The following is a 56166-nucleotide window of genomic DNA, read 5'->3' as shown; positions in this document are numbered from 1 at the left end:
CAACGAAACCGACTCGGTCAGCACGACGTCCTGGTACGGCGTGCGCTCCGAATGCACCACCGGGTCCGCGTACAGCGCCTGGCGCGCGGTGACCTCGAAGTCGTCGGCGAACGCGTAAGCCCCGACGAGCACGCCGCCGACCAGCACGGTCGCCCCGGTCAGCAGCAACGTCGCGCGCTTGGAGAGCTCCCGGCGGAAGACGGTGAGCACCAGCCCGATGCCGGCGGCGGCGTTGACCATGCCGACCAGCAATGCGCCCTGCACCTGCCCGAACAGCGGCAGCAGCAGGAACGGGAACGCCAGCCCGCCGACGAGACCGCCGACGTAGTCGGCCGCGAACAGGTCGGCGACCGCGGAACCCGCGTCCTGTCGCCGGATCCGCTGCAGCAGCACCATCAGCAGCGGGATCTCCGCGCCGATCAGCACGCCGAGCACGAGCGCGGTGGCGATCAGCGCGGGCATGTACAGGCTCAGCCACGCGAACGCGGCGTACAGCCCGAGCACGCTGATCCCGCCGAGCAGAGCGAGCAGCAGTTCGATGCCCGCGAACGCCGGAGCCGCCCAGCGCTGCAGGGGTTTCGCGGCGAGCGCGCCGACGCCCATCGCGAACACCATCAGCGACAGCACGATCGACGCCTGGCCGACAGTGTCGCCGATCAGGTAGCTGCCGAGCGCGACCAGCGCCAGCTCGTAGACCAGACCGCAGGCGGCGCAGATGAAGACGGCCACCAGCACCGCGGTCCTGGCGACCCGGCCGCGCGGCTTGACCGGATCGGCGGGCTCGGCGGCGGGCTCGGCGCTCACCGACACGCGCTGCTCACCAGATCGAGGCGGCGATGATCACCGCGATCACCACGTGCGTGGTCGCCGAGACCCAGGTCGCCGGGTGCATGTTCGGGGACGAGAGCTCGTCGCCGAGCTTGCCGGGCGTGACCGCGTCGATCAGCAGGAACGACAGGCTCATCAGGATGAGCCCGAGGAGACCGAAGACGAGGGTGTCGATCAGCCCGGCGATCAGGTCGTCGGCGCTGCCCACGATCGCGGTGGTCAGGATGATCCCGACCCCGATCAGGCCGGAGACCAGCAGCAACGCCGCATTCGGGTTGCGCTGGACCCAGATCAGGTCGCGGAGCTTGCCCGGCGTGGCCAGGTCGACGAGCACGTAGCCGAGCGCCATCATCGCCACACCGATCACCCCGTAGGCGACGGCGGCGATCAGGCCGGCGAGCATTTCCTGGAGCAAGGTGAGGCCCTTCTGGTGTCGTGTTCGGTGCGGTCAGCGACGGGGGCCTGCCGGCGGCGGCCCCTGCGGCGGCGGTGGCCAGGACTGTCGCGGACCCCCGGGCGGCGGAGGCCACCCCTGCTGCCCCGGCGCCGAGGGTCCTCGCGGCGGGTGCGGTCCGCTCGGCGGCGGACCCTGCAGCGGCGGTGCAGGCGGCGGCCCTTGTGATCCGCCCGGTGGCGGACCCTGCGGCGCGGGCGGCGGCGATCCCGGACCAGGCGGTCCACCCTGCGGCGGCCCAACCGGAGCCCCCTGCAGTGGCGGTCCGCCCTGCGGTCCCGGTGGCGGCGCAGGCGGAGTGTCCGATGTGGACTTCTGCTTCGCGCGGCCCCGGAAGCCCAGCAGCAGACCGAGCACCACGACGACGCCCAGCCCGCCGAGCCACGCCCAGGGCACCCAGTCCGAGCCCGAACCGTCGCCCTTCGGCAGCGGCGGGACCGAGGCGGTGCCCGACGCGTCCTCGGTCGCCTTCGGCGCCGTCAGCACGCCGTTCTCCACCAGCAGCAAGGGCAATCCGAGCGCGGCCTGCCCGGTCGCGGTCACCGTTTCCTCGGCCAGCGAGTCGGCGGTGACGCCGAGGTTCACGAAGTCGTCCGCGTCCAGCTGCGCGTCGAGGTCGCCGGACGCCACCACCTTGATGTCGGCCGAATCAGCGTCGTCGGTTTCGCCGGCGGCGGCCACGAACACCTGGGTCTCGGCCCAGCGCGGGCAGCTGTCGGCCGGCACGCCGGGGCCGCGGCTGGAGCCCTGGTCGAACTGCTCCGTCGAGCCGTCGACCAGCTTCCAGCCGAAGCACACCCCGTGCGCCCGCTCCGCCTCCGCGAGCCGCTGCGCGAGCTGCTGCGCATCGGCGGGGGTGAACCGCTCGATCGGCGGCCCCGAGTAGCTCGTGCCGCCCAGGTAGTAGGTGGTTTCCTCCGAGGTGAAGGTGTTCTGCGCGGACTCGCCGCCGACCGTCCCGGCGACCGCCAGGCCGACGATGAGGACGGCGCCCGCGGTCACGGCGAACTTGGCCTTGCTGCCGCTCATTTGCCCGCTCCCGGCCCCCGGCCGCGGAAGCTCTCGCCGTGCGGGCTGCTCCAGCCCCAGACGCCGCCGACGTGGCTGTGGTAGCGGCGGTAGGCGCGGTCGGAGTCCATCAGGTGGATCACCGATCCGGGTGCCTGCGGCTGGATGATCACCGCGTCGCCGGAGTACCGCAGGTAGATGCCCGACGAGTCGGCGTACTGGGACTGCGGGCGCCACTTCGAGGTGATCTCGGCGGCGACGACGCTCGGCGGTTTCGGGCTGGTGTAGGCCCGGTTGTCGGAGTCGCCGGACAGGTCGAGGTGGGCGGCGCGGGTGTAGTTCTTCGCGACGTAGCCGTGCGGCCCGGTGCCGGTGGAGAAGATCGTCACCAGCCCGATGATCAGGGCCAATACCGCGGCCGCGCCGGCGATCACGAACCAGAAGCGAGGTTTCACCGGTCAGCCCGCCGTCGGGTAGATGAGCACGTCGTAGCGGCTGAGCGCTTCGCCGCTGCTCGCTTCCCAGTCGGCGCCGCCGTAGGACTCGAAGCCCAGCATCGATCCGTCCGAGGCCTCGTAGTCGTGGTAGCGCACGGTGCCCCGCTCGGCCAGGCCGGTGGTGGCCTCGCTGCGGAACTCGGCGCTGCCGGATTCCTCGGAGTGGTAGGTGCGGCCGCCGAAGTCGATCGTCTTCGGGCCGGGCTCGCCGGCCTCGGCGACGGGCGTCCACAGCGAGAGGATCAGGTCCGGGTCCTCTTCCACGGCCAGCCACACCTGCCCGCCCTTGGCGTCGTCGAGCAGGTGCTCCGCCCAGGTCCAGCCGCCTTCGTCGAGCCGGAGGGTGCCGCGGACGGTGTAGGTGCTGCCGCGCACCTCGACGATGTCGCCGGCCTTCAGCGCCCGCGGGTCGCCGCGCAGCGAGTCCTGGTCACCGGTGTGGAACGGATCGCCGGGCCGGGTTTGCGGTTTCGCGGCGGAGCGCTTGGCCCGCACCCCCATGATCACGGCGAACACCGCGACGACGATCAGCACGATGATCACGACGATCAGCGTTGCGGTCAGTCCGTTCACCCGTCCGCCTTCCCCTCGTGCGAGCGTCCGGCACAGAGCGTATTAGCCCGCCCCCGACGGGATGACATCAATCGCCCAAATCGTGACCAGTTGAACGTTGAACGGACCAATCAACGCGCTGAGTGGCGAACGGTCCGTTCACCCCACCCGGCAGGCGGAAGCGAACGGACCGATCACGCCGCAGAACGAGGCGAACAGGCCATTCACCCCACCGAACAAAGCGAACGGTCCGTTCACCCCACCCGGCAGGCGGAAGCGAACGGACCGTTTGCGCCGTAGAACGAGGCGAACAGGCCGTTCGCCTCTCCTCGACAGAACTAGGCGGACAGCAGCTGGGCGCAGCGGATCAGGCCCAGGTGGGAGTACGCCTGCGGGTGGTTGCCCAGGGAGCGCTCCGCGATCGGGTCGTACTCCTCCGACAGCAGCCCCGTCGGACCGGCCGTGTCGACGATCTGCTGGAACAGCTCCTCCGCCTCGGTGCGGCGGCCGATCAGCAGGTACGCCTCGATCAGCCAGGCCGCGCACAGGTGGAAGCCGCCCTCGTCGCCCGGCAGCCCGTCGTCGCGGCGGTAGCGGTACACGGTGGACCCGCTGCGCAGCTCCGCCTCGATCGCCGTGACGGTGGCCTGGAACCGCTCGTCGGACGGGTCGATCAGCCCGGACAGCCCGACATGCAGCGACGCCGCGTCCAGGTCCGAGCCCTCGTAGGCGGTGGTGAACGCCTGCACGTCCGGGTGCCAGCCGTTCTTGACCACGTCCTGGCCGATCTGGTCGCGCAGCGGCGCCCACGACGGGTCGGCCTCGCGGCCGTACGCGGTCGCCAGCTTCACCGCGCGGTCCAGCGTCACCCAGCACATGACCTTGGAGTACACGTGGTGGCGCGGCACGTCGCGCTCTTCCCAGATGCCGTGGTCGGGCTCGAACCAGCGGTGCGAGACGGCCTCGGCCATCGCCTTCACCAGGTCCCAGTCCACGTCCCGGATCCGGCCGGTGGCCTGCGCGAGGTGCGCGATCAGCTCCACCACGGGCCCGAACACGTCCAGCTGCACCTGCTGGTCGGCGAGGTTGCCGACGCGGACCGGCCGCGATCCGGCGTAGCCGGGCAGGCTGTCGATCACGGCCTCCGGGCCGAGCCCGGTGCCCTGCAGCGTGTACAGCGGGTGCAGCCGCTCCGGGCCGGGCAGCGTCTCCAGCACCCGGTGCAGCCAGTTCAGGAACGCCTCGGCCTCGCCGGTGGAGCCGAGCGTGACCAGCGCCTGCGCGGTCATCGCGCCGTCGCGCAGCCAGCAGTACCGGTAGTCCCAGTTGCGGACGCCGCCGATCTCCTCCGGCAACGAGGTGGTGGCGGCCGCCATGATCCCGCCGGTGTCGGTGTTGCACAGTCCGCGCAGCGTCAGCGCCGAGCGGGCGACCAGGTCGCGCTCCACGTCGGGCAGCGACAGGGTCTTCATCCACTCCGACCAGTACCGGTCGGCGACGTCGCGGCGTTCGGCCTCGGTGTCCGCCGACGACAGGTCTTCGGTGCCGCAGCGCAGCTCCAGCACGACCGGGTTGTCCTCGCGCGGGTCGACGACCGCGTGCGCGGATTCGTGCATGCCGTCGGAGGTGATCTCCCACTGCACGCCCGGCGAGTACAGCACCATCGGCTCGGCCGTGCCCTGCACCCGCAGCCCGCCGGCCTCGGCGGTCAGCCGCACCGGCACCTGCCCGAACTCGGGGCGCGGCGCGAACTCCACCGCCGCCGGCACGCCGCCGCTGATCACCCGCACCAGGTCGGTGCGGTGGCTGTCGGTGCCGTGCGCGAGGTAGTCCGTGACCAGCAGCCGCGACCAGCGGGTTTCCACGATCATGGTGTTCGGCACGTACCGCTGGCCCAGCGGCAGCGGGCTGCGCTGGGCGCCGTTGCCGCCCTGCGGGCGGACCGTGAAGTGCCCGGCGCCGGGGCCGCCGAGCAGGTCGGCGAACACCGCGGCCGAGTCGGGGCCGGGGTGGCACATCCAGGTCAGCCGCGCGTCGGGGGTGACCAGGGCGACGGTGCGCTCGTTGGACAGCATCGTCAGCCGCTCGATCGGCGGGGCCTGCTCGCCGTAGAGCCAGGTGCGCCGTTCCTCCATCAGGAACGCCAGCACGGTCGCGACCTCGGTGGTGCTGTCGATCCGGTTGGCCGCCAGCGTGTCCCCGTCGCCGACCTTGATGCCCAGGTCGGGGCCGTGCAGCCGGGCGAAGGCCTTCTCGTCGGTGACGTCGTCGCCGAGGAAGATGGCCGCGGTGGCGCCGACCTGGTGGCGCAGCGCGTCGAGCGCGTTGCCCTTGTCGGTCTGCACCACGGCCAGCTCGATGACCGCCTTGCCCTCGGTGACCTGCACGCCTTCCCAGGCCGCCGGGCCGGTGCGGACGGTGTCCAGCACCTCCTCGGCCACCTCGGCTTCGGCGCGCCGGACGTGCACCGCGACGCTGGCGGGTTTGTTCTCCAGCGTGACGCCGGGTTTGCCGCGCACGATGTCCTGCAGGGCGATCTGCAGCTCCGTGCGCAGCTGGGTGGCTTCGGGTTCGAGTTCGTGCACGAACCCGACGTCGAACTCCGAGCCGTGGCTGCCGACGAGGTAGACCTCGGCGGGCAGCCGGGACAGGGTGGCGAGGTCGCGCAGCGCGCGGCCGGAGATCACCGCCGTGGTGGTCGCCGGCAGCGCGGCCAGCGACCGCAGGGCGTGCACCGATTCGGGCAGCGGTTTGGCCTGGGTGGGGTCCGCCACGATGGGGGCGAGGGTGCCGTCGTAGTCGCAGGCGACCAGAAGTCGAGGCGTCCGCGCGAGCTGCACGATCACGCGTCGCAGCTCGGCAGGAAGGGCTTCGGCGGTCAACGCCATACTCCTCAGGGGGGCGCGGTCAAGTCGTTTGTGGATCGATCCCGTTCGCGCCACGGTGGTGACCGTCGACGGCGAGCGGTTCGAACAAGTATCGCTGAGGCCGGGCCGCCCGTGTTGTGGACCGGTTACTCGCGGCTACTCCACGAGCGGTGCGCCCAACGCTTCGAGGAACGACCGCGCCCAGCGGTCGACATCGTGCGTGAGCACCTGCCTACGCAGTGCGCGCATCCTACGGCGTCCTTCGGCCTCGTCGATGTCGAGGGCCGCGAGCAACGCGTCCTTGACCCCGTCCAGGTTATGCGGGTTCACCAGGAACGCGCTCGTGAGTTCCGCCGCAGCCCCGGCGAATTCGCTCAGCACCAGCGCGCCGCCGAGGTCGTGGCGGCAGGCCACGTACTCCTTGCACACCAGGTTCATGCCGTCCCGCACCGGCGTCACGACCATGACATCGGCGGCGCAGTAGAAGGTCACCAGGTCCCTGCGGTCCACCGAGGTGTGCAGGTAGTGCACGGCCGGGTGGCCGACGCGGCCGAACTCGCCGTTGATCCGCCCGACCTCGCGCTCGATGTCCTCGCGCATCTGCTTGTAGTGCTCGACGCGTTCCCGGCTGGGCGTGGCGATCTGGATCATCGTCACGTCCTCGGCCTTGACGTGGCCTTCGGCGAGCAGCTCGTGCATCGCGTGCAGCCGCACGTCGATGCCCTTGGTGTAGTCGAGGCGGTCGACGCCGAGCATGATCTTCTTCGGGTTGCCGAGCTCGGCGCGCAGCGTCTTCACGCGCTGCTGGATCTCCTTGGTGCGCGCCAGCTTGTCGAGCCCGGCGGCGGCGATGGAGATCGGGAACGCGCCGACGCTCACGGTGCGGTCGCCGACCTGCACGACGCCGGGCCGGGAGCGGACGCCGACCTGGCCGCGGCTGGGTTCGAAGCCGGCCAGCCGGCGGGCCAGCCACAGGAAGTTCTGCGCGCCGCCGGGCCGGTGGAAGCCGACCAGGTCGGCGCCGAGCAGCCCGCGCACGATCTCGGTGCGCCACGGCAGCTGCATGAACAGCTCGACCGGCGGGAACGGGATGTGCAGGAAGAACCCGATGCGCAGGTCGGGCCGGAGCTCCCGGAGCATCGCCGGGACCAGCTGCAGCTGGTAGTCCTGCACCCACACCGTCGCGCCTTCGGCGCTGACCGCGGCGGCGGCCTCCGCGAACCGCTTGTTGACCCGTCGGTAGGAGTTCCACCAGGCGCGGTTGTAAACCGGCGGCACGACCACGTCGTGGTACAGCGGCCACAGCGTGGCGTTGGAGAACCCCTCGTAGTACTCGGCGAATTCGTCCGCCGACAGCGGCACTGGGTGCAGCTGCAGGCCGTCGTCGCTGAACGGTTCGACCTCGATGTCGGCGACGCCGGGCCAGCCGACCCACGCGCCGCGCCGGGCGCGCAGGAACGGCTCCAGCGCGGTGACCAGCCCGCCGGGGCTGTGCCGCCAGCGTTCCGTGCCGTCGTCGAGGCGTTCCAGATCCACCGGCAGCCGGTTCGCGACCACGACGAAGTCCGCTCGATCGGGCGTGCTGCCCTTGCTCACCGGTATTCCTCCCGCCGTGTCGGCCACCTGTCGCGAGGCTAGCCAATCCAACCTGCCGCTGCGTGCTGCGTGTGGTGCAAACCGACCCGGCCTGCCCGTGGGTCGTCCGGCCCGTCGGAACGCCGCCGGAAGACCCGCAACCGATCAGTCGATCCGGCGCTTGGCGGGGCGCAGCGGGCCGGACATCCGCGGCCCGGCGAACCGGCGTTCCAACCTACCGAGCCGGGAGCGGACCGGCTGCGCGAGATATTCGCCGAGCACCACGCCGGCGCCGAGCGCGAGCCCGGTGGCGACGGCGAGCATCAGCGTGGAGATGCCGGTCGGGCTGCCCAGCACGGACAGCTCGTACAGCCCGCGGTAGGTCGCGAAGCCGGGCAGCAGCGGCGCGACGCCGGAAACGGCGATCACCAGCGCGGGAATCCCCAGCCGCCGTGCGATGATCCCGCCGATGAAGCCGACCACGGTGGTCGCCACGGCGCCGGCCAGCACGGTGTGCACGTCGACCAGCGTCAGCAGCGAGTGCACCGCGGCGGCCACGCCACCGCCGATCCCGGCCGCGAGCAGCGGCCGCGGCGGCGCGTAGCTGGCGAGCGCGAAGCAGGCCGACGTGGACGCACCGGCGAGCATCTGCACGGGCAGGTGCAGGGCCGGCGCCAGCACTTCGACGCGTCCGAGGCTCTGCGCGTCCAGGCTGGCGACGGACTCACCGCCGATGCGCAAGCCGATGTACAGCGAGAGCACGACGCCGGCGATCAGGCCGGCGGACATCAGGGCCAGCTCGGCGATCCGTCCGGCGGCGGTGACGTTGTAGCCGGTGATGGCGTCCTGCATGGAACCGACCACGGTCATACCGGACAACAACACGATGATGCTCGCCGCGATCGCCAGCGCGGCGTTGTCGAGCATGCCGGTGGCGTAGCAGCCCAGCGCGACCGCGGTGGCGATCGCCCCGCCGACGGCCTGTTGGAAGAAGAACGGCAGCGCGCGCTTGTTCAGCAACCGCCCGACGCGGTCCACCAGCGCGGTCGATCCGGCGGCGACCAGCGGCAGCAGCGGGGTGGCGCCGCCGCCGAGCAGCACGGCCAGCGAGGCGGCCATGCCGGCCCAGGACAGCGTGGCGACCCAGCGCGGGAACGGGTGCGGCGCAGTGGTGATCCGGTCCAGCTCGGCGTAGGCCTCGGCGGCGGTCAGCTCGTTGGCGGTGATCCGCCGCAGCAGCGTCTCGACGTCGTCGAGGCGCGTGTAGTCGAGGGAGCGGTTGCGGACCACTCGCAGCGAGGTGATCGGCGGCAGGTCGGTGCCCCGGTAGGTGGACACCGTGATCGACGTGTAGATGACGTCGACCTCGGTGTGCGGCAGACCGTAGGCGCTGACCACGGCGATGATCGTCGCGGTCACATCCGAGGCGCCGGCCCCGCTGGCCATCTGCACCTCGCCGATGCGCAGCCCGAGGTCGAGCACGAGGTGGACGGTGGACTCATCGGGCAGAGCCGGCCCGTAGACGACGTTGCGAGTCCCGGGCGGCATGGTCAGTTCCGGGTCGCGCCGCCGCAGCACACCGCGGGCGCGGTGCGTGATTCCCACTGCTGGTCTTCCTTCCTGCCGGGCCGCCTTGCGAGCGGGCCGCCGTGCCTGATCTTCCCCTCGGGCATCGCCTGTCATGAGCCGACCGTTGCACCCTCGTTCTGTGTCGTCCATCACTGGTTTCCGGTCAGTCGTCGACCGCACCGGGAGTCACCGCCCGGCGCCGGTCGCGCGGCCGCTTTCCACCCCGGGCGGATGGACGCATACGATGTCCCCGCACGACGGAAGTGCATGCCGCTGTAGCTCAGTTGGTAGAGCGCCCGCCTTGTAAGCGGACGGTCAGGGGTTCGAGTCCCCTCAGCGGCTCCAAAGGTACCTGACCTGCGCTTTTGACGAAATCAGACGATCTGTCGATTGCAGCACAAAAACGCCCCGCCCGGCATCGGCCGAGCGGGGCGCATTGGGTTCGAACGGCCGACGCTGAAGTTTCGGCAGCTCATGTCCCGTGAGTGGTTTGGGGTGTCATAGCGCCCCAAAACACTCACGGCCACCTACCTGCGGAACCCACCCGCCTTGACCTTGCCGAGGAAGGCGTCGAAGGCGTCACGGCTGAACGCCAGGACCGGACTCGACTCGCCGAGCTTGGAGTCCCGAACGCCACGAGCGCCGGGCGCAACGCCGACCTCGACGCAGTTGCCGCCGTCGTTCCCGCTGTAGCTGGACTTGTGCCAAACATCGTTGGAGTCCAAGAGTTCAGCGACTTCAACGCAGTTGTCGTTCCCGCTGCTGTAGCTGGACTTGCGCCAGGTCACCGGTCCCAGGCCAGGGGCACGCATGGCACTGCTCCCTCACTCGAGCTCGTTGGCTCGTTGTTCGAGTAGCCGCGCTGACTCCTTGTCATCAAGCGCCGCAACTCTGAGCCTATCGAAAGCTTGAACGTACACGTTGGTGTGACTTGGGCGATCCAGGTAATCGGCATCGGTCAAGCCTTCGAGGCACGCGTAGGTCGCAACCGGGTCAGCGAGGTGGAGCACTGTGAACGGAGTGCCGATGGCGACGTGCTCGCCCCGGCTGTACGGCAAGATCTGAACGGTGACATGCCGGAGATCCACTAGCTCGCGGATGCGCCGCAGCTGCGCGCGTAAGACATCCCGGCCGCCGACCTCGCAGTACAAGACGCCTTCACCAAGAACAACCGAGATCTCGCGGGAATCGTTGCGCACGATCATCTCGCCACGCTGGGTGCGTTCGGCTGCTCGCTCGTCGATCTCCGACGCTGGCGTGAGCAGTGACGTCGAAAGAACCGCACGCGCGTAGTCCTCGGTCTGCATGATTCCTGGTACGAGATCGACCTTGAACGCCTTGACTTCAGCAGCGGCGGCTTCCAACGCCGTGTAGGTCCTCGCCCAGTCGGGAACGCGACTCGGGCGATCCCGTTTGCGGGCATCCGACGCCAGCCGACGGAGCTTCTCAATCTCGTCCGCATCCGCAACGCCGAACAGGTCGATCAGGACATCGATCTCGGCTGCGGCAATCGTGAGCTCGCCCTTCTCAACACGAGTCAGCTTGCCTGCGTACCAGTCGAGCCGGTCGGCGATCACCTTCGGCTTGATGTCGTTTCGCTCGCGGAGTTCGCGCAGCAGCAGGCCTAGCTGAACACGCCGAACTGCCGGGTTCTTCTCCGGAGTAACCATCTCGTCCTCTCATCGTGCCGTCGAACCGCATCTTGCCGCGTGCGCTCGCCGAAGTCTCCAAGATCGCCCGTCCAGGTAATACCAAACCTGCAATTGCAAGTTGTAGTTTGGTGTCACTGTTGGTCAGGTGAGCCTGCCGAGGCAATTGGGGCACATGCGATGACGGGCGGATCGCGAGGAGAGACAGTGTTGGTTGCGAACGAGACGGGACCCGATCCGTGGTTGGTTCCGCATCTGGATGCGTTGCGGGCGAGCGTTCTGGCCGGGTTTCGGTTCTTGCACCTGCCTCGGTTCGACGATGTTCTTGTCCTGCAAGGACTTCGGATCGCGCACGGGGCGATGGACATGTTCCGGGCGAGTTCGGCCGACGATGCGCTCGCGGCACGGTTCCGCGTCGAGGACCTGGAAAGCAGCTCCCCGCAAGCGATTTGGCACCGGTACGGGCCGGTCGTCGATGCCGTCTACGCGCTGCTTGAGCTGCCGCCGCACGGCTCGCCCGGCGCGCCTAGCTTGGCGCGGTCGCGGTCGCTGTGGCTTCCCGGCGATGACCTGCTTCGGAACGGAGGAATGGGATGACCTGGCTGCTGTGGTTCTTCGCGGGATATGTGCCCGGACTCGCCGTGCTGGTCATCGCGTTGTGCCGACTGCACGGACGCGAGCCGACCGGTCAGCACTCCGGCTCCGGCGACGGTGCGCTGACCGTCGAGCTCCTCATCGCGCGCGTCGAAAACGACCAGGTGTCAACGGATTGCTACGGCAGGCACGCTCTGCGCGATCCGGGTCTGTTCCGGGTGGCGGTGTAGCCGTGGCCGCGAATTCCAAGCCACCGCGCGTGGTCCGGGTGAAGCACACCAAGCCGAATCGGTTCCTGCCGATGGCCTGGCGCGTCGAGCGGCTCTCGCCCACCGAGGCCTACACCATCCGCTGGGGGCGCGGCGCGGGCTACTTCACCGTCCACCGCGGCGACATCGGCAGCTCCCCCGACGACGCCCACCTGATCGACACCGTCCACATAGGTCACGACTGGGCGGACGAGGCCGACGTGGCCGCCCAGCTCCGGACCTGGTTGCGCCACAAGGCCAATCCCCACCGCCGAACGGCGTGACCCGAGATCCCGCCCGATGCCACCTCCCCCCCGACCCCGAGGCATCGAGCGGACGGCCGGTCGGCGCATGCCCCGCGCCGACCGGCCACCCGGGTAGGACCTGCGTCCAGGTCCTCCGGCCGCGGGTCCCGGGCTGCTGCGCCAACCGGACGGACTCGCGACCCGCACGCAGGACCGTCAGCGGCCCTGCAGGGACTTGACGTTGTTGCCGAGAGTCCAGGACTTCGAGCCGTCCCAGTTGATCGACCAGGTCATCAGGCCCTTCAGGCCGCCGTTGTAGTTGTTCCACGCCTGAGCCACCAAGTTCGGCGACATGTAGCCGCCGCCCGCGCCCGGCTGGGCGGGCAGGCCGGGAACCTGCTTGTCGTAGGGCACCTTGATCGTGGTGCCCTGGATGACCAGGCCGTTGTTCAGGCAGTCCGTCTGCACCACGAAGCCCTCGACCGTGCCCGCCTGGTACGAATCGCCGGAGCAGCCGTACATGCTGCCGTTGTAGTACTGCATGTTCAGCCACCACAGCCGGCCGTTGTCCGCGTACTTCTTCACGATCGGCAGGTACGCGCCCCAGATCGATCCGTAGGTCACGCTGCCGCCGGTGACGTACGCGGTCTCCGGCGCCATCGTCAGGCCGAAGTTGGCGGGCATCTTGGCTAGCACGCCGTCGATGATGCGGATCAGGTTGGCCTGCGACGGCGAGAGCTCGTTGATGTTGCCGCTGCCGCTGAGCCCGGTCTCGATGTCGATGTCGATGCCGTCGAAGTTGTACTTCTGCAGGAGCGGGACCACCGTCTCGACGAACCGGTCGGCGACGGCGCTGGACGACAGGTCGATGCCCGCCGTGGCGCCGCCGATCGACATCAGGATCGTCAGCCCGTTCGCCTTGGCCTCGCACATCTCGGCGGGCGTGGCCACCTTCACCGTGCTGTCCATCCCGTCTTCCCACAGGACGGTGCCGTCCGAGCGGATGACCGGGAACGCCGCGTTGATCACGTTGTAGCCGTGCTCGCGGATGGCAGGGTCGGTGATCGGCGTCCAGCCGAACGGCGGGTGCACGCCGTTGGCCGCGCCGTCCCAGTTCTCCCAGTAGCCGTGCAGCACCTTGCCCGCGGGCTTCGACTTCACCGGGCACGTCTCGGCCGCCGCGGAAACCGGGTTCGCGGCGTTCGCCACCGGCTGCGCCTCGGTCCCTGCCGCGACCTGCGGGATCGACAGCGCGGCGACGAACGCCGCCACCAGCCCGGTTCTCAGCAGACGTTTCGTCCGACCGCTCATTCCCGAATCCCTTCGCGACAGGACCAATTCCGCAATTGGTCCGGTGTTCAGCCGATCGCCATCAAGAACTTTATGACAAATTTCGCGGCCGGAAACAAGATTTCGGAAAAAGTGGTATTTACCAATTTGACCGAAAGTCGCGCGAGATCGCCGGGCCCGGCCCGGGGCCGCATGATGGCGCCATGGGCACCCGAACCACGTTGACCGACAAACTCTTCCGCGTCGCCGTGCTGCTCAAGGGCCTGGACGGCGCCGTGCAGCTGATCGCCGGGGTGCTGCTGATCTTCTTGTCCCCCAACACCATCACGCGGCTCGCCCACGCCATCGTCACGCGGGACCTGCTGGGGCCGCCGGCCGGGCCGCTGGCCGGGCACTTCGAGGAGGCCCTGCAGCACTTCGCCGGCGGCAACCGGACGTTCGTGATCACCTACCTGATCGCCCACGGCGTCATCAAGATCGGCCTGGTGATCGGCCTGCTCCGCAAGATCATGCCGCTGTACCCGGTGGCGATGGCGGCGCTGGGCCTGTTCGTCGTCTTCGAGGTGCTGCGTGCGGTGCAGACGAAGTCGGTGGTGCTGCCGCTGTTCGCGGCGCTGGACGTGGCGATCATCGTGCTCGTGCTCCGCGAATACCTCGAATTGCGCCGCCGGAACCAGTGACCGGGCCGTCGAATTGCGCCACGCTGGAAGCGCCGGGACCTCCGCAGTTTCAATTGAAACTGCGGAGCCGGCTCCGGAGGTGGGCCATGCGACGACGGCGTGATGAAGCCGTGTTGATCACCGATGCGGCACCGTCCCTCGACGACGAGCAGCGGCACCGCAAGCGGGTCTACGCCGTGCTGATGGTGGTGCACCTGATCGGCTTCACCGCCGCCGGGCTGCTGGCGCACTTCTGGTTGCTGGCGCTCGGCATCGTGGTCGTCACGGGCGCGCTGCCGTGGATCGCCGTCGTCCTCGCCAACGACCGCACGTCCCGGCGCGGCAAGCCCCGCGCAAAGCGCGGTGGCGGCCCCGAAATCGAGGACCGCCACCACGACCAGATCGATATTTGACGACGTCATCAGGACTCGTCGCCGACCCGGCGCTTGCGCAGCACCAGGAGCAGGAGGAGGCCCTGCAGCACTTCGCCGGCGGCAACCGGACGTTCGTGATCACCTACCTGATCGTCCACGGCGTCATCAAGATCGGCCTGGTGATCGGCCTGCTCCGCAAGATCATGCCGCTGTACCCGGTGGCGATGGCGGCGCTGGGCCTGTTCGTCGTCTTCGAGGTGCTGCGTGCGGTGCAGACGAAGTCGGTGGTGCTGCCGCTGTTCGCAGCGCTGGACGTGGCGATCATCGTGCTCGTGCTCCGCGAATACCTCGAATTGCGCCGCCGGTAGCGGATCGAGCGGCTCACTCGGTGGCTTTGGGGTGGGCGTTTCCTGCGACGACGATCCATACCGTGCGTTGCTGCGCGTCGACGAGATACCAGATCCGACCGCCGCCGGTTACTTCGATCTGCCACCTGGGCAGCATTCGACCTTCGAACGCGCCGCTTCCGAGCGAGCCGCGAAGTCTGTGCTGCCGCGGTGTTTCGACTGCCGGTGCCGGGTCGGCGCTCATCTGCTCCCAGGCCCGCCGAGTGTTCCCGGGAGCCTGTTGACACAACTCGTCCCACCCTTTTCCGGCATCGTTGCTGCCACACCGCACTTCCCAGTGATCAGGACCGGCAGGCGGCGCGACCCGCTGCTTTCGCTTCGTGGTCATGTCCTCGTAGGTTCCGTCGCCAGGCCGTGGTCGGTGATCCCGGCAGTCAACTGCGCGTACAACTCGGGGTCTGCATAAACCTCGGCTGTGTGCCGCCACGCCGCGATTACGTTGACCACCGGGGCAGGGTTGTCGACAGCATCCGCCGCGCGAAGCGTTTCCACCAGTTCCACCACGAAGGCCCGCACGTCTTCCGCAGGAAGGAACTTGACCCAGGGGAATGCTTCCGGAACGACATCGACCAGCAGCGACAGGGCGGCGCCGTCGTGCCGCATCATGGCGATGAAGATCCGCGTGGTCGCCGAGACCATCTCGCTTTCCTGCTCGGCGCGTGTGGCGGTGGTCAGCACGAGATCGTCGGCATCGCGACGGCGTAACAGCAGCTCACGGGCCGATGAAAGCTTCGCGACCGTGGCCTTCGGATGGTTGATGAGCTCCGAGAACGGAGTCTCCGCAGCGATGCTCGACATACTTTCAAACTACCTTGAAAGTCCGCAGCGCGGCAAACGCAGGAGGAGAACGACGAGCGTCGGGGCCGGGCCCAGTCCGGACGGCGCTGTACAGCTGGTCGGTGGTGCTGCCGCTGTTCGCGGCGCTGGACGTGGTGATCATCGTGCTCGTGACCCGGCGCTTGCGCAGCACCAGGAGCAGCAGGATCCCGGCCAGCAGTAGCGCAGCACCGGCGATGCTCAGCGGACCCGCCAGCGAGCCGATGGACGCAAGGCGGTGCGGGTTCGACGTCGATCCGCCATCACCGCCGCCCGGACCCGGCTGCCAGCCGCCCGGCAGCGTGACGTCATCCGTCGGATCGGGGCCGGGCGGGCAGGTGTCGCCCGGCAGCGCAGGTGCCCTAATAGGCCCCACTGACCAGCGAACATGTCCCATTGCGCGGGCAACCACTTCGACTCGCGAGCCCACCTACCGGAGCGATCATGCGCGGTTCGGCAGCGCCCGCCCGGCGCCGGGCCCCGCGAGCCCGACCCGCTCCGGCGAAAAGGGAATCGATCTCGATCGCGTTTCGCGGATCCGCGAAATACGGGAATTCGCGGCGGCGGATCGACTTCTGCGACCTCCGGACATCTTGATCAATTTCGATCTTTCACCAGCAATTGGCGAATTGTGCCCAAGCGATGGACATCTTCACTCGATCGAGTGAAGAGTCTCCTCTCGGTTCGAACCAGCTGTGCCCTCGTGAACCGAAGGAGATCAGCGTGTCGCTCGCCCGAAACCTCGCCGGACTCGCCGGAGCCGTGTTGGCCGTCGCCGCCTTCGCCGCCCCAGCCCAAGCGGAGACCCCGCCGTCGGACGTCTCCACCAAGATCATCGACGGCCGGGAGGTGGACAGCGCTCCCTGGGCGGCGCGGCTGTTCGCCAACGGCCAGGAGAACTGCAGCGCCACCATCATCGCCCCGGAGTGGGTGCTCACCGCCCAGCACTGCGTCGCCGGCGGCGGCTCCCTCAGCTTCAACATCGGCAACGTCGACCAGACGCAGGGCGAGAGCGCCAACGCCAAGCCCGGCGGAGTCCACATCCACGACTCCGCCGACCTCGCGCTGGTGAACATCGACCACGCGGTCCAGACCGAGTACGCCCCCCTGGGCTCGACCGGCGACGTCCAGGTCGGCCAGACCGTGCAGACCTACGGCTGGGGCGCGACCTGCACCGACCAGCCCGAGATCAATTGCCAGTCGCAGATCCTCAAGGTCGCCGACGTGAACGTGACCGACATCGCGTGCAGCGACTACCGCGGCGGCACCGCGGTGTGCGCCACCCGCGGCGACGGCATCCCGGCCGGCGGCGACTCCGGCGGCCCGATGTTCTCCGGGAACGTGCAGGTGGGCGTGGCTTCGACCAGCGACCGCCAGTACAACACGGCCTACACCAACATCACCGAGTACCGCGACTGGATCCAGTCCATCGCGGGCGTGTAGATCAAGATCGCGAAGCGGTCCGCCCGGGCGCCTGCAGGCCCCGGGCGGACCGCTCGTGCATTGATGTTCACCTGATCCGAGCAGTTTTTCGGACTATCCGAGAACTTCTTCTTGATGCATCCCGACGACGCCCTGAAATTCAGCGTTTGCGCAGGTCAAGGCCGCACTGAATGGATTGATCTAGCAATCCGGAGACGATCGGTAGCATCGCGCCGAAGCGCATTGCAACGTTTGTGTAGTGCTTCTCACGTGTAAAATCGCGTCTCGCCTGGTAGACGGATAGTTATCGCGTCGAGAGCCTGACGCGTTACGGATGTTCTGTTAAGTTGGCAAAGCATGACCGGCGACAAACCGAGCCATAACATCGACAAACGGAATGGCGACAGCGGTTCAGCCGGACGGTTGGAGATCGATACTCCGGTCGTCTCGGACGGCCCTGAGCTCTACCGAATCACCCGTGATTCGGCAGTGCTCGATGTGAACTCGTCCTACGCATATTTGTTGTGGTGCCGGGACTTCGCGCAGACCTCCGCGGTGGCACGCACCGACGGTGCGGTCGTGGGATTCGTGACCGGTTACATCCGGCCGGACGCCCCCGACACGCTCGTCGTGTGGCAGATCGCCGTCGATGCATCCCAGCGCGGTGGTGGCGTGGCGGGCCGACTCCTCGGCCACCTGGTGGACCGCGTGCTGCCGCGCGGTGTGCGGTACCTGGAGACGACGATCACGGCTGACAACGCTGCATCGATCAACCTGTTCACGGCGCTGGCGCGCAAGCGCTCGGCCGGCCTGGAGCGCAGCGAGCTGTTCACCGCCGACCTGTTCCCTGATGCGCACCTGGGGGAGGACCTGTACCGCATCGGGCCTTTCGAGCCCGTTCCGGCGGCCGCCGCCGGAGCCTGACGGCCGCCGTCCTGGCACGAAATCTTGTTCTTGAAGTGCCGGGCGCGCGCACAACGCGCTGCCTGGCCGAACGGAGGATCGTGAACGACATCTTCGCAACCCTGGAATCGGAAGTACGCAGCTACAGCCGCACCTGGCCGACGGTCTTCGACCGCGCCGTCGGCAGCTACCTCTACGACGAGGACGGCACCGGTTACCTGGACTTCTTCGCCGGTGCCGGCGCGCTCAACTACGGGCACAACAACCCGTTGCTGAAACGAAAACTGATCGAGTACATCGAGCGCGACGGCGTCACGCACGGCCTGGACCAGTCCACTGTGGCCAAACGCGCGTTCCTGGAGACCTTCCAGGACAACGTGCTCAAACCGCGCGGGCTGAACTACAAGGTCCAGTTCCCCGGCCCGACCGGCACCAACTCGGTGGAGTCGGCGCTGAAGCTGGCTCGCAAGATCACCGGCCGGGAATCGATCATCAGCTTCACCAACGCCTTCCACGGCATGACGCTGGGTTCGCTGTCGGTGACCGGCAACTCGATGAAGCGCGGCGGCGCAGGCATCCCGCTGGTGCACGCCACGCCGATGCCCTACGACGACTACTTCGACGGCCAGGTCCCGGACTTCCTGTACTTCGAGAAGATGCTGGAGGACAGCGGCAGCGGCCTCAACGAGCCCGCCGCGGTGATCGTCGAGACGCTGCAGGGCGAAGGCGGCATCAACTCGTCGCGCCCGGCGTGGCTGCGCGGGCTCTACGAGCTCTGCCAGAAGCACGGCATCCTGATGATCGTCGACGACGTGCAGATGGGCTGCGGCCGCACCGGTCCGTTCTTCAGCTTCGAAGAGGCCGGCATCCAGCCGGACATCGTCTGCCTGTCCAAGTCCATCGGCGGCTACGGGCTGCCGCTGGCGCTGACCCTCATCAAGCCGGAGCACGACGTCTGGGAGCCGGGCGAGCACAACGGCACGTTCCGCGGCAACAACCCGGCGTTCGTCACCGCCACCGAGGCCCTGAAGCAGTACTGGGCCGACGACTCGCTGGAGAAGTCCACCATCGCCAAGGGCGAGCGGGTCGGCGAGGTGCTCGAGGAGCTCGCCGCCAAGTACGGCGCGGTGGCCAAGGGCCGCGGGCTGGCGCGCGGGCTCGGCTTCGAGGACACCGACGTGGCGGGCAAGGTCTCCAAGGCCGCCTTCGACCGCAAGCTGCTGCTGGAGACCTCGGGCCCGAGCAGCGAGGTCATCAAGATCATGCCGCCGTTGACCGTTTCGGATGACGAACTGGAGCAGGGTCTTCAGATCATCCGCGACTCGGCCCAGTCTGTCCTGGCCTGATCCGGCACGCCGCGTCGTGGCGCGAACGGACCGTTCGCCTCGTCAAGAGGCGTGAACGGGCCGTTCGCCCCGCCGCGGCAGAACTGCAAGTTGATCCACTGGAGGAACTGTGATCGTCCGGCACCTGTCGGAAATCGAGGAAACCGACGCCGACATCAAGACGGAGAACTGGCGCAGCAAGCGCATCGTGCTGGCCAAGGAGAAGGTCGGCTTCTCGGTGCACGAGACCACCCTCTACGCCGGCACGGTGAACGACTTCTGGTACGCCAACCACATCGAGGCGGTCTTCATCACCGAAGGTGAGGGCGAGATCGAGGACAAGGCGACCGGCGAAGTCCACCAGCTCAAGCCGGGCTCGCTGTACCTGCTGAACAACCACGACAAGCACCAGGTCCGGCCGCGGACGACCATGCGCACGGTGTGCGTGTTCAACCCGCCGGTGACCGGGCGCGAGGTGCACGACGAGAACGGCGTGTACCCGCTGGTCGTGGAGGACGACGAGACGCCGGTCGCCGGCTGAACTCGCTGTTCGAGCTTGTGAACCGCACGTGGCGGGTAACCGGAAGTGGTTGCCCGCCACGTGCGTTGACGGGTCTTTCCACGTGATGACGTGGGGAGTTGCGGGCGCATACGTGCGCCGCTTCTAACCGAGGAACCGAGAAATGGCGGCGGTGCCACCTGCACCGACCGCTCCGGCGGGAATTCGCGAAGGAGGCGCAAACCATGACCGTCGCTGATCTGAGCACCCAGGATCGCTATCCGACCCGGGTGAGCGCCGAGCCGGCGTTGATCCGGCGAGAGGACCCCACCGTCTGGCCCGGCGTGACGGCCGGCCCGGCGACCGCGGAAGAGCTCGCGGCCCACCAGGCCAAGGGCTTCCACGTCGTCGAGGGCCTGCTGTCGCCTGCCGAAGTCCAGACCTACTGGCAGGAGCTGGAACGGCTCACCAGGGACCCGGCGGTGCGGGCCGATGAGCGGACCATCGTGGAGCGCAGCTCCGACGAGGTCCGCTCGATCTTCGAGGTGCACCGGATGAGCGAGCTGATCGCGGAGCTGGTGCGTGATCCGCGAGTGCTGGACCGGGCCAGGCAGATCCTCGGCTCGGACGTGTACGTGCACCAGAGCCGGATCAACTACATGCCCGGCTACCGGGGCACGGGCTTCTACTGGCACTCCGATTTCGAGACCTGGCACGCCGAGGACGGCATGCCGGCGATGCGCGCGGTGAGCATCTCGATCGCGCTGACCGACAACTACCCGTACAACGGCGGGCTGATGATCATGCCGGGCTCGCACCGGACGTTCGTGTCCTGCGTGGGCGAAACGCCGGACGACAACTACAAGTCGTCGCTGAAGCAGCAGCGCATCGGGGTGCCGACGGAGGACGACATCACGAAGCTGGCCTACGAGCACGGCATCGAGCAGTTCACGGGCCAAGCGGGGTCGGCGCTGTGGTTCGACTCGAACTGCATGCACGGCTCGGGGAACAACATCACGCCGTTCCCGCGCTCGAACATCTTCGTGGTGTTCAACAGCGTGGAGAACGAGCTGGTGGAGCCGTTCGCGGCGAGCAACCCCCGCCCGGACTTCGTCGCCTCCAGAAGAACGACCCCAATCCAACGCTGACCGGCTGAGGCAAGAGGGGCACCCGCGACACATCGGTCGCGGGCGCCCCTCTTCTTTTGACGCCGGGAAGCGCATTCGGTTGGCAAGCGGCGACGTGAATCACAAGCCACTGGCGACGCTGTGTGATCACCCGGTTCCGGAGGCGCATCATTACTCCATTTCGACTAACGCAATCTCATAGACGTCGAGGTCCAGCAGGTTTACCCAACAGTAAGTAATTGCGAGTGGAATATTCCGGCGAGAAATTGGTCCGACACACCCGGAGGTGGGGTGGCGTCGGTTACACGCCGTGGCCTATGGTGTCCGTTATCGAAAAAGCCGGTAGTAACCGGAATTTTCCAACCTGGGGATCAGAAGGGAGGCCCTGCGGTACCACCTGGCTTGAGTCCTGTCGCAGCGCTTCAACAGGACTCGTCCTGTTGTTGTCAGGCCTGACAGCAGTCGGGCCGCGTTCGGCGGTCGCCGAGCGTTGGGTTCAACAACGAAAGGAACATGCACAGGTGAACCGCAAGCAGGCCCGGAAGGCTCGTCAGACTCGTCGGCGGCGGGGTGCAGCAAAGTGCCCGGCCCGCCCGCGCGGGACGGCCCGGGCACTTCTGCTGCTGATTCTGCGGGTCTCGCTGTGGTGGATCGTCACCTGGTTCGACGACCACAGCTAATCCCTTCTGGGGGCGGGTTGAAGTGGCACCTTCGGCCCGCCCCGTCCCAGCCGATGCGCCGCAAACGGCACATCGTGCACGTGCAGCTACGGACGGTTGATCCGCAATCGCACTGCGCGGTTAGGTTAGCGGATCCCGGGCTTGCGCGGCACTGCGATCGGCAAAAACAGGACGTGCGTCCGGCTACAACTGCCCGAAATGGCCCACGGTGCTTTCAGCTCGCCATCAGGTCAGCGGACGGGGTGGGCTGCGAGGATCGCGCCGACCTGGTCGGCCACCTCCGGGTCGAGCATCGGGTAGCGGCCTCCCGCTACGAAGCGCTCCGAGAGCTCGAAGGTGACCACTTCGCCTTCCGCCAGCAACCGGCCCGCCGCCACCGGGTCCACCGCGACGTTGTCCGGGTGCGTGACCGTGATGTTGGCGAACACCGCCGCCAGGTACGGGCTCGCGAACTGGGTGAACGAGTCGCCGACCATCCGCACCGGCCGGTCGATCATGCCCGGCAGCGCCGGCGACTCCAGGTGCAGCGGCTGGTGGAAGTCGCTGGGCTTGAACTGCGTGTTGTCCTCCGGCCCGCCGTCGGGCGCCAGCGAGTACGCCTGGATCGGCACGGTCCGGTCCTGCCCGAGCAGGTCCGGGATGTCGGCGCTGTGCGGGTACTGCCGGGACGGCCGGACCAGCCAGCTGCTCGTCACGCCCGGCTGCAGGCGTTCCGCGAGCTGGTAGGTCATGGCGATGCCGCCCTCGTGGGTCCAGTGCGTATCGATGTCGTGGTAGATCGGCCGCTGGTTGCGCGCCGCGACCTCGCGCAACTGGGCGCGCAGGTCCACCGCGCCGGTCGCGGCGGGCACCCGGCGCCAGAACTCGTCGCGGACCTGCGTCGAGCAGTCCTTCCCCGCATAGCCGTCCGGCATGTTCTCCGGGTAGACGGTGGACTTGTCCGGGGCGATGACCAGCTGGAACTTCCGGCCCGACGCCTCCACCACGGCGCGCCAGCGGCGCAGCCCGGCGATCACCTCGTCCAGCGTCCGCTTCGGCACGCACCGGTACGCCACGTCGTGGCCGAGGTACAGCCAGCCGTTCTTGCCCTCGATGACGGTGGGGAACACGTTCTCGTTGATCGGCGGTTTCTCGTCCACCTGCCCGGCACCTATCGGCGACGTGTGCGAGCCGCCGGCCAGCCGCGCGGGCTCGCCGAACACGCCGCGGCTGAGCGCGTCGACCGACTGCACAGCGCCCTTGCGGAACGGCAGGTTTTCAGTGGCCCACGCGTTCAGCCCGGTGAAGAACCCCCAGCCTTCGGTGACGCTGGGGAAGGCCGCGAGCGGGCGGTTCTCCAGCTGCTCGGCGCGCGCGCCGAAGACCCAGGTCACCACCGGCGCGGTGAAGAACAGCACCGCGCACACCAGCGCGGCCAGCTGGCGCCTGCCGTGCCGGGGCCGGTGCAGCGGGTGTTCCCGCGGCAACCACGCCTCGTGGACCGGGGGAAGATCGGAATGCTCCTGCCGCGACACGGCACCACGTTAACCGGGCACGCACCGCAACCGGCCCAGAACTCGCGGATTCCGGCACCCCGATGCGCAGCGGTGGAATTTCCGGGCTCGCTCCGCCTGGAATCACTCAAGCTCAGCCTCGGCGCGGATCCCGGAGTGCGGCCAGGGCACCATTTCGCCCTGTGGCTCTACACCGACGGCGTCGACGAAGCGGTGGGCCGCCTCCGAGCCACAGGCGTCCCGATACCCCAGGACATGCCATGGCGCGAGCGCATCGCCACGGCCGCCGACCCGGACGACAACCAGATCCATCTCGGCGCAGCGATCACCTGACCGGCACCGCTTTCCGCCGGCCTGCCGAAAAACGACCGGCTCGCATTCGCGGTGCCATAGGGGAAGGCGGGTGTCCTCTTCGGGCAGTTTGTCCTCCGGATTCTTGGGCGGCACTCCGCACCCGGATAGCGTTTTCCACGAAAGCGGATCCGCGCAACATTCCTACTGTCTCGGAGGAATCATCGTGCTTCGCAAGATCACCATCGGGGTCGCGGCCGTCGCCGGACTCCTCGCCTTCAGCGCCCCGGCCATGGCCGCCGGTGAGACGTACTTTGCAGGTGTTTACCCGTCGTACGAAGCGGCTGTGGCGGCGTGCGACGCCGGGAAGGCCCAGGGTCGCTGGACCGACTGCTCGATCGAGGCCGGCATGGGCGACCCGATCCTCATGTGGGTCTGGACCGACTGAACGAACTGACTTCCAAGCGCCGTCCCACATCCGAAGAAGGCGGCGCACCAAGACGCACACCCCCGGGGTGCGGGTTCAACAGGCGCATTGAACCCGCACCCCGGGGGTGCTTCTTTTCAAGAACGGGCAGGGGCGAACCGGCTCGCGACGGTCTCGCAGGCGAAGCGCACCACGGCCCGCAGCTCCCGATCCGACGCACCGGCGCGGCTGAGCACCGCGAGGGATTGGTTGATCGCGACGACGTAGATGGCGAGGTCGTCGAGCGTCGCCGGATCGGCGCGCGGATCGTCGAGCGCGGCTCGGACGCGCGCCTGCTGGATGTCGAGCAAGCGGCGGACGTGCGCGGCGCTTTCGGGCGTCAGCGCGGACGACTGGGCGACCGACTGGGCAACGAGGCAGCCCTCCGGCACAGCGGGGTCGTTGATCCTGTCCAGGATGACGCCGAAGAACGCCTCGACGGCACGGGCCGGATCGCCCGGGTGCGCGGTGAGCGCGTCCTCGTAGCGGGAGCCGTACGTCGCGGAGTACCGGTCCAGCGCTCGGCGGAACAACTCGTCCTTGCCGCCGAACGCGCCGTAGAGCGATCCCCGGCCCAGCCCGGTGGCAGTGCCGAGCATGTCCAGCGATGCGTCGGCGTATCCCCGCTGCCAGAACACCGCCATGGCCTTGTCCAGGGCTTCGTCGACGTCGAACTGCTTGCGACCCGACATGCGCCTCCTCCCGCTTCGACGTGAGCCTACCTACTTCTTGGACCGAACGGTACAAGAATCATGGACTGATCGTTCCAAGATGGTTACGGTCGGAGCATGGGAGAAACAACCGAGCCCGCTGGCCGAGGCTCCGCGAGCGGCGCCCCCGGGCTGCCCGCCGGGTTCACCGACACGTTCCGCAGCCGCTGGGTGCAGGTCGGCGACCTGCGCCTGCACGCCGTGACCGGCGGCGACGGGCCGCCGTTGCTGCTGCTCGCCGGCTGGCCGCAGACCTGGTACGCATGGCGCGAGCTGATGCCGGCGCTGGCGCGGGACTTCACGGTCGTCGCACCCGATCCCCGGGGCGTGGGCCTGTCCGACAAGCCGGACGCCGGCTACGACACCGGCACCCTCGCCGCCGACATGGCCGGCCTGATGAGCGCACTGGGCCACGACCGCTTCGCGATGGTCGGCCACGACGTCGGCATGTGGACCGGATACGCGCTGGCCGCGGACCACCCGGAGCGCGTGGAACGCCTGGCCCTCGCCGAGGCCGTGATCCCCGGTTTAGCGCCCTCCCCACCGCTGTTCGCGCCGCAGGAGGCCGTCGATCGGCTGTGGCACTTCGGGTTCAACCGGCTCGGCTCGCTGAACGAGGAACTCGTCGCAGGCCGGGAACGGCTCTTCTTCGGGTACCAGTTCGCGACCAAAGCGGCCCGCCAACTGCCGGAGCACGCCGTCGACCTGTACATCGAGGCCCTGGCCACCGATCGCGAGGCCCTGCGCGCCAGCTTCGAGTTCTACCGCGCGATCGACACGACGATCGAGCAGAACGCCCGTCGCAAGGCGCGGAAGCTGACCATGCCCGTGCTGACCATCGCCGGCACTCGCTCCGTCGGCGACCTGGTCGGCGAAACCCTGGCCCCCGCGGCCGAAGACGTCGCGAGCGTCGTCCTGGCCGACTGCGGGCACTACCCGGCCGAAGAAGCCCCGCAGGAAATGCTCGCCGCCCTGACCGAATTCCTGACCCCGTACCGCGCCGCATTCTGATCATCAGAACCAGTGAGGCTTTTCCAACCTCGTTCTGCGTGGCGGTGCGGGTAGCGGAACCTCAGAGGCTCCCTGGACTGTGGGTGCCCCTCCTGATGTATGCCCAATACACGGCGGAGGGGCCGTCCTCGCCAAGGGAACCCCGGAGGGGTGGGCACCGTGAACCCGCGGCGGTGCAGGTGTCGTAGGTGGGCTATGCGCCTGCGGCGCATGCGACAGCCCATCGACGTGTGGCTTTGCGACCCGCGGCTGCGGGCCGACCAGGATGAAAAAGGCTCAGTAGTACTGAGAATGAAAGTCCGGGACCGGCGGAAATCACCCACCGGACGACCATCCGGCCGATCTCATTCGCCATCTTCATGTGCGCGGTGCGCTCAGCCGCCGCCAGTACCGCTGCCGCTGCCGCCGGTGTCGCTGTGGCCGCCAGTATCGGTGTCGGTGCCGGTGTCGCCGTGGCCGCCCGTGCCGGTACCGGTGCCGCCGGTGTCGCCGCCGGTGCCCGTGCTGCTGTCGCTGCCAGTACTGCTGTCGCTGCCCGTACCGATGCCGGTGTCGGTGTCGCCGCCGGTGCCGGTGCCGGTGCCCGTGCCGGTATCGCTATCAGTGCCGGTGCCGGTGCCGCTGTCGCTGCCCGTACCCGTGCCGGTATCGCTACCAGTGCCGGTATCACTGCCGCTACCGGTGCCGCTGTCGCTGCCGGTACCCGTGCCGGTGTCGCTACCAGTGCCGGTATCACTGCCGCTACCGGTGCCGCTGTCGCTGCCGGTACCCGTGCCGGTGTCGCCGCCGGCGCCGGTGCCGCTGTCGCTGCCAGTGCCGCTGCCGGTACCGCCGGTGCCGCTGTGGCCGCCGGTGTCGGTACCGCCGCCGGTGTCAGTGCCGGGGTTGCTGCCGTGCTGCCCAGGCTCGAACGGATTCGGGGGTGCGGGTGCTGCCGGGGGCACCGCCGGCTCACTGTTCGTGCCCCCACCGGGCTCGAAGGGGGCCGGCGGTGCCGGTTCCGGGACGTGAGGCGGAACGTACGGGTTCGGGGGCGGGGATTCGGGCCCACCGAACGGGTTCGGCGGCGCGGATTCAGGTCCGCCGAACGGGTTCGGCGGCACCGGTTCCGGAGCATGAGGTGGCATGAACGGGTTCGGCGGCGGCGGTTCCGGTGCTGCCGGCGTCGACGGGGCCTGCACTCCGGGAGGTTCGGGAGGGCGTGGCTCGGGAGCACCCCCGCTCGGCCAGAACGTGTAGATCAGGCCACCGACGGCGACCACTGTGCCCACCACGGCGACAACCTTCTTGAAACGACCTTTGACGACCTCGAACCCGACTTGCGTCGCCTTGACCAGACTCGTGCCTGCCAGCCACTTCACGATCCGGCTCACCACGCCCGGGCCTCCGGAAGGCTCCGCTCCACCCGGTCCCGGCGGAGACAGCTGATCACCCGGCTCACCGTCAGGTCCTACGGGCGACGGCGCGGACGGCCCGGCCTGACCTGGCTTCAGGGTCCAGTCCGGCTTTTTCTCACCGGTGCGGAACGTGGGCGTCTTGCCGGCACCCACCTCCACCGCCGGCTGCTCGCCGGCACTCGGCATCGGCTCCGCAGGCTCGGTGACCGGCAACTCCGGAACGTCATCACCGGTCGGCCGCCCCGGTTCGTAACCCTCGACCGGCCCCAGAGCGGAATCTTCAGGCGGCGTCACGCCGAACTCGTCCAGAGCGGTCTGGTCCGCCCAGTTGTCCCCTTGGTGGCCGTTCAGGAAATCCTCGCTCGCGCGGGATCCGTTGAGGCGAGCGGTCCGCGCCTCCTCGATGCGTTGCCTGGTCGCCTCGATCTCCCGCTGACCGTCCCGGAGTTCGTCGCTCAGCCCGCGTGCTTCCTCATCGAGGTACTCGACCTCCGACACCGGTTTTCCGAGGGCCTCGGCCTCCTGCACCTCCGGCCGATGCATCTTCTGGTGCATCGCCAGCGCCTTCTGGGCGACCTCCAGGCCCCTCTCCTGGTCTTCGATGTAGTTGTCGATCGCCTTCTGGACGACCTGCTGCTTCGTGGTGACCATTCGTCCCGCCTCCGGATCCTCCACGTGCTCGTCCGAAGAGAGGGCTGCGCCAGCGGCCGCCTTCCGGCCGGGACCCCATGTGGTGCAGCCGGTCCCCGACAGGCCGGGAATCTCCACTCCCCAGTCCACGCCACATCGATTCGTGGTCCGACAGAGCAGAAAGTCCCAACGAGCAAACGTCTGGTCGGGGCCCTGATGATGGTCAGAACTGGTAGTACAGGAACGGGCTGAAGGAGCCGGTGGCGACGAGCAGGCCCGCGTAGCCGAGGCCGAGGGCCAGGACGCCGATCCGGAGCGCGTAGGCCTGCGGGGTCCGGACCGCCTCCAGGAACGGGCCCGTGCCCGAGTTCGCCGGCAGGGCCACGACCACCAGCGCCAGCAGCAGGAACACCAGGCGCTGGTTCGTCACCGACGCCGCGACGATGTCCGTCAGGCCGGCGAAGTCCGGCAGCAGCATGTGGCCCAGCATCACGAACGCGCTGCCCAGGTCCGGCGACCGGAAGAACACCCAGCCGATCACCACCAGCAGCATCGTCAGCGCGCGGCGGCCGAGCCGGGCCCGGGTGGTGCTCGGCGCGTGCGACCAGCCGAAGGCGCGCTCCACCACCAGCAGCGCGCCGTGGAACAGCCCCCACACCAAGTACGTCCACGCCGCGCCGTGCCAGAAACCGGTCAGCACGAAGATGATCGCCAGGTTCCGGTAGGTGCGCGCCGTGCCTCCGCGGTTGCCGCCCAGCGGGATGTAGACGTAGTCCCGGAACCAGCGGGACAGGGACATGTGCCAGCGGCGCCAGAACTCCGTGACGGTCACCGACGAGTACGGCCGGGCGAAGTTCTCCGGCAGCCGGAACCCGAGCATCCGGCCCAGCCCGATCGCCATGTCCGAGTAGCCGGAGAAGTCGAAGTACAGCTGCATCGTGTACCCGATCGCGCCGAGCCAGGCGATCGCGAACGTCATGTCCTCGTTCGGGGTGGCGAAGCAGGCGTCCACCATCGGCGCCAGCGTGTCCGCGATGACGACCTTCTTCGTCAGTCCCCACGCGAACCGCGGGAAACCCGCCGCGATGTCGTCGAGCCGGTGCGTCCGCTGCTGCGGGAGCTGGTCGGCGATCTCCCGGTAGCGCACGATCGGACCGGCCACCAGCTGCGGGAACATCGCGATGTAGGTGATGAACGAGACCGGATCGCGCAGCGCCGGGCGCTCGCCCCGGTAGATGTCCACCACGTAGGAGATGTGGTGGAACGTGTAGAACGAGATCCCGATCGGCAACGCCAGGTGCAGCACTGGGAAGTCGCCGCCGAACCACTGGCCGAGCACCGCGAGCTGCGCGGTGGCGAACCCGGCGTACTTCCAGATCGCCAGGATCGCGAGGTTGAACGAGATCGTGCCGATCAGCAGCCACTTCCGCCGGTTCTGCTCGAAACCCCAGTCGTCGGGCTCCAGCCGCCGGCCGGCGAAGTAGTTCACCACGATGCAGGCGAGCAGCAGCAGCGTCGTCCCGCCCGCGCCGCTGACGTAGAACAGCAGGCTCGCCACGGCGATCACGACATTGCGTCCGCTGCGCGGTGCGATCAGCACGGCCGCGAGCACGGCCGGCAGGAAGTACCAGAGGAACAGCGGACTTGCGAACGACATCGGGGGCCTCGGGGTACGGGAGGCCCTCGCCTCCTCGCTGGTGCTGAATTGCTCCGTCGGACTCTAGCCGAGCCCGGACCGTGTCCGGCCCGGAACGCGATGAGTGCAAACCCGGGACGGCCGCCGCGACGATCGCCTAGCCTGGGCCCATGAACGCTCCGCCGCCCGGCTGGTACCCGGACCAGGCAGATCCGCGTTACGTGCGCTGGTGGGACGGCCGCCAGTGGACCCCGCACGTCCAGCCCGCCCAGCCCGCCCACGTCCAGCAGCAGCCGCAGTACGCGCAGCAGAACGACGCCTCAGCCATCGAGCTGGCGATGGGTGGCACCGGCGACGCCGCGTCCGTCCAGCAGCAGGTGCAGCAGCGCGCTGGTGTCGGCGGCACGATCGCCGGCGGCGGTGGCACGCTGTTCACCGAGCCGGTGCTGGTGATCAACCAGAAGGCGAAGCTGATCGAGGTGGCGAACGAGTACGCCGTCTACGACCAGCACGGCCGCCAACTCGGCTCGGTCATGCAGGTCGGCCAGAGCGGCGCGCAGAAGGCGCTGCGGATGTTCACCAAGCTCGACTCGCTGATGACCGTGACGCTGGAGATCCGCGACGCCACCGGTCGGCCGATGTTGGTGCTGACCCGCCCGGCGACCATGTGGAAGGGCACGGTGCACGTGCAGCGGCCGGACCAGTCGCCGGTCGGGGACATCAAGCTGGCGAACGTCTGGGGCAAGGCCAGGTTCGACTTCGAGGTCAACGGGCAGCGCATCGGCGGCATGCGCGCGGAGAACCTGCGCGCCTGGGACATCAAGGTCCTAGACCACGCCGACACCGAGATCGGGCAGATCACCAAGACCTGGCAAGGCCTGGCGAAGGCGGCGTTCACGACCGCGGACAACTACGTCCTGCAGATCCACAGACCGCTCCAGGACCCGCTGCTGAGCATGGTCGTCGCATCGGCCCTGACGGTCGACACCATCCTCAGCCAGAACCAGTCCTGACGTCCCCACCCGCAGTTTCAATGAGGTTTTCCAACCTCGTTCTGCGTGGCGGTGCGGTTAGCGGCCCCCCTGCGGGAGTCACAGCGCCCGCCTGGCTGTGGGTGCCCTGACTTATGCATGCCAATACACGGCGTCAGGGCCGTTCTCGCCAGGCGAACGCTGAGAACCCGCGGCGGTGCGAGTTGCGAAGGTGGGCCCGAAAGCGCCTGACGGCGCTTGGCGACATGGCGCACTCAGGCCCAGGTCAGACGCCGCGGCTGCGGGTCGACCAGGATGAAAACCCTCAATTGAAACTGATCCTCAAGTTTCAATTGAAACTGCACCCCTCCCGGCGTGTCGGGGTCACGACACGCCGGAGGGTGTGGACAACCTCGTACGGCTGTGGACAACTTCCGCAATTTCAATGGAAATCGGACCTTCGATTTCCATTGAAATTGCGGACCAACGGACCGTTCCCAGTCGGCCCGGCCCGAGGGTGGTGTCTCGGCCGGGGTCAGTTCCTGCGGCGGCGGGCGACCTCGGCGAGGACCACGCCCGCGGCGACCGAGGCGTTGAGCGACTCCACTCCTCCCGCCATCGGGATCGACACCGTCTGATCGCAGGTTTCCCGGACCAGCCGGGACAGTCCGCGCCCCTCCGAGCCCACGACGACCACCAGCGGTCCCGTCGCCAGCTCCAGCTCGTCCGAGGTGACGTCGGCATCGGCGTCCAGGCCGATGACCATCAGCCCGGCTTCCTTCAGGTCCTTCAGCGTGCGGGTGAGGTTGACCGCCTTGGCCACCGGCAGCTTCGCGGCCGTGCCCGCGCTGGTGCGCCAGGCGACGGCCGTGATCCCGGCGCTGCGCCGCTGCGGCACGATCACGCCGTGCGCGCCGAACGCCGCCGCGGAGCGGATCACCGCACCCAGGTTGCGCGGGTCGGTCACGCCGTCGAGCGCGACGATCAGCGGCGGCATGCCGGAATCATGCGCCGCCGCGAGCACGTCCTCCGGGTGCGCGTAGGAGAACTGCGGCACCTGGAGCGCGACCCCCTGGTGCATCGCGTTGTTCGTCATCCGGTCGAGCTCGATGCGCGGCACGTCCAGCACGGAGATCCCGCGCGACTTCGCCTCCCGCACCGCCTCGGTGACCCGGTCGTCGATGTCGATGCCCTGCGCCACGTACAGCCCGGTCGCCGGCACGCCGGCCCGGATGCACTCCACCACCGGGTTGCGCCCGGCCACCAGCTCCGGCTGGGTGTCCTGCTGCGCCTTGCGCTTCGCGCGCTGCTGCTCCGCCTTGCTGCGCGCGTCGGCGCGCCGCTTCGCGGGGTGGCTGACCCGGTCCTCCGCCTTCGGCGTCGGCCCCTTGCCGATCAGCCCCCGGCGGCGCTGCCCGCCGGATCCGACGACCATGCCCTTCTTGTTGCTCTTGCGCATGCCGCCGCGGCGTTTGTCGTTGCCGGCCACGTGTTACCCGTCTTTCAATGTCCACATCGGACCGTCGGGGGTGTCCTCGACGGCAATCCCGCTGTCCTGCAACCGATCGCGCAGCAGGTCGGCGGTGGCGAAGTCGCGCTCCTTGCGGGCCTGCTGGCGCTGGTCGAGCATCGCCTGGACCAGGTCGGCCAGCGCGGCGTGCGCGGCATCGTCCGAACCGGCTTCCTCGGCCCACTTCTCGGACAGCGGGTCCAACCCGAGCACGTCCATCATGGCCCGCACCGACGCCGCCGCGTCGCGAGCCGCCTCGTCGTCGCCGCGGTCCAGCGCCGCGTTGCCCTCCCGGACCGCGTTGTGCACCGCCGCGATCGCCTGCGGCGTCGACAGGTCGTCGTCCATCGCCTCGGTGAACTCCGCGGCCAGCTCGCCGGGCTCGACGTTGCCGGCGCGCTGCCCGACGCGGCGCACGAACGACTCGATGCGCCGGTACGCGGCGACCGCCTCGGCCAGCCCACCCTCGGAGAACTCGATCGTCGACCGGTAGTGCGGCGTGACCAGGTAGTAGCGCAGCTCGGCCGCGCGGGCGCGCTGGAGCACCGCCGGGATGGACAGCGTGTTGCCGAGCGACTTCGACATCTTCTCGCCGCTCATGGTCACCCAGGCGTTGTGCATCCAGTACTGCGCGAAGCCGTCCCCGGCCGCGTTCGACTGGGCCAGCTCGTTCTCGTGGTGCGGGAACACCAGGTCCAGGCCGCCGCCGTGGATGTCGAACTCGCTGCCGAGGTAGAAGGTGGCCATCGCGGAGCATTCCAGGTGCCAGCCCGGGCGGCCGTGGCCCCACGGCGTCGGCCAGCTCGGCTCGCCCGGCTTCGCGCCCTTCCACAGCGTGAAGTCGCGCGGGTCGCGCTTGCCGCTGGCCAGGGTCTCGCCCTGCTGCACCTCTTCGAGGCGCTGCCCGGACAGCTTGCCGTAGTGGTCGGCGTAGGAGGCCACCGCGAAGTACACGTCGCCGCCCGCCGCGTAGGCGTGGCCCTTGTCGATCAGCCGCTGGATCAGGTCGACCATCTGCGTGACGTGCCCGGTCGCGCGCGGCAGCACCGACGGCGGCTGGCAGCCGAGCTGGTCGTACGCCAGCTCGAAGGCGCGCTCGTGCGTCGCGGCCCACTCCCACCACGGGCGACCGGCTTCGCCGGCCTTGGTGAGGATCTTGTCGTCGATGTCGGTGACGTTGCGGACCAGGCGCACGTCGTAGCCGACCCGCTGCATCCAGCGGCGCAGCACGTCGAAGTTCAGCCCGCTGCGGACGTGGCCGACGTGCGGAATGCCCTGCACGGTGGCACCACAGACGTAGATCGACGCCACTCCGTCGCAGCGCGGGTGGAATTCGCGCGTCGTGCGGGTCGCGGTGTCATGCAGGTGCAGGCTCACGCCCCTGATGGTACGGGGACAGGTCGGCGCGCAATCACGACAGGGGCTGGCGCGTCAAGGGGTAGTGATCGTCAGCGCAGTACGTCGGCGACGGCGGTCAGCAATCCGTCCGGCCGCTCGGCGGTGGACACGGGGTCGACGATCGCCACCCGGCAGCCGACCGCCGCCGCGCCGCCGTCGGCCTCCTCGCTGTCGCCGACCATCAGCGCCTCCTCCGGCGCGACGCCGAGCCGCTCGCAGGCGCGCAGGAAGATCTTCGGGTCCGGCTTGATGACGCCTTCGAGGTACGACAGCAGGAACTCGTCGACGAAGCCGGTGACGCCGATCCGCTCGAACGCGGGCCGGATGTCGAAGGCGATGTTGCTGATCACGCCGATCTTGGTGCCCGCCTCGTGCAGCCGGCGCATCACCTCGACGGTGTCCGGGTACACCGTCCAGAAGTCGGGGTCGATCAACCGCTCGTAGAGGCCCGTGGCCTGGCCGTCCTGCACCCCGGAGCTGCGCAGCACCTCCACGTAGACCTTGCGGTGCAGGGCCGGATCGAGGTCGCGGTTCTCCCACGCGTCCTGGAATTCCGGGCCGAGCTGCACGATCTGTCCGACCGGCGCCGTCATCCGGCGCATCACCTCGGCCTGCGCCTGCAGGTCGAACGGGGCGCCGTCGGCGTCGGCGAGGTCGGTGAACCAGGACTCGTCTTCTTCGAGACGGAACAGCGTGCCGGAGAAATCGAAGAGCACCGCGCGCGAAGTCACGCCACCAACGGTAAGTGGACTGGACCGGGCCGGGCACCGACATGCGGCCAAGCTCACGACCCGGACCACCCCTCCGCCGCAGTCAGCAGCGCCGCGCCTGGTGGCTGCGCATCGGGACGACGATGCCCGCGATGCAGATGGCCGCACTCACCCACAACAGGATCACGGCCGCCGCCAGGCCGAGGCCGCTGCCCCCGGACCACAACACGAACGACACTGGCCACACCAACACCGGCTGCACTACGAGCAGCCGACGCACCCACCGGTTCCGCTCGATCACCATGCGTCGAGCATGGCGCGCACCGACCCCGGCATTCCAGACCGCGAGCCCTGAGTTTTCCCTGACTCCGCCAACCCGTTACGCCCAGCTATCCGCCCGTTACTCGACAGGCCAGGCGCAACCGCCGATCAGGTGCCGTGCGCACTGGCCAGCCGGAACCGTCAGGCCGCCGGGAAGACCAGGGCGGTGGCCACAGCGGCGATGCCTTCGCCGCGGCCGGTGAGGCCCAGGCCGTCCGAGGTCGTGCCGGACACCGACACCGGCGCGCCGATCGCCTCCGAGAGCACCTGCTGCGCTTCCTCGCGGCGCTTGCCGATGCGCGGCGCGTTGCCGATCACCTGCACGGTCGCGTTGCCGATCCGAAAGCCCGCCGCAGCGACCCGGTTCCGCACCTCGACCAGGAAGTCCGCGCCGTGGGCGCCGGCCCAGCGGTCGTCGTCGGTGCCGAACACCGCGCCGAGATCGCCGAGGCCCGCCGCCGACAGCAGCGCGTCGCACAGCGCGTGCGCCGCGACGTCGCCGTCGGAGTGCCCGGCGCAGCCGTCCACGCCCGGCCAGAGCAAGCCCGCCATCCAGCAGTCGCGCCCGGCTTCGACGGGGTGGACGTCGACGCCCTGGCCGACTCGGGGCAGCAGCTCGGTCACTCGGGTTCTCCAGCCACGGCCAGCACCGACTCGGCGATGGCCAGATCGAAGGCGGTGGTGATCTTCAGGGCGTGCGGGTGGCCGGCGACGGTGTGCACCTTGCCGCCGACCCGCTCCACGAGCCCGGCGTCGTCGGTGGCCACGTCACCGGCCGCGGCGTAGGCCGCCCGCAGCACGTCGATGGCGAAACCTTGGGGCGTCTGCACCGCCCGCAGCTGGGAGCGGTCCACGGTCGAGACGACGTCGCCCGCGTCGTCGACCTGCTTGATCGTGTCGGTCACCGGCAGCACCGGGATCACCGCGGGAGCGCCCTCCTCGACCGCGGACACGACATCCCGGATCATCGAAGCCGGGGTGAAAGCACGTGCGGCGTCGTGCACCAGCACGACCCGCGCATCCGGCGCGATCCGCTCGACCGCGTCGAGCGCGCGCCGCACGGAGTCGGTCCGCTCCGCTCCCCCGGCGACCACGTGCGCGGACGGCAACGCGGCCAGCTCCGCGGTCACGACCTCGACCTGATCGGCCGGGGCCGCGACCACGACGTGCTGCACGCGGCCCGAGGCCAACAGGCCGCGGACCGCGCGCAACAACAACGATTCACCGATCACCGGAACCAGCGCCTTCGGCATCCCGGCACCCAGGCGCACCCCGCGGCCAGCCGCGGGTACCAGCGCGACAACGCTCACGCTCGTCTATTCCCGATGATCACACTGCGGTGGCGAGGACTTCGTCCAGCAGGGTTTCCGCCTTGCCTTCGTCAGTACCTTCGGCCAATGCCAACTCGCTGACCAGGATCTGCCGCGCCTTCGCGAGCATTCGCTTCTCGCCTGCGGACAGGCCACGATCCTTCTCGCGTCGCCAGAGGTCGCGCACCACTTCGGCCACCTTGTTCACATCGCCGGAGGCGAGCTTCTCCAAGTTGGCCTTGTACCGTCGAGACCAGTTGGTGGGCTCTTCGGTGTGCGGGGCCCGCAGCACGTCGAAGACCCGATCGAGCCCCTCCTGGCCGACAACGTCCCGGACGCCGACGATCTCGGCGTTGTCCGCGGGAACGCGCACGGTCAGGTCGCCCTGCGCGACCTTGAGGACGAGGTACTGCTTTTCCTCGCCCTTGATCACACGAGTCTCGATTGCTTCGATGAGCGCGGCACCGTGATGCGGGTAGACGACGGTCTCTCCGACCTTGAAAACCATGTGTCCTCTGCCCCTTTCGCTATGCCCAGTTTAGCACGTCGGGCAACCGGACCTCGACCACCTCGCCATCCGTATTCGCAGGTCAGGCGGCGGACAGGGGTTGACAAGGATGCCCCGAACGTGCAAGGAGGCACCTTTCGGCCCACTGAAATCGTCCACTATGGATAGTCTGGCCGGAGTGCCATCCAGGCCTTCGGGGACCCGGAAATAGGTAGTTCGGCTAGCCCCTGGAACGGCCGCGCGGGGTGGGGATTAAGCTTCCAGCGGTTGTCCGGCAATCAGGAAGGACGCTGCATCCGTGAGCCGCCCTCAGCACCTCAAGGCCGTTCGCCTGCGGTTGATCCCGGCCGTCATCGGGCTCGGCGCCGTCGTCGCCCTCGCCGGGTGCAGTGCCGGTCAGGTGACCGAGACCGACACCCAGGTCGCCGCCGTCAACGGCGGCAGTGGTGACCTCAAGCAGATCTCGATCCGCGACGCCTCCTTCGCCTTCCCGACCACCGACGCGCGCTACCCGGCCGGTTCGTCCGCGCCGCTGCAGCTGGTGATCGCCAACGAGGGGCCGAACGACAAGCTGGTCCAGGTCACCAGCCCGTACGCCGCGTCGGCGACCCTCGGTGGGATCACCGACCTGCCGAGCCGGACCGCGCTGCACGCCACCGGCAAGTCCGCGCAGGTCCAGCAGGGCGAGACGGCCGCGGATCGCGTGGTGCAGATCACGCTGAACGGGTTCAAGCAGGACATCACGCCGGGCGTGACCGTCCCGGTGACCTTCGTCTTCGAGAAGGCCGGCTCGGTCACCGTGCAGGTGCCGGTGGGTGCCGACCACTCGCCGCGCCCCGAGCACGGCAGCCCGGCGTCGGGCGCCGAGCAGGGCGGCGGTCACTGACCGCAGGTTTCGCCGGAACGGGCCGTCCGCACGCGCGGGCGGCCCGTTCTCGCGTCTCGTGGTGCCGCAATTTCCATTGAAATCGAAGGTCCGATTTCCATTGAAATTGCGGCACCACGGATGGCGGGCCGGGCTGTGGGCCGCCTGATCCACTCGATCGCGGGGAATCCGGCACGACCTCGGGACCGGCGCGCGATGCCGGTGACCGGGCCTGTCGTCGCGGGCGGATAGCCTCGCCGCGTGCCCCCGAAGAACACCCGCACCGCCCGTCCCGGATACCGCTGCGCCGACTGCGGCCACGAGGTCGCCAAGTGGGTCGGCCGCTGCCCGAACTGCCAGGCGTGGGGCACCATCGACGAGACCGCCGCCGCCCGACCCGTGCTGACGAAGGTGGCGGCGGGCGCCCCGTCCACCCCAGCCCGGCCGATCGCCGAGGTCGACCTCGATTCCGCCCGCGCGGTGTCCACCGGCATCGCGGAGCTGGACCGGGTGCTGGGCGGCGGGATCGTGCCCGGCGCGGTCGTGCTGCTGGCCGGCGAGCCCGGAGTGGGAAAGTCCACACTTCTGCTGGAGGTCGCGCACCGCTGGGCCGCGGGCGCCTCGCCCGGCCCGTCGCTCTACGTCACGGGTGAGGAATCCGCAGGTCAGGTGCGGCTTCGTGCGGAGCGCACCGATTCGGTGCACCCGGAGCTGTACCTCGGCGCCGAGAGCAACCTGTCCGCCGTGCTCGGACATGTCGACGCGGTGCGGCCGGGCCTGCTGATCGTCGACTCGGTGCAGACCGTGCAGTCGCCCGAGGCCGACGGCAGCCCCGGCGGCGTCACGCAGGTCCGCGCGGTGACCACGGCGCTGGTGTCGCTGGCCAAGGAACGTGGGCTGCCGGTGGTGTTGGTGGGACACGTCACGAAGGACGGCGCGGTGGCCGGTCCGCGCGTGCTGGAGCACCTGGTCGACGTGGTGCTGCACTTCGAGGGCGACCGGCACTCGGCGCTGCGGATGCTGCGCGGCGTGAAGAACCGGTTCGGGCCCGCCGACGAGGTCGGCTGCTTCGAGCAGCGCGACGACGGCATCGCCGAGGTCCCGGACCCGTCCGGGCTGTTCATCAACCGCAACGAGACCCAGGTCGACGGCACCGCGGTGACCGTGATGGTCGAGGGCAAGCGCCCGCTGCTGGTGGAGGTCCAGTCGCTGGTGATGAAGACCCAGATGGCCATGCCGCGGCGGTCGGTCAGCGGCCTGGACTCGGCCCGGGTGTCGATGATGCTCGCGGTGCTGGGCAAGCACGGCAAGGTGCCCACCGGCGAGTACGACGTGTTCGCGGCGACGGTCGGCGGCACGAAGGTGCACGAACCCGCCGCGGACCTCGCGATCGCGCTGGCCATCGCCTCGTCGCAGAAGGGCAAGCCGCTGCCGCCGAACCTGATCGCGGTCGGCGAGGTGGGGCTCGCCGGGGAGATCCGGCGGGTCAGCAGCGTCGGGCGGCGGCTGGCCGAAGCGGCCAGACTCGGGTTCGACCGGGCGCTGGTGCCGCCGGATGCGGGCCCGCTGCCGAAGGGCGTGCGCGCCACGGTGGTGTCGAACGTCAGCGAGGCGCTCAAGATCGTGGGTGTCAAATGAGCCACGAGCAGCTGCGCGGCACGCTCGCCCGGCTGGCTCCCGGAACCGCGCTGCGGGACGGGCTGGAGCGCATCCTGCGCGGCCGCACCGGCGGCCTGATCGTGCTCGGCTACGACCCGGCGGTGGAGGCGCTCTGCGACGGCGGTTTCCACCTGGACATCGAGTTCAGCGCGACCCGGCTGCGCGAGCTGTCCAAGATGGACGGCGCGGTGGTGCTGTCCACGGACGCGACGCGGATCATGCGGGCGAACGTGCACCTGGTGCCCGACGCGAGCACGCCCACCGAGGAGTCCGGCACCCGGCACCGCACGGCGGAGCGCACCGCGATCCAGACCGGCTACCCGGTGGTGTCGGTGAGCCAGTCGATGAGCATCATCAGCGTCTACACGCAGGGCCACCGGCACGTGCTGATCGGCTCGCCGGAGATCCTCTCCCGCGCCAACCAGGCGCTGGCGACCCTGGAGCGCTACACCGCCCGGCTGGCCGAGGTCGCGCAGGCGCTGTCGGCGCTGGAGATCGAGGACTACGTGACGTTGCGCGACGCGATGACCGTCGTGCAGCGGATGGAGATGGTGCGGCGGATCGCCGACGAGATCGAGGGCGATGTCGTCGAGCTCGGCAAGGACGGCCGGCTGATCGAGCTGCAGCTGGACGAGCTGGTCGGTTCCTCGCGGGAGGCGCGCGGCGGCCGCGCCCGGGACGGCATCGACCTGGACCGCGAGCTGATCGTGCAGGAGTACCTGCCGACCAGCGGCGCGATGCCGACCTCGGAGCAGGTCGAGGCGGCGCTGCACGAGCTCGACGGCACGGAGCTGCTGGACCTGACGGCGATCGCCGGCGCCTTCGGCTACTCGGACAATCCGGAGGCGTTGGAGGAGCACCTGAGCCCGCGCGGCTACCGACTGCTCGCGAGGGTGCCGCGCCTGCCGATGGCGGTGCGGCGGCAGCTGGTGGAGCACTTCGGCTCGCTGCAGCGGCTGCTCGCGGCGACGGTGGCCGAGCTGCGCGAGGTGGATTCGATCGGCGAGGCGAGGGCGAGCGCGATCCGGGAGGGCCTCTCCCGCCTGGCGGAATCCTCCATAGTGGACCGCTTCGCCTGACGATCTCCGGCCCGCCACGAGGGCTCCCAATTTGCCTGAAATCAGGGGATTTCGAGGACCGGGTCAGTTGGCCGCGGTCAGGCGGAACGGGGTCGGGGAGCTGTTGAGCGCCGCCAGCCTGGCCACCACCTGGTAGTCGCCCGCCTGGGCCTTCGCCTGGCCGTCTTCGCAGTCCGATGTGGACGTCTGGCCCGACCACTGGATGTCGTTGCGCACCGACTGGCCCGGCTGCAGCAGCGGCTGCTCGTTCGTCGACTCCGAGTAGCAGTCGTTGCTCGACCACACGTGCTTCCCGCCCGGGGTCGACACCGTCAGGTCGCGCAGCAGGCGGTTGATGTCGCGCACGCAGGCACGGTCGCTCGCGTTGGTCACCACGACGCTCATGCCGACCCGCTCGCCCACCTTGAACTCCGGGCGGGCCACCTCGGCCACGACGCGCATCGACTCGTCCGCGCACGGCTGCGGCGGCGCGTCGGCCGCCACCGCGACCGGCGGCCCCGGCGGCGGCGCCGGGACGGCTTGCGGCCCCGAGGCCCCGCCCAACAGGGCGATCGCGCCCCAGCCGAGGAGCGCCACCACCAGCACGACCGCACCGATCGCCACCGCGCGGCGACGCCAGTACACCGTGGGCGGGAGCGGTCCGGTCGGATCAAGCACGGCAACGACAGTAACCCGGCGACTACTCCGAAGAGCGTTACCAACGATCACCCAATCGGGCGTATCACGGCCGATCAGGCCCCGGCGACCGGGAACGTGCGCCCGCCGAACGCGCTCCCGGCCGCCGCGTGGAGCGGCGCGATTCCTCGCGAAATCGACGTTCATCCGGGCGACCGGTCGATTTCTCGGGCAATTGCGCATCACGCCGGGACACGAGGTCATATTCGCAGGTGGGTAAGGCTGTTCTGGATCTATTTAGGTGGAGGTTCGCGCGACGGCCGGGATTCCTTTCGGGCGTGTTCTCCTGCGCACCGGGGGCCTGGCAGGATCGGTGGTGCCATGAAGACCACCGCCGCGCATCCCGCCCCGCCCCTGGATCCGGTCGAGCTCATCGACTGGTTCGCCGCCACCGCCCGGCCGCTGCCGTGGCGCGCGCCCGGCACCACGGGCTGGGGCGTGCTGGTCAGCGAGACGATGCTGCAGCAGACCCCGGTCAACCGGGTCCAGCCGATCTGGGAGGAGTGGATGCGCCGCTGGCCGCGCCCCTCCGACCTGGCCGCCGAGCCGCAGGGCGAGGTGGTGCGCGCCTGGGGGAAGCTCGGCTACCCGCGCCGGGCCCTGCGGCTGCACGAGGCCGCCGCGACGATCGCCGCCGAGCACGGCGACGTCGTGCCGTCCGATGTCGACACGCTGCTGGCCCTGCCGGGCATCGGCGCCTACACGGCCCGAGCGGTGGCGGCCTTCGCCTACGGCAAGCGGGCTCCGGTGGTCGACACGAACGTCCGCCGGGTGGTGGCGCGCGCCGTGCACGGCGCGGGCGACGCCGGTCCGCCGTCGACCAAGCGCGACCTCAACGACGTCGACGCCCTGCTCCCGGCCGACGACGCGAGCGCCGCGAAGCTCTCGGCGGCGCTGATGGAGCTCGGCCAGATGGTGTGCACTGTGCGGTCGCCGCTGTGCGAGTCCTGCCCGATCGCGCACGACTGCGCCTGGCAGCACGCCGGCCGCCCGGCCTACGCCGGACCGCCGAAGAAGGTGCAGAAGTTCGCCGGCACCGATCGCCAGGTGCGCGGCAAGCTGCTGGACGTCCTGCGCGGCTCGACCGGCCCGGTGCTGCGCGAGCAGCTGGACGCGGTCTGGTCGGACGCCGGGCAGCGCGACCGCTGCCTGGATTCCCTGCTGGTGGACGGGCTGATCGAGCAGACCGACGACGGCCGCTTCGCACTGCCCGGCGAGCACTGATGGCGCAGGCGGTGGTGGCGTTCTTCGACGACGCCGCGGATTCCGCGGTCCGGGCGCTGTGGCGGCGCTTGGACGCGGCCGGGGTGCCGAGCGTCGCCGCGCGCAAGCACCGCCCGCACGTCATCTTCGCCGCGGCCCGCGCCATGCCGACCGCGGCGCGCAAGGCGCTGCGCTCCGAGCTGGAGCTGCTGTCCATTCCGGACCTCTGGCTGCACACCCTGGGAACGTTCCCCGGCGAGGAGCGGGTGCTGCTGCTGGGCGCGGTCGTGGACACCGAGCTGCTGGCAGTGCACTCGGCGGTGCACGACGCGCTGGCCGGACGGGTGCAGCACCCCTCCGCCTACTACTTCCCTGGCGCGTGGATCCCGCACTGCACGCTCGCCCAGGGCATCACCGACGACCAGCTGGCGGCGGGTTTCCGGACGCTGCAACCGCCGGAGCCGGTGCGCGCCGGGATCGGCGAGATCGCCATCGTCGACACCAAGACCGGCGAGGCCGAGACCGTCACCACCCGCTGACCCTCCGATCGTGAGCGGCATCGTCACCCGCGGCAGTTTCAATTGAAACTGCCGTTTCCGGCCCGGTTTCCGCCGCGCGGCCCGAACGCGCTCGACACGCCCGGGTCCGCGACATCCGATCCACAGTGGACTAGCGTCGATCACGAGTTGCCGACCTCCGCGCGAGCCGCCACTTTGGAGCAGCAAATCGCGCACGCAGGAGGGTGAATGGACGTCGACGGCGTGGCCATCCTCGCCCGCGGAATCGCCGCCAGGGGCCCGGAGGGCATCGTGTTCGCCAACCTCGACCTGCGCGTCGAACCGGGCGCGCTGGCCGTGATCGCCGGGCCTTCCGGCACGGGCCGCACCTCGCTGCTGCTCGCGCTGTCCGGCAGGCTCCCGCTCGTCACCGGGCACCTGGACGTCTCCGGGCACGTGCTGCCCGCGCAGGCCAAGGCAGTGCGGCAGCTGATCCGCCCCGCGCGGCTGCGCCCCGGCTACGAGCTGGAGAACAAACACCGGGTCCGCGAGGCGATCGCGGAACGCCGCCTGATCAGCGGCGTCTCCGAGCGCGCCGTCGAAGCCGCGCTCGACCGGGTCCGGATCGCCCCGGACCGCACCGCGCTGATCGACGAACTGCACCCCGCCGAGCGGCTGCTGTTCGCGGTGGCGCTGACGATCGCCGGCTCCCCCGCCGGGATCCTCGTCGACGACGTCGACGCGGGCCTCCCCCGGGCGGCCCGCGCGCAGGTGTGGGCCGGGTTGCGCGAGGTGACCCGCACCGGGATGACGGTGCTGGCCAGCGCGACCGATCCGCCGTCCGGCGACGTCGAGGTGATCCCGCTGCCCGTCCGCGAGCCGGAACGGCCCACGAAGGTGCTCGACCGGCAGGAAGAAGAGGTCGCCCGGTGAAAGCGTTCAAGCTGGCCTGGCTGGAGCTGCGGCGCTTCCGCGGGCCGCTGCGCCGCTTCGTGCCGCTCGTGCTGATCCTGGTCCCGCTGCTGTACGGGTCGCTGTACCTGTGGTCGAACTGGGATCCCTACGGCCAGTTGAACCGGGTGCCGGTCGCGGTGGTCAACTCCGACCTGGCGGTCGACGCGCGCGGCGAGCACATCAACGCCGGTGCGCAGTTCGTCCAGCAGCTCAAGGCGACCGACACCTTCGACTGGAACTTCGTGGATTCCGCCGAGGCCCGGCACGGCCTCGTGGAAGGCCGGTACTACTTCACGATCGAGGTCCCCTCGGACTTCAGCGCGAAGCTCGCGACCGCGGCCGACCGCAACCCGGAGCGCGCCGCGCTGCAGATCGTCAAGAACGACGCCAACGGCTACATCGCCGGGATCATGGCCGACACGGTGCAGACCGAGCTGCAGAACCAGATCAACGCCGCCGCGCACGCCACCTACGCCCGCGCGCTCTACGGCGAACTCGACCAGGCGCGGGAGAAGCTGCAGCTGGCTTCGGAAGCGTCGAAGCAGCTCGTCGAGGGCACCGACCTGAGCAAGCAGGGCACCGCGGCGCTTTCCAAGGGCCTGGGCGGAGTTCGCGACGGCACCGGCCAGGTCTCGCGCGGCGTGCAGGACATCTCGGACGCCACCGCGCAGCTGAGCAAGCAGCTGTCCGGGGTCAGCAACTTCACCGCCGAGCGGCTGCCCGGCGCGGTCAACGCCCTGGTCAACGCGAGCAACATCGCGGTCAACAGCCTGAGCACGATCAAGACCACCACCGGGTTCCTCGGCCAGCGCGCCGCCGAGGGCCGCTCGGCGATCGAGGAACTCGGCAAGCGGCACCCCGAGATCGCCCAGGACGCCGCCTACCAGCGCGCCCTGGACAACGCCCAGAAGCTGGCCGATTCCGCGAGCACCGCGGACAAGGACGCCCAGCAGGCCCTGGCCACGGCGCAGGACGCCAACTCGCAGGCGCTGACGCTGCAGAACAACATGGGCCCGCTGCAGAACCAGATCCGCGCGTTCACCGCACCGGCGGACACGCTGCGCGCGGGTGTCGCGGAACTCTCCGGCGGCGCCAACGGCATCACCAACGGCCTGGACACGCTGGCGGCGAGCAGCGGGGTGCTGGAGACCGGCGCCGGGCAGCTCAACGACGGCGCGAAGAACCTGCAGGGCCTGGTCGACGACACGCTGGGCAAGATCCCGCCGACGAACCCCACCGAGGTCGCGCAGGCCGCCGACGTCCTCGGATCGCCGACCGAGATCCACACCGACAACCTGAACCCGGCGCACGTCTACGGGCGCGGGCTGGCGCCGTTCTTCTTCGCGATCGCCCTCTGGGTCTTCGGGCTGTTCGCGTACCTGCTGCTCAAGCCGGTGAACCTGCGCGCGCTCGCGGATCGCGTCGGGGCGTTCACCATCGCGTTCGCCGGTTTCCTGCCCGCGGCGGTGCTGGGCATCGTCGGCGGGCTGGTGCTGTACGCGGTGGTCGACTTCGGGCTGGGGCTCGACCCGGTGCACGTCTGGTGGACGATCGGGCTGGTCTCCCTCGCCGCGGTCGCGTTCGTGGCCATCGACCACTTCCTGCGCACCGCGCTCGGCGCGGTCGGCGACCTGCTGTCGCTGGTGCTGCTGATCATCCAGCTCACCGCGTCCGGCGGGCTGTACCCGATGGAGACCGCCCCGGCGCCGTTCCAGGCCGTGCACCCGTTCCTGCCGATGACCTACCTGGTGGACGGGCTGCGCGTGACGATCTCGGGCGGCGTCACCGAGCACCTGCTCCGCGACGTGGCGGTGCTGACGAGCTTCCTGGTCGTCTTCCTGGCCCTGACAACGCTGGTCGTCCAGCGCCAACGGGTCTGGAACATCGGCCGCCTGCACCCGCAGATCGAGCTGTAGTACCTGTTTCCAAACTCGTTCTGCGTGGCGGGGCCGGTAGCGGAACCTCAGGCGCCTTCTCGCTGTGGGATCCCCGACTCATGAATGCCAATTCACCACATCGGGACTGTCCTCGCGAGAAGACACCTGAGAACCCGCGGCGGTGCCGGTTGCGAGGGTGGGCCAAGCGGCTTCGCCGCTTCAAAGACACAACCCCGCGTTACCACACCTCACACCACGACATCCCGAACAGCCGCTGCAGAGCCGATCTCGCGGTACCGGGTCGAATTGTCATCGGGCTTCGCTAGCGTTCGGCCACATGGCACAAACTTTTGCTGCGGTGGAAATCCCGGAGTGGTGCGGCTTCTTCGACGCCGAGCAGTTCGAGGCGTTCCGCCAAGAGGTCGACGACGCTTGCGACTGCTTCGGCGCCGGAGGGCAGTACCTCGAATCGGGCTTCGTCGAGTTGGTCTCGGGGGCCTACTCCGACGGCTACGAGTTCCGGCTCGAACGGCTCGCCAAGCGGTGCGCGGAAGCACCGCGGGAGGACTGGGAGGGCATCTGCTTCGGCCAGATCGACGCGTGGAGCATGGCGGAGGCCCAGTCGGAATGGCTGGAGCAGGCATCCTTCGAGCAAGTGCGGGATCTCCTGCGGATCCACCTGTTCGACGGAAGCCCGCGCTCCGGAACAGATGAGCCGGAGGAGCCCGACGAGTCCGAGGAGTGGTTCCGGCTGCCGCTGGCCGACGGGCTCTGGATCGGGCTGGTCGTAGCGGACGCGCCATCGTCGGACGAGGACGAGCCCGAGATCGACACCCAGGTGCACAACGCGGCGGTGCACGCCTGGGGCGTGGAGCCCGAGCAGCTGGTCGAGGCGGCTCTCGCGAACCTGCGCCGGGAGGAGGAGGCCCCGGCGTGGGGTGAGATGTCCGTCGAGCTGTCCGATGAGGACGACGAGCCGGTCGCGACGATCACGGTGCTGACCGCCGAGAACGCCCCGTGGGCGCTGCTGCTCGACGAGATCGAGCCGGAGTTGGCGGAGCGCGGAGTGGTGCTGGCCGTTCCCGCGCAGGACGCCGTGCTCGTGGCGGAGGTGCCCGAGCCCGACATGCTGGACCTGGTCGTCACCGCAGTCTCGGCGGTGGCGCGCGACCACGTCGATGCGGCCGAAATCGGCTACGACATCGGCGACGGCACCTACTGGTACCAGAACGGCGAGTTCAGCAGGTTCGAGGAGCCCGAGTCGGACGACGACGAGCACGACGGCGAGGCAGAACCGGTCGGGTAGGGGCGGGCCGGCGGATGCCTCGGGCCGTGCGGTCGCCGGTGGTCGCAGCGGGCTCGTAGGCTGGCTGCATGGCTGTTGTGAAGATCAATGCGATCGAGATCCCTGAAGGTGCCGGCCCGGAGCTGGAGAAGCGGTTCGCTTCGCGGCACGGCTCGGTGGACAGCGCTCCCGGGTTCCTCGGGTTCGAGCTGCTGCGCCCGGTGAAGGGCGAGAACCGCTACTTCGTGTACACGAAGTGGGAGTCCGAGGAGGCGTTCCAGGCGTGGGCCAGCGGCCCGGCGAAGGAGGCGCACGCGGGCGAGGCCAAGAACCCGGTGGCCAGCGGGTCCAGCCTGCTGGAGTTCGAGCTCGTCCAGGAGTCCCACCCCGGCAAGTGACCGGCCGGGCAGCCGTTCCGGCTGCTCAGGACCCGTGAGTGTTCTGGGGCGCTACAACACCCCAGAACACTCACGGGCACTGACGATCAGCCGGTCAGGACGACCGTGGCGAGGATCGCGCGGTGGTCGGCGCCGGCCACGTCGATGGTGCGGAACGACTGGGGCGCGATGCCGCCGCCGGTGAGCACGTGGTCGATCGTGACCGGCGGCGGGAACCAGGCGCCCGGGCCCGGCCAGGTCGGGTGCAGGCCGTCGCCGGTGGCCGCGGCGACGTCGGTGTAGCCCTGGCCGATCAAGTACTTGAGCCGGGTGTGGTCGAGGGTGGCGTTGAAGTCGCCGACCAGCATCCGGGGCGTGCCGTCGGTGGCCGGCGCCGGCAGCTCGCGCAGCTCGCGGTCCCAGACCTCGGCCGTGCCCCGGCCCATCGGGTACAGCGGGTGCACCGCGACGATCTCGAAAGCCGGTGAGCCCGGCCGCTGCACCCGCGCCGATGGCTGGGCCAGCGTCGAATCCGGCACCAGCGACAGTTCCTGCAGCGGGTAGCGCGACGCGATCCCGGAGCCGTCCGCCTTGGGCCCCGGCTGGAACACCCGGTGCGGCAGCGTCTCGGCGAGCCCGGCGCCGTCCAGCGCGGCCACCAGCTCGGGCGTGAGTTCCTGCAGGCTCAGCACGTCGACCTGGTTCTGCCGCACGATGTCCACGACCTGCGCGGCATCCGCCCCGCCGAAGAAGCCGTTCAGCGACATCACCCGCAGCGCAACGCCCTGCGCCGGAGTCGCGTCGGGAATGGCGCGCGGCGCGACGGAGAGCACCAGGATCGCGGTCGCCAGGCCGACGACGAGCACGGTCAACCAGCGCCGCAGGATCACGGCGAGCAGCGCCAGCACGATGCCGGACAGCGCCGCGTACTGGGTCAACGCCGCCAGCGCCACCAGGTACCGGCCGCTGTCCCAGCCCGACAGCGGCAGCGTCGCCCAGGCCAGCAGGCCGATCGCGGCCAGCACCAGCAGCACCGTGACCACGCGGCCACCGGGCTTGCGCCGCGGCGGGTCGTCCCGCTCCGGCTCGACGACCAACGTCCGATCCATCCTGGCTCCCCATGTCGTCCGCGTCACCCAGCCTGTCAGCGAGCTGTGCGCGGGCTGTCAGCGTCCCCCCGGAAAGTGAAAGCATGTCATTCGCGATCCAGGCCGAGGGCCTGGTCAAACGATTCGGCTCCACCACCGCGCTGGCCGGGGTGGATCTAGCCGTGCCGGCGGGAACGATCCTCGGCGTGCTCGGTCCCAACGGTGCGGGCAAGACCACCGCGGTCCGGATCCTGGCCACATTGCTGCGGCCGGATGCGGGCACTGCGACCGTCGCGGGCTACGACGTGCTCCGCCAGCCGGTCGCGGTGCGCAGCCGCATCGGGCTCACCGGCCAGTACGCCTCGGTCGACGAGGAGCTCACCGGCATCGAGAACCTGGTGCTCATCGGCCGGTTGCTGGAAATGCCGAAGCGCGACGCCAAGGCGCGGGCGGCCGAACTGCTGGAGCGGTTCGGCCTCACCGACGCCGGCGGCCGCGCGATCAAGACCTACTCCGGCGGCATGCGGCGCCGCCTGGACCTCGCGGCGAGCCTGGTCGGCCGCCCCGAGATCCTCTACCTCGACGAGCCCACCACCGGGCTCGACCCGCGCAGCCGCAACCAGGTGTGGGACATGGTGCGCACGCTCTCCGCCGAGGGCGTGACGGTGCTGCTGACCACCCAGTACCTGGAGGAGGCCGATCAGCTGGCCGACCGGATCAACGTGATCGACCACGGCCGGGTGGTCGCCGACGGCCGCGCCGACGAGCTCAAGCGCCGCGTCGGTGGCCAGACCCTGCAGGTGCGGCCGACCGATCTGGCGAACGTGCCCGCGGTGCGCCGGATCCTCGCCGAATTGACCGGCGTCGAACCGGCCACGAACGACGACAGCGGGCTGCTGACCACGCCGGTCGACGACCCGGTGCTGCTGTCCACCCTGGTCCGCCGGCTCGACGACGCCGGGATCACCGCCGACGAGCTCGCGCTGCGCCTGCCCAGCCTGGACGAGGTGTTCCTGGCCATCACCGGCAAGGCCGCCGAGGAGGAGACCGCCGCATGACCGCCACGATCGAACGCCCGCCGGCCGCGCCGACGACCGCCTCGGAGCGCATCGGCCCGATCCGCGCGCTGCGGCACGGCCTGACGCTGGCCGGGCGCAGCATCCTCAAGATCCGCAAGTCGCCCGAGGGCCTGATCGACGTCACCATCCAGCCGATCCTGTTCCTGGTCATGTTCGTCTACCTCTTCGGCGGGGCGATCGTCGGGGACACCGGCTCCTACCTGCAGCTCACGCTGCCCGGCGTGATGGCGATGAACATGGTCTTCGCCAGCCTCGGCACCGGCTGGGCGCTCAACACCGACATCTCCAAGGGCGTGTTCGACCGGTTCCGCAGCCTGCCGGTGGCGCGGTCGGCGCCGCTGATCGGCGCGGTGCTGGGCGACATCGTGCGCTACCTGGTGGCGCTGGCCGTGCTGCTGGTCTTCGCCACCATCATGGGCTTCCGGATCCAGACCGATCCGCTGTCCGCGCTGGCCGCGATCGTGGTGGTGATCGCCTTCGCGCTGGCGATGTGCTGGATCACGGTGTTCCTCGGGATGCTGATCAAGAACCAGCAGGCGCTGCCCGGCGTGGCCATGGCGTTCATGTTCCCGCTGACCATGGGCAGCAACGTGTTCGTGCCGACCGAGACGATGCCGGGCTGGCTGCAGGCGTGGGTGACCATCAACCCGGTCACCAAGCTCGCGGACACCGCGCGCGGCCTGATGATCGGCGGGCCGGTCGCCGGGCCGTTGACGGCGACGCTGATCTGGATGGTCGCGATCGTGGCGGTGTTCTTCCCGCTGGCGATGTGGGCGTACCGCCGCCGGATGTGACCGTCGGCGCCGCACTCCGGAGCGGCGTTTCCGCAGGCAGGTGCTCGTGAGTGGTTTGGACTGCCATAGCAGTCCAAACCACTCACGACCGGAGTGACCAGCGGAAACCGGACCTCGAACGCCCTGCCCCGCAACGCGCGAATGGTGCCTGACCAGCGGTGACGACGGCGTTATCGGTGGTCGCCGGGAGGTGTCCCCGGCCGAAGCGGAATAATCCTCACGACCACCTGCGGTCGTGCCCTCCCGCGTCGGGGGCGGGAGGGACCGACCGCAGGTCCGGCAGGGCCTCCGCCCGATTCGGGGCTGACGCCCCTCAACACCCCAACGCGTCGCGGAGCTCCGCGAAGGCGTCGTCCCGCGAGAGCGCGGCTGCGCCGTCGCGCTCTTCGCGGTGCTCCTCGGCCAGCTCGCGCAGCAGCGCTCGCACTTCGGGGTCTCCTTCGTCGACCAGGCCGCGCAGCACGGTGGCGATGCCGATCAGGCGTGCCGCCCGCTGCGGCCGGCCGACGGCGAACTCCACGCGTGCCGCCTGCTCCGCGATGGTCGCGTTCAGCGGCATGTCGCGGAGTTCCAGTCCCGCGGTCAAAGCTTCGGCGAGCGACGCCCGCGCCTCGTCGAGCTCGCCTTCGTCGAGGCGCAGCCGCGCTTCGACGAGCAGTTCCATCTGCCGCAGCGGCTCCGGCGCCGTCGACGCCTCCGCCAGCGCCGCGCGCGCTGCGGCCAGGTAGTCGCGGGCCTGGTCCCGGTCGCCGGCATGCCGGGCGACCTCGGCGAGTCCGGTCAGCGCCGCGATCTGGTGGTAGAGGAACCTGTTCCGGCCGATGCGTTCGGCGCGCAGCAGGTCGGCGCGCGCCCCTTCGAGGTCGCCGCCGCGCAGCCGCTCCATGCCGATCCGCGCCAGCGCGGGCACCAGGTCCTCGGTGGCGCGCAGTTCGCGGAACGTCTCGACGGATTCCTGGAACGCCTCGATCGCGCCCTCGTGGTCGCCGCGCCGCGACCGGAACTCGGCGATGCTCGTGGTGGTCTGCGCGCTGCCCCACCGGTCGCCGATGGCGCGGAATTCGGTGCGCGCGGCGAGCATGTCCTTCTCCCCGGCGATGGGATTCCCGTTGTGCTCCGCGCCGAATCCCCGGCAGAACAGGCCGGCGGCCCGCGCCCACGGGTGCGGGTGCTGCAGCGCCCGCTCGACACATCTGTCCAATTCGGACTGTTCGCGGATCAGCAGCCACCCGATCGGTTCCATCACCGACGCCCACAGGTAGCGGAAGCGCGCGCCGGTGTCGCGGACAGCGGTCACCGCGGCGCGCAGGCGCTCGGCCCAGTCCGGGGCGGAGTCGACGGCCATCACCAGCATCAGGTCGACGATCGCCCGGCTCTCCGGCGGCGCCGCGCCCGGCAGGGCGGCCACCTCTTCCAGCCGGCCCTTCAGCTCGTCGTGCTGCGCGGACATCGACCAGTACCAGCTCAGCGCCGCGCTCAACCGGAATCCCCGGTCCGCGTCGCCGGACTCCGTCGCCCAGTGCAGCGCGGCGATGATGTTGTCGTGGTCGGCGTCCAGCCGGTTCAGCCAGTCGATCTGCTCCGCTTCGTGCAGCCGGGGCGCGGCGGATTCGGCGAACTCGACGAAGTACGTCGCGTGCGAGCTGCGCAGGGCGTCCTTCTCCCCGTCCGCGGCGAGCTTCTCGGCGCAGAACGCGCGCACCGTCTCCAGCATCCGGTACCGCATGCCCAGTTCCGAATCGACCGCCTCCACCAGGGACTTCTCCACCAGCGAGACCAGCACGTAGGACACGTCCGCGGCAGGCATCCCGGTGTCGGCGCACACCGCGGAGATCGCGTCGGCCGAGGCGTTCCCGGCGAACACCGACATCCGCCTGGCCAGCACCTGCTCCGGCTCGGTCAGCAGGTCCCAGCTCCACTCCACCACCGCGCGCAGCGTCCGGTGCCGCGGCATGGCGGTGCGATTTCCGCTGGTGAGCAACCGGAATCGGTCGTCGAGCCGGTCGGCGACCTGCCGGACGCTCATGGCTCGCAGCCGGGCCGCCGCCAGCTCGATCGCCAGCGGCATGCCGTCCAGCCGACGGCAGATCTCCACCACGTCGCGGGTGTTGCCGTCGTCGAGCGCGAAACCGGGCCGGGCGGCGGCCGCCCGATCCACGAACAACCGCACCGCCGCGGCCTCCGGCGCCGCGTCCTCGGCTTCCGGCAGCTCCAACGGCCCGACCGGCAGCAGTCGCTCGCCGGTGAGCGCCAACGGCTCCCGGCTGGTCGCCACGACCCGCAGCTGCGGAGCCCGGCTCAGCACCTCCTGCACGAACTCGGCGGCGGCCTCGATCACCTGCTCGCAGTTGTCCAGCACCAGCAGCGCCGGCTCCGCCGAGAACAGGTCCGCCGCCCGGTTCACCGCGTGCTTCATCGGCGATTCCAGCAGCCGGGTCTCGCGCACCCCGAGCGCGGCGAGCACCGCCGCCGTCACGTCCTGCCCGTCCCGCACCGGCGCGAGCTCGACGAACCACACCCGCCGATCCGACATCCCGGCGGCGGTCTCGACCGCCAGCCGCGTCTTCCCCGCGCCGCCGGGACCGAACAGGGTGACCAGCCGGGAATCCGCCAGCTCCGCGCGAACCCGCTCGATCTCCCGCTCCCGGCCGACGAAACTGCTCAACCGGGTCGGCAGCACCGGCCGGATCGGCTCCCACCGCAGCTCATCGCGCGAATCCGGCTCCGGCCGCGGCGCCGGACGCGGCGCCAGGCCGGGATCGCCGCGCAGCAGCGCGACCTGCAGATCCCGGAGCTCTTGCGACGGCGACACCCCGAGCTCCTGGTCCAAGCGTCGCCGCAATGCCTCATAAGCGGCAAGCGCATCGGCCTGCCTGCCGCTCGCGTAGAGCGCGCGAACGCGCAGCGCCGTGAGCCGCTCGCGCAGCGGAAAACGCGCGCAAAGCCCCTCCAGCTCGGGCACCAGATCGGCATGCCGACCGGCACCGAGATCGGCCTCCGCCCGGTCCTCGACCGCGGCGATGCGCAGCTCCCCCAACCGCGCCGCCTGCGCCTCGGCGAACGGCGCGTCGACGAAGTCGACGAGCGCATCCCCCTGCCACAACTCCAGCGCCTCGCGGAGCGTGGCAGCGGCAGCATCGTGCCGGCCGCTGCGGAGCAGGCGGCGCCCCTCTGCCGCGAGCGCGGCGAAGCGGATGGCGTCGACGTCGTCGGGATCCACCAAGAGGGCGTAGCCCGACTGGTCGGAGCGCAAGGACAGCTCGCCCGCGAGCGCGCGGCGCGCGCGAGACACCAGCGACTGGAGCGCGTTCAGCGCGCCGGCCGGCTGGGCGGAGCCCCAGAGGTCGGCGATGAGGAGCTCGGTGGAGACGGTGCGGCCGGCGTCGAGCGCGAGTCGCGCGAGGAGCATCCGCACCCGGAGGCCGCCGACCGCTATCGCCCGACCGTCGGGTGCGTTCAGCCGAAAGGGCCCCAGCAACGCCACGCGCACCGCACCAGCTTCGCAGAAGGGGCCGACCCGATGCCCGTCATTTCGGGCGTTCCGCACGGCGAAACCCGGGAGATCACCGGCCGTCCGGCAGGGCGCATCCCGCCGGCACCGGGGGAAGATCGAAGCCCTTTTTGCCTGGTTCATCGCGTTCCGATTTCAGGCAAAGCCGGAAACCTCCCGGGCGCGAATTATGGGGTAGATCACCTCCCGTCGGGCCGGAGTGCCGCCGCGGGCTGGAATCATGGAAGAAACGGACATACCACCGATCATGTTCCGCCGGCACGGCTCGCACGCCGACGTGCTCCACACCGTCCGGGCGGGGCGCTACCCGGAGCCGCTCGAATGGATCTGACGATCTTGGCCGCCACCTCCGCCGAACCGACCGGCTTCGCCGCCTGGGTGATCTCCGTGATGGAGGCCCTCGGCGGCCCGGGAGCGGGAATGATCGTCGCCCTGGAGAACCTCTTCCCGCCGATCCCGTCCGAGGTGATCCTGCCGCTGGCGGGATTCACCGCCAGCCAGGGCAACATGTCCGTGATCGGCGCGATCCTGTGGACGACGCTCGGCTCGCTGATCGGCGCGCTGGCGCTCTACGGCATCGGCGCGACGCTGGGCCGCGACCGCACCCGCGCCATCGCCGCCAAGATCCCGCTGGTGAAGATCTCCGACATCGACCGGACCGAGGCGTGGTTCGCCAAGCACGGCATCAAGGCGGTCTTCTTCGGCCGGATGATCCCGCTGTTCCGCAGCTTCATCTCGCTCCCGGCCGGCGTCGAACGCATGCGCCTGGCCACGTTCGCCCTGTTCACCACGCTCGGCAGCCTGATCTGGAACACCGTCTTCGTGCTGGCGGGCTACCTGCTGGGGCAGAGCTGGTACCTCGTCGAGGAGTACGCGGGGCTGTTCTCCCGCGCGGTCCTGATCACGGCGATCCTGACGGTCGCGGCGTTCATCGCGATCCGCATCCGCAACAACCGCCGCGAACGCCAGCTCTCGGAAGCCCCCACGGTCCGCCTCGCCCGGGTGACCGCCGAGGCCCCGACCGAGGAGATCCGCCGCATCCGCTGACCAGCGCCGGGCACGATTTCGCGAGTGCTCGCCCCGGGTGAGCCCAGCGGCAGACGACTGCGCCGCATCACGATCGGCGCGTCGTGGCCGCTGGAGCGTCACCCCGGGGTCAGCGGAAGTCCGACGCGTGGTCGGCGGCCCACTGGGCGAAGGGGCGGGCCGGACGGCCGGTCAGGACCTCCACCGTGTTCACCACCGGCAACGGGCGGCCGTCCTGGCCCGCGAGGTAGCGCAGGAGGGTGTCGGCGAGGTGCCCCATCCCGTGCTCGGACATCGCCGCGCGGTACTCGTCCGGGCTCTGCGGCACGAACTCGACGGGGCAGCCGATCGCTTCCCCGATCGCCTCGGCCTGCTCGCGCTGCGTGATCGACTGCGGCCCGCTCAGCGGGTAGGCCCTGCCCTCGTGGCCGGGCTCGGTCAGCGCTCGCACTGCCGCGGCCGCGATGTCCGCTTCGTGGATAAGGTCGGCGTGCGAGTCGGGGTACGGCGCCGCCACGATGCCTCGGGCGCGGATCGACCCGGCCCACGCCAGGGTGTTCGTGGCGAAGCCGCCCGGCCGCAGGAAGGTCCAGGCCAGCCCGGAGTCGAGCACCGCCCGCTCGGCCGACGCGTGCAGCCCGATCAGCGGGTCGTCGGGGTCGCCCGGGGTCGTGACGACGTTGGCCGACAGCAGCACGACGTGCTCGACACCGGCGGCCCGGGCGGCGTCCAGGAAGCCGCCCACCCCACCGCGATCGGCGTAGAGGAACACCGCGGACACCCCGTCCAGCACCGACTCCGGCGGTTCGGCGAGGTCGCCGCGGACCACCTCGACCTGCTCCGGCAGCCGGGTGGCGGCGGGATCGCGGCTGATCACCCGCGGCTTCTCCCCGGCGCTCAGCAGCTGCTCGACCACGCTGCGCGCCACGCTGCCGCGTCCTCCGGTCACCAGGATCGTCATCTGATCTCCCTTCCAGCGATGTGCCACCACGATCGCCGCAGCGGCGGGCGCGCGGGAGAGACCGGTCGAACCTAGGTCTGGCGATCCCAGTTCCGGAGGTCCTGCAGCGCCTTCCCGGTGGGCGAGCCCTCGGGGGCGGTGAAGAACATCAGCCGCTGGTCGACCTCGGGGATCAGCAGGACCTCGCAGTCCAGCTCCAGCTCGCCGAAGACCGGATGCACGCCGCGCTTCGGCGTGCTGCGCTGCACCTGGACCTCGTGCGCGGCCCACATCTCGGCGAAGGCGGGGTTCCGCTCGCCCAGCTCGTCGACCAGCGCGCGAACGCCGGGATCGCCCGGGTAGCGGCCGGCGGCGCGCACGCTCGCCACGCACGACTCGGCGAACCGCCGCCCGTGCCCCGTCTCCAGCACCGACGGCTGGTGGCAGAACATCCACCAGAGCATGTTTCGCTCCTCCTCCGACCGGCGGCCGAAGTCGCCCATCAGGCCCACCGCCATCCGGTTCCAGGCGAGGATGTCGTACTTCACGTCGAGCACCAGCGCGGGAACGTCGTCGAACCGCTCCAGCAGCCGCAGCACGCTCGCCGGGACCTCCCGCGACGACACGACCGACGGGGCCTCGCCCACCAGGCGGAACAGGTAGTTCCGCTCGTCGCCGGACAGCCGCAGAGCGTCGGCGAGCGCGTTGAGCACCTGCCGGGACGGGCGCGGCCCACGCCCCTGCTCCATGCGGATGTAGTAGTCCACGGAGATCCCGGCGAGCAGCGCGACCTCCTCCCGCCGCAACCCGGGCGTCCGGCGGCCGCTGCGCGCCTCCAACCCGACATCCGCGGGCCCGATGCGGGACCGCCGGTCCCGGAGGAACTCCGCCAGTTCAGCCCGCACCCGAACTCCTCCACAACTCCAGGACCACCGTCTCCGCAGGCCAGCGGCCCGTGAGCGTATTGGGGTGCCATGGCGCCCCAAAGCACTCACGGGCCCCAACGCCAGCGGAACGGCTCTCGAACGCTCACGAGCCCCAACGCAGAAGGCCCCGCGCGTGGAGCGCGGGGCCTTCTGGGTCTTGCGTCAGGCGGACTCGGAGTCCGTGCCCTCGGACTTCTCATCGGAGGCGGCCGAGACCGCGACCGGCGGGGCGTCCGGGACCAGCGACGGCTTCTGCTCGCCGCGGAAGGTGAAGTGCGCCTTGTCATCGGCGCCTTCGCCCTCCCAGCCCTCGACGTCCACGATCACGATCTGACCGGGCTGGATCTCGCCGAACAGGATCTTCTCGGACAGCTTGTCCTC

General features: G+C 69.9%; 57 protein-coding genes, 1 tRNA gene and 1 pseudogene (1 of these 59 only partly in view). 28 read left to right on the top strand and 31 right to left on the bottom strand.

The annotated features are described in order from the left end of the window. The 8 genes from AC07FN_RS21375 to AC07FN_RS21340 form a co-directional block, all read right to left on the bottom strand. Positions 1 to 804, bottom strand: partial view of a polyamine aminopropyltransferase gene (locus tag AC07FN_RS21375; protein ID WP_478397171.1) — the beginning only. It extends 999 nt beyond the left edge of the window; the window shows 804 of its 1803 coding nt (coding positions 1–804); it begins with the start codon at positions 802 to 804; its stop codon lies beyond the left edge, outside the window. Positions 805 to 817: 13 nt separating this feature from the next. Beyond that, a complete protein-coding gene (locus AC07FN_RS21370) occupies positions 818 to 1243 on the bottom strand; it encodes a DUF350 domain-containing protein (protein ID WP_358567018.1) in 426 nt (141 codons plus the stop codon). Positions 1244 to 1276: 33 nt separating this feature from the next. Continuing rightward, complete coding sequence (locus AC07FN_RS21365; protein WP_478397170.1) at positions 1277 to 2311, bottom strand: hypothetical protein; 1035 nt, start codon at positions 2309 to 2311, stop codon at positions 1277 to 1279. After that, a complete protein-coding gene (locus tag AC07FN_RS21360; protein ID WP_478397169.1) occupies positions 2308 to 2724 on the bottom strand; it encodes a DUF4247 domain-containing protein in 417 nt (138 codons plus the stop codon). Before AC07FN_RS21360 ends, AC07FN_RS21365 begins: the two co-directional genes overlap by 4 nt. 24 nt (positions 2725 to 2748) lie before the next feature. Then, positions 2749 to 3360: a DUF4178 domain-containing protein gene (locus tag AC07FN_RS21355; protein WP_478397168.1), complete on the bottom strand. Its 612-nt coding sequence runs from the start codon at positions 3358 to 3360 to the stop codon at positions 2749 to 2751. A 317-nt stretch (positions 3361 to 3677) separates the two neighbouring features. Further along, positions 3678 to 6227: a trehalose-phosphatase gene (gene otsB, locus AC07FN_RS21350; RefSeq protein ID WP_478397167.1), complete on the bottom strand. Its 2550-nt coding sequence runs from the start codon at positions 6225 to 6227 to the stop codon at positions 3678 to 3680. Between the two features lie 135 nt (positions 6228 to 6362). After that, positions 6363 to 7802: an alpha,alpha-trehalose-phosphate synthase (UDP-forming) gene (locus tag AC07FN_RS21345; protein WP_478397166.1), complete on the bottom strand. Its 1440-nt coding sequence runs from the start codon at positions 7800 to 7802 to the stop codon at positions 6363 to 6365. Between the two features lie 144 nt (positions 7803 to 7946). After that, complete coding sequence (locus AC07FN_RS21340; protein WP_478397165.1) at positions 7947 to 9386, bottom strand: threonine/serine exporter family protein; 1440 nt, start codon at positions 9384 to 9386, stop codon at positions 7947 to 7949. A 233-nt stretch (positions 9387 to 9619) separates the two neighbouring features. Here AC07FN_RS21340 and AC07FN_RS21335 point away from each other — a divergent pair. Beyond that, positions 9620 to 9695, top strand: a tRNA-Thr gene (locus AC07FN_RS21335). Positions 9696 to 9877: 182 nt separating this feature from the next. Here AC07FN_RS21335 and AC07FN_RS21330 read toward each other — a convergent pair. After that, positions 9878 to 10162, bottom strand: a complete 285-nt coding sequence (locus AC07FN_RS21330) for a DUF397 domain-containing protein (protein WP_478397164.1) — start codon at positions 10160 to 10162, stop codon at positions 9878 to 9880. 12 nt (positions 10163 to 10174) lie between these two features. Continuing rightward, positions 10175 to 11020, bottom strand: coding sequence for a DUF5753 domain-containing protein (locus AC07FN_RS21325; protein WP_478397163.1), 846 nt, complete (start codon positions 11018 to 11020; stop codon positions 10175 to 10177). A 186-nt stretch (positions 11021 to 11206) separates the two neighbouring features. Between AC07FN_RS21325 and AC07FN_RS21320 the strand changes: the two genes are divergently transcribed. The 3 genes from AC07FN_RS21320 to AC07FN_RS21310 are packed head-to-tail and all read left to right on the top strand — an operon-like array spanning position 11207 to position 12125. Further along, positions 11207 to 11596 (top strand): hypothetical protein, encoded by a 390-nt coding sequence (locus AC07FN_RS21320; protein ID WP_478397162.1) that lies wholly within the window; start codon positions 11207 to 11209, stop codon positions 11594 to 11596. Then, on the top strand, positions 11593 to 11823 hold the full coding sequence (locus AC07FN_RS21315) for a hypothetical protein (protein WP_478397161.1): 231 nt from the start codon (positions 11593 to 11595) through the stop codon (positions 11821 to 11823). The genes AC07FN_RS21320 and AC07FN_RS21315 overlap by 4 nt, the downstream gene beginning before the upstream one ends. Positions 11824 to 11825: 2 nt before the next feature. Next, complete coding sequence (locus AC07FN_RS21310; RefSeq protein ID WP_363908996.1) at positions 11826 to 12125, top strand: hypothetical protein; 300 nt, start codon at positions 11826 to 11828, stop codon at positions 12123 to 12125. 177 nt (positions 12126 to 12302) lie between these two features. Here the strand turns inward: AC07FN_RS21310 and AC07FN_RS21305 are convergent, their stop codons facing one another. Next, positions 12303 to 13397, bottom strand: a complete 1095-nt coding sequence (locus tag AC07FN_RS21305) for a chitinase (RefSeq protein ID WP_478397160.1) — start codon at positions 13395 to 13397, stop codon at positions 12303 to 12305. A gap of 182 nt (positions 13398 to 13579) precedes the next feature. On the opposite strand from AC07FN_RS21305, the gene AC07FN_RS21300 reads away from it, so the two are divergent. From AC07FN_RS21300 to AC07FN_RS21290, 3 genes are all read left to right on the top strand, one after another. After that, on the top strand, positions 13580 to 14056 hold the full coding sequence (locus tag AC07FN_RS21300) for a DUF2127 domain-containing protein (RefSeq protein WP_478397159.1): 477 nt from the start codon (positions 13580 to 13582) through the stop codon (positions 14054 to 14056). 86 nt (positions 14057 to 14142) lie between these two features. Further along, positions 14143 to 14448 (top strand): DUF3099 domain-containing protein, encoded by a 306-nt coding sequence (locus AC07FN_RS21295; protein WP_478397158.1) that lies wholly within the window; start codon positions 14143 to 14145, stop codon positions 14446 to 14448. Continuing rightward, a complete protein-coding gene (locus AC07FN_RS21290) occupies positions 14445 to 14777 on the top strand; it encodes a DUF2127 domain-containing protein (RefSeq protein WP_478397157.1) in 333 nt (110 codons plus the stop codon). The genes AC07FN_RS21295 and AC07FN_RS21290 overlap by 4 nt, the downstream gene beginning before the upstream one ends. A 13-nt stretch (positions 14778 to 14790) precedes the next feature. On the opposite strand, the gene AC07FN_RS21285 is transcribed toward AC07FN_RS21290, so the two are convergent. Genes AC07FN_RS21285 through AC07FN_RS21275 form a run of 3 tightly spaced genes read right to left on the bottom strand, consistent with a single transcriptional unit; the run spans position 14791 to position 16029 of the window. Beyond that, positions 14791 to 15144 (bottom strand): hypothetical protein, encoded by a 354-nt coding sequence (locus tag AC07FN_RS21285; protein ID WP_358499958.1) that lies wholly within the window; start codon positions 15142 to 15144, stop codon positions 14791 to 14793. Continuing rightward, complete coding sequence (locus AC07FN_RS21280) at positions 15141 to 15614, bottom strand: DUF6247 family protein (protein ID WP_358499956.1); 474 nt, start codon at positions 15612 to 15614, stop codon at positions 15141 to 15143. The genes AC07FN_RS21285 and AC07FN_RS21280 overlap by 4 nt, the downstream gene beginning before the upstream one ends. Before the next feature lie 4 nt (positions 15615 to 15618). Then, complete coding sequence (locus AC07FN_RS21275; RefSeq protein WP_478397156.1) at positions 15619 to 16029, bottom strand: hypothetical protein; 411 nt, start codon at positions 16027 to 16029, stop codon at positions 15619 to 15621. A gap of 326 nt (positions 16030 to 16355) precedes the next feature. Between AC07FN_RS21275 and AC07FN_RS21270 the strand changes: the two genes are divergently transcribed. The 5 genes from AC07FN_RS21270 (at position 16356) to thpD (ending at position 20929) form a co-directional block, all read left to right on the top strand. After that, entirely contained in the window at positions 16356 to 17075 is a 720-nt protein-coding gene (locus AC07FN_RS21270) for a S1 family peptidase (RefSeq protein WP_452616871.1), read from the top strand. 336 nt (positions 17076 to 17411) lie between these two features. Beyond that, the gene (gene ectA / locus AC07FN_RS21265; protein WP_478397155.1) at positions 17412 to 17978 is read left to right on the top strand and encodes a diaminobutyrate acetyltransferase; all 567 of its coding nucleotides are present in this window, start codon (positions 17412 to 17414) and stop codon (positions 17976 to 17978) included. An 80-nt stretch (positions 17979 to 18058) separates the two neighbouring features. Then, entirely contained in the window at positions 18059 to 19303 is a 1245-nt protein-coding gene (ectB, locus tag AC07FN_RS21260) for a diaminobutyrate--2-oxoglutarate transaminase (RefSeq protein ID WP_478397154.1), read from the top strand. A gap of 109 nt (positions 19304 to 19412) precedes the next feature. Further along, a complete protein-coding gene (locus AC07FN_RS21255; protein ID WP_358567078.1) occupies positions 19413 to 19823 on the top strand; it encodes an ectoine synthase in 411 nt (136 codons plus the stop codon). A gap of 203 nt (positions 19824 to 20026) precedes the next feature. Continuing rightward, positions 20027 to 20929 (top strand): ectoine hydroxylase, encoded by a 903-nt coding sequence (gene thpD / locus AC07FN_RS21250; RefSeq protein ID WP_478397153.1) that lies wholly within the window; start codon positions 20027 to 20029, stop codon positions 20927 to 20929. Positions 20930 to 21818: 889 nt separating this feature from the next. On the opposite strand, the gene AC07FN_RS21245 is transcribed toward thpD, so the two are convergent. Continuing rightward, positions 21819 to 23102 (bottom strand): alginate O-acetyltransferase AlgX-related protein, encoded by a 1284-nt coding sequence (locus AC07FN_RS21245; RefSeq protein ID WP_478397152.1) that lies wholly within the window; start codon positions 23100 to 23102, stop codon positions 21819 to 21821. A 72-nt stretch (positions 23103 to 23174) separates the two neighbouring features. On the opposite strand from AC07FN_RS21245, the gene AC07FN_RS21240 reads away from it, so the two are divergent. Both AC07FN_RS21240 and AC07FN_RS21235 read left to right on the top strand, forming a co-directional pair. Further along, the gene (locus AC07FN_RS21240) at positions 23175 to 23414 is read left to right on the top strand and encodes a VOC family protein (protein WP_478397151.1); all 240 of its coding nucleotides are present in this window, start codon (positions 23175 to 23177) and stop codon (positions 23412 to 23414) included. Positions 23415 to 23598: 184 nt separating this feature from the next. After that, the gene (locus tag AC07FN_RS21235) at positions 23599 to 23820 is read left to right on the top strand and encodes a hypothetical protein (RefSeq protein ID WP_478397150.1); all 222 of its coding nucleotides are present in this window, start codon (positions 23599 to 23601) and stop codon (positions 23818 to 23820) included. 116 nt (positions 23821 to 23936) lie between these two features. On the opposite strand, the gene AC07FN_RS21230 is transcribed toward AC07FN_RS21235, so the two are convergent. After that, positions 23937 to 24530, bottom strand: a complete 594-nt coding sequence (locus AC07FN_RS21230) for a TetR/AcrR family transcriptional regulator (protein ID WP_478397149.1) — start codon at positions 24528 to 24530, stop codon at positions 23937 to 23939. A gap of 96 nt (positions 24531 to 24626) precedes the next feature. On the opposite strand from AC07FN_RS21230, the gene AC07FN_RS21225 reads away from it, so the two are divergent. Further along, on the top strand, positions 24627 to 25559 hold the full coding sequence (locus tag AC07FN_RS21225; RefSeq protein WP_478397148.1) for an alpha/beta fold hydrolase: 933 nt from the start codon (positions 24627 to 24629) through the stop codon (positions 25557 to 25559). A 374-nt stretch (positions 25560 to 25933) separates the two neighbouring features. Here AC07FN_RS21225 and AC07FN_RS21220 read toward each other — a convergent pair whose 3' ends face one another. Then, on the bottom strand, positions 25934 to 27607 hold the full coding sequence (locus tag AC07FN_RS21220; RefSeq protein ID WP_478397147.1) for a hypothetical protein: 1674 nt from the start codon (positions 27605 to 27607) through the stop codon (positions 25934 to 25936). A 202-nt stretch (positions 27608 to 27809) separates the two neighbouring features. Beyond that, positions 27810 to 29243, bottom strand: a complete 1434-nt coding sequence (locus tag AC07FN_RS21215) for an MBOAT family O-acyltransferase (RefSeq protein WP_478397146.1) — start codon at positions 29241 to 29243, stop codon at positions 27810 to 27812. Between the two features lie 149 nt (positions 29244 to 29392). Between AC07FN_RS21215 and AC07FN_RS21210 the strand changes: the two genes are divergently transcribed. Then, positions 29393 to 30235, top strand: a complete 843-nt coding sequence (locus AC07FN_RS21210; protein ID WP_478397145.1) for a phospholipid scramblase-related protein — start codon at positions 29393 to 29395, stop codon at positions 30233 to 30235. A 493-nt stretch (positions 30236 to 30728) separates the two neighbouring features. Here AC07FN_RS21210 and rlmB read toward each other — a convergent pair whose 3' ends face one another. From rlmB to AC07FN_RS21175, 7 genes are all read right to left on the bottom strand, one after another. Beyond that, positions 30729 to 31682: a 23S rRNA (guanosine(2251)-2'-O)-methyltransferase RlmB gene (rlmB, locus tag AC07FN_RS21205; protein WP_478397144.1), complete on the bottom strand. Its 954-nt coding sequence runs from the start codon at positions 31680 to 31682 to the stop codon at positions 30729 to 30731. Positions 31683 to 31685: 3 nt separating this feature from the next. Continuing rightward, complete coding sequence (gene cysS, locus AC07FN_RS21200) at positions 31686 to 33080, bottom strand: cysteine--tRNA ligase (RefSeq protein ID WP_478397143.1); 1395 nt, start codon at positions 33078 to 33080, stop codon at positions 31686 to 31688. 71 nt (positions 33081 to 33151) lie between these two features. Continuing rightward, positions 33152 to 33832, bottom strand: coding sequence for an HAD family hydrolase (locus AC07FN_RS21195; protein WP_478397142.1), 681 nt, complete (start codon positions 33830 to 33832; stop codon positions 33152 to 33154). Positions 33833 to 33914: 82 nt separating this feature from the next. After that, a complete protein-coding gene (locus AC07FN_RS21190; RefSeq protein ID WP_397527538.1) occupies positions 33915 to 34115 on the bottom strand; it encodes a hypothetical protein in 201 nt (66 codons plus the stop codon). A 158-nt stretch (positions 34116 to 34273) separates the two neighbouring features. Beyond that, positions 34274 to 34756, bottom strand: a complete 483-nt coding sequence (ispF, locus tag AC07FN_RS21185) for a 2-C-methyl-D-erythritol 2,4-cyclodiphosphate synthase (RefSeq protein WP_478397141.1) — start codon at positions 34754 to 34756, stop codon at positions 34274 to 34276. Further along, complete coding sequence (ispD, locus tag AC07FN_RS21180) at positions 34753 to 35442, bottom strand: 2-C-methyl-D-erythritol 4-phosphate cytidylyltransferase (RefSeq protein WP_452616859.1); 690 nt, start codon at positions 35440 to 35442, stop codon at positions 34753 to 34755. Before ispD ends, ispF begins: the two co-directional genes overlap by 4 nt. Before the next feature lie 19 nt (positions 35443 to 35461). Then, a complete protein-coding gene (locus AC07FN_RS21175) occupies positions 35462 to 35950 on the bottom strand; it encodes a CarD family transcriptional regulator (RefSeq protein ID WP_009947449.1) in 489 nt (162 codons plus the stop codon). A 298-nt stretch (positions 35951 to 36248) separates the two neighbouring features. Here AC07FN_RS21175 and AC07FN_RS21170 point away from each other — a divergent pair, with 298 nt between their 5' ends. The 3 genes from AC07FN_RS21170 to disA all read left to right on the top strand — a co-directional run bounded on the left by AC07FN_RS21170 (position 36249) and on the right by disA (position 39553). Beyond that, positions 36249 to 36836: a copper chaperone PCu(A)C domain-containing protein gene (locus AC07FN_RS21170; protein ID WP_478397140.1), complete on the top strand. Its 588-nt coding sequence runs from the start codon at positions 36249 to 36251 to the stop codon at positions 36834 to 36836. Between the two features lie 240 nt (positions 36837 to 37076). After that, the gene (gene radA / locus AC07FN_RS21165; protein WP_478397139.1) at positions 37077 to 38453 is read left to right on the top strand and encodes a DNA repair protein RadA; all 1377 of its coding nucleotides are present in this window, start codon (positions 37077 to 37079) and stop codon (positions 38451 to 38453) included. Continuing rightward, entirely contained in the window at positions 38450 to 39553 is a 1104-nt protein-coding gene (gene disA / locus AC07FN_RS21160; RefSeq protein WP_478397138.1) for a DNA integrity scanning diadenylate cyclase DisA, read from the top strand. The genes radA and disA overlap by 4 nt, the downstream gene beginning before the upstream one ends. A gap of 63 nt (positions 39554 to 39616) precedes the next feature. On the opposite strand, the gene AC07FN_RS21155 is transcribed toward disA, so the two are convergent. Next, entirely contained in the window at positions 39617 to 40210 is a 594-nt protein-coding gene (locus tag AC07FN_RS21155) for a hypothetical protein (protein ID WP_478397137.1), read from the bottom strand. Positions 40211 to 40549: 339 nt separating this feature from the next. On the opposite strand from AC07FN_RS21155, the gene AC07FN_RS21150 reads away from it, so the two are divergent. From AC07FN_RS21150 to AC07FN_RS21125, 6 genes are all read left to right on the top strand, one after another. Beyond that, positions 40550 to 41452, top strand: a complete 903-nt coding sequence (locus tag AC07FN_RS21150; RefSeq protein WP_478397136.1) for an HhH-GPD family protein — start codon at positions 40550 to 40552, stop codon at positions 41450 to 41452. Next, positions 41452 to 41970, top strand: coding sequence for a 2'-5' RNA ligase family protein (locus tag AC07FN_RS21145; protein ID WP_478388904.1), 519 nt, complete (start codon positions 41452 to 41454; stop codon positions 41968 to 41970). Before AC07FN_RS21150 ends, AC07FN_RS21145 begins: the two co-directional genes overlap by 1 nt. A gap of 207 nt (positions 41971 to 42177) precedes the next feature. Then, positions 42178 to 42861: an ATP-binding cassette domain-containing protein gene (locus AC07FN_RS21140; protein WP_478397135.1), complete on the top strand. Its 684-nt coding sequence runs from the start codon at positions 42178 to 42180 to the stop codon at positions 42859 to 42861. Next, positions 42858 to 44798 carry a YhgE/Pip family protein gene (locus AC07FN_RS21135; protein WP_478397134.1) on the top strand — a complete coding sequence of 647 codons (1941 nt, stop codon included), beginning with the start codon at positions 42858 to 42860 and terminating at the stop codon, positions 44796 to 44798. The genes AC07FN_RS21140 and AC07FN_RS21135 overlap by 4 nt, the downstream gene beginning before the upstream one ends. A gap of 298 nt (positions 44799 to 45096) precedes the next feature. Continuing rightward, positions 45097 to 46065 carry a DUF1444 domain-containing protein gene (locus AC07FN_RS21130; RefSeq protein ID WP_478397133.1) on the top strand — a complete coding sequence of 323 codons (969 nt, stop codon included), beginning with the start codon at positions 45097 to 45099 and terminating at the stop codon, positions 46063 to 46065. A 68-nt stretch (positions 46066 to 46133) separates the two neighbouring features. Further along, positions 46134 to 46442: an antibiotic biosynthesis monooxygenase family protein gene (locus tag AC07FN_RS21125; protein ID WP_093267950.1), complete on the top strand. Its 309-nt coding sequence runs from the start codon at positions 46134 to 46136 to the stop codon at positions 46440 to 46442. Positions 46443 to 46528: 86 nt separating this feature from the next. On the opposite strand, the gene AC07FN_RS21120 is transcribed toward AC07FN_RS21125, so the two are convergent. Continuing rightward, a complete protein-coding gene (locus tag AC07FN_RS21120) occupies positions 46529 to 47530 on the bottom strand; it encodes an endonuclease/exonuclease/phosphatase family protein (RefSeq protein ID WP_478397132.1) in 1002 nt (333 codons plus the stop codon). 83 nt (positions 47531 to 47613) lie between these two features. Here AC07FN_RS21120 and AC07FN_RS21115 point away from each other — a divergent pair, with 83 nt between their 5' ends. After that, positions 47614 to 48567 carry an ATP-binding cassette domain-containing protein gene (locus AC07FN_RS21115; RefSeq protein ID WP_478397131.1) on the top strand — a complete coding sequence of 318 codons (954 nt, stop codon included), beginning with the start codon at positions 47614 to 47616 and terminating at the stop codon, positions 48565 to 48567. Further along, the gene (locus tag AC07FN_RS21110) at positions 48564 to 49382 is read left to right on the top strand and encodes an ABC transporter permease (RefSeq protein ID WP_478397130.1); all 819 of its coding nucleotides are present in this window, start codon (positions 48564 to 48566) and stop codon (positions 49380 to 49382) included. The genes AC07FN_RS21115 and AC07FN_RS21110 overlap by 4 nt, the downstream gene beginning before the upstream one ends. A gap of 313 nt (positions 49383 to 49695) precedes the next feature. Here AC07FN_RS21110 and AC07FN_RS21105 read toward each other — a convergent pair whose 3' ends face one another. Next, complete coding sequence (locus AC07FN_RS21105; RefSeq protein WP_478397129.1) at positions 49696 to 52872, bottom strand: BTAD domain-containing putative transcriptional regulator; 3177 nt, start codon at positions 52870 to 52872, stop codon at positions 49696 to 49698. 342 nt (positions 52873 to 53214) lie between these two features. Between AC07FN_RS21105 and AC07FN_RS21100 the strand changes: the two genes are divergently transcribed. After that, entirely contained in the window at positions 53215 to 53940 is a 726-nt protein-coding gene (locus AC07FN_RS21100) for a DedA family protein (RefSeq protein ID WP_478397128.1), read from the top strand. A 109-nt stretch (positions 53941 to 54049) separates the two neighbouring features. Here AC07FN_RS21100 and AC07FN_RS21095 read toward each other — a convergent pair whose 3' ends face one another. The 3 genes and pseudogenes from AC07FN_RS21095 to AC07FN_RS21085 form a co-directional block, all read right to left on the bottom strand. Further along, positions 54050 to 54880, bottom strand: coding sequence for an NAD(P)H-binding protein (locus AC07FN_RS21095; RefSeq protein ID WP_478397127.1), 831 nt, complete (start codon positions 54878 to 54880; stop codon positions 54050 to 54052). 71 nt (positions 54881 to 54951) lie between these two features. Beyond that, a complete protein-coding gene (locus AC07FN_RS21090; RefSeq protein ID WP_478397126.1) occupies positions 54952 to 55764 on the bottom strand; it encodes a helix-turn-helix transcriptional regulator in 813 nt (270 codons plus the stop codon). Between the two features lie 183 nt (positions 55765 to 55947). Beyond that, a pseudogene (locus AC07FN_RS21085) lies at positions 55948 to 56166 on the bottom strand (hypothetical protein); the annotation flags it as partial.

This window comes from Saccharopolyspora sp. NPDC045941 (assembly GCF_056431445.1).
Note: the sequence above shows the minus strand (reverse complement) of the source record. Positions and strands in the feature narration are given on the sequence as shown.

Excerpts from the sequence above, each read along its gene's own strand:
- AC07FN_RS21365 (WP_478397170.1), bottom strand. The coding sequence starts at position 2,311 with ATGAGCGGCAGCAAGGCCAAGTTCGCCGTGACCGCGGGCGCCGTCCTC.
- otsB (WP_478397167.1), bottom strand. The coding sequence starts at position 6,227 with ATGGCGTTGACCGCCGAAGCCCTTCCTGCCGAGCTGCGACGCGTGATC.
- AC07FN_RS21330 (WP_478397164.1), bottom strand. The coding sequence starts at position 10,162 with ATGCGTGCCCCTGGCCTGGGACCGGTGACCTGGCGCAAGTCCAGCTAC.
- AC07FN_RS21325 (WP_478397163.1), bottom strand. The coding sequence starts at position 11,020 with ATGGTTACTCCGGAGAAGAACCCGGCAGTTCGGCGTGTTCAGCTAGGC.
- AC07FN_RS21315 (WP_478397161.1), top strand. The coding sequence starts at position 11,593 with ATGACCTGGCTGCTGTGGTTCTTCGCGGGATATGTGCCCGGACTCGCC.
- AC07FN_RS21305 (WP_478397160.1), bottom strand. The coding sequence starts at position 13,397 with ATGAGCGGTCGGACGAAACGTCTGCTGAGAACCGGGCTGGTGGCGGCG.
- AC07FN_RS21300 (WP_478397159.1), top strand. The coding sequence starts at position 13,580 with ATGGGCACCCGAACCACGTTGACCGACAAACTCTTCCGCGTCGCCGTG.
- AC07FN_RS21295 (WP_478397158.1), top strand. The coding sequence starts at position 14,143 with ATGCGACGACGGCGTGATGAAGCCGTGTTGATCACCGATGCGGCACCG.
- AC07FN_RS21285 (WP_358499958.1), bottom strand. The coding sequence starts at position 15,144 with ATGACCACGAAGCGAAAGCAGCGGGTCGCGCCGCCTGCCGGTCCTGAT.
- AC07FN_RS21280 (WP_358499956.1), bottom strand. The coding sequence starts at position 15,614 with ATGTCGAGCATCGCTGCGGAGACTCCGTTCTCGGAGCTCATCAACCAT.
- AC07FN_RS21275 (WP_478397156.1), bottom strand. The coding sequence starts at position 16,029 with ATGGGACATGTTCGCTGGTCAGTGGGGCCTATTAGGGCACCTGCGCTG.
- ectA (WP_478397155.1), top strand. The coding sequence starts at position 17,412 with ATGACCGGCGACAAACCGAGCCATAACATCGACAAACGGAATGGCGAC.
- thpD (WP_478397153.1), top strand. The coding sequence starts at position 20,027 with ATGACCGTCGCTGATCTGAGCACCCAGGATCGCTATCCGACCCGGGTG.
- AC07FN_RS21230 (WP_478397149.1), bottom strand. The coding sequence starts at position 24,530 with ATGTCGGGTCGCAAGCAGTTCGACGTCGACGAAGCCCTGGACAAGGCC.
- AC07FN_RS21225 (WP_478397148.1), top strand. The coding sequence starts at position 24,627 with ATGGGAGAAACAACCGAGCCCGCTGGCCGAGGCTCCGCGAGCGGCGCC.
- AC07FN_RS21220 (WP_478397147.1), bottom strand. The coding sequence starts at position 27,607 with ATGGTCACCACGAAGCAGCAGGTCGTCCAGAAGGCGATCGACAACTAC.
- AC07FN_RS21215 (WP_478397146.1), bottom strand. The coding sequence starts at position 29,243 with ATGTCGTTCGCAAGTCCGCTGTTCCTCTGGTACTTCCTGCCGGCCGTG.
- AC07FN_RS21210 (WP_478397145.1), top strand. The coding sequence starts at position 29,393 with ATGAACGCTCCGCCGCCCGGCTGGTACCCGGACCAGGCAGATCCGCGT.
- AC07FN_RS21190 (WP_397527538.1), bottom strand. The coding sequence starts at position 34,115 with ATGGTGATCGAGCGGAACCGGTGGGTGCGTCGGCTGCTCGTAGTGCAG.
- AC07FN_RS21175 (WP_009947449.1), bottom strand. The coding sequence starts at position 35,950 with ATGGTTTTCAAGGTCGGAGAGACCGTCGTCTACCCGCATCACGGTGCC.
- disA (WP_478397138.1), top strand. The coding sequence starts at position 38,450 with ATGAGCCACGAGCAGCTGCGCGGCACGCTCGCCCGGCTGGCTCCCGGA.
- AC07FN_RS21150 (WP_478397136.1), top strand. The coding sequence starts at position 40,550 with ATGAAGACCACCGCCGCGCATCCCGCCCCGCCCCTGGATCCGGTCGAG.
- AC07FN_RS21145 (WP_478388904.1), top strand. The coding sequence starts at position 41,452 with ATGGCGCAGGCGGTGGTGGCGTTCTTCGACGACGCCGCGGATTCCGCG.
- AC07FN_RS21140 (WP_478397135.1), top strand. The coding sequence starts at position 42,178 with ATGGACGTCGACGGCGTGGCCATCCTCGCCCGCGGAATCGCCGCCAGG.
- AC07FN_RS21130 (WP_478397133.1), top strand. The coding sequence starts at position 45,097 with ATGGCACAAACTTTTGCTGCGGTGGAAATCCCGGAGTGGTGCGGCTTC.
- AC07FN_RS21125 (WP_093267950.1), top strand. The coding sequence starts at position 46,134 with ATGGCTGTTGTGAAGATCAATGCGATCGAGATCCCTGAAGGTGCCGGC.
- AC07FN_RS21120 (WP_478397132.1), bottom strand. The coding sequence starts at position 47,530 with ATGGATCGGACGTTGGTCGTCGAGCCGGAGCGGGACGACCCGCCGCGG.
- AC07FN_RS21115 (WP_478397131.1), top strand. The coding sequence starts at position 47,614 with ATGTCATTCGCGATCCAGGCCGAGGGCCTGGTCAAACGATTCGGCTCC.
- AC07FN_RS21110 (WP_478397130.1), top strand. The coding sequence starts at position 48,564 with ATGACCGCCACGATCGAACGCCCGCCGGCCGCGCCGACGACCGCCTCG.
- AC07FN_RS21100 (WP_478397128.1), top strand. The coding sequence starts at position 53,215 with ATGGATCTGACGATCTTGGCCGCCACCTCCGCCGAACCGACCGGCTTC.
- AC07FN_RS21095 (WP_478397127.1), bottom strand. The coding sequence starts at position 54,880 with ATGACGATCCTGGTGACCGGAGGACGCGGCAGCGTGGCGCGCAGCGTG.